Source organism: Geobacter sp. (assembly GCF_030834625.1).
In the GTDB taxonomy this organism is placed as follows: Bacteria; Desulfobacterota; Desulfuromonadia; order Geobacterales; family Geobacteraceae; genus Geobacter.
This window is the reverse complement of sequence record NZ_JAUQXO010000032.1, coordinates 55,964-112,888: the sequence shown is the minus strand read 5'-3', so window position 1 is coordinate 112,888 and position 56,925 is coordinate 55,964. Positions and strand designations below refer to the sequence as shown.

Sequence of the window (56,925 nt, the reverse complement as noted above, 5' to 3'; positions counted from 1 at the left end):
GGGAGCAGCAGCCGCCCCCGTCCAGTCCCCCTTCGAGGGGGGCAAGATCTCCGTCACCCCCGACAAGGCCACCAACTCCCTGGTCATCATGGCCTCGCCGGCGGACTACCAGAACCTCCTCCAGGTGATCCAGAAGCTGGACAAGCGGCGCCGCCAGGTCTTCGTCCAGGCGGTCATCGCCGAGGTCGCCATCGACCGGCTCTCGCAGCTCGGCCTCGAAGCGACTCTCTCCGGCGGCGGCATTACCGGCAACACCGGTGCCGCCGGCATCTTCGACCCCTTCAGCATCGCCGCCGGCAGCACCCCCCAGTCCCAGCTCCTCTTCACCGTCTTGAAGGGTTTCGCCACCGGCACAAACGTCCAGGTCGGCGGAGTACTCAAGGCGATGTTCGACGACGGCTCCATCAACGTCCTCTCCACCCCCACCATCCTGACCTCCGACAACAAGGAGGCGGAGATCTTCGTCGGTGAGAACGTCCCGTTCCTGACCCAGACGAACCTCACCACCGGCGGCGTCTCCCAGCAGTCTGTGGAACGGAAAGACACCGGCATAACCCTCCGGATCACTCCCCAGATCAGCGAAGGAGAGTTCGTGAAGCTCGACATCTACCAGGAAATCTCCGATGTCAAGCAGGACAAGGGGCAAGCGACGGACCTGGTCACCAGAAAACGCTCGGCCAAGACCGCGGTGGTGGTTAAGGATATGGAGACGGTGGTGATCGGCGGCCTGATCCAGGACCGGGACCTAGACAACATCAGAAAGGTGCCGCTCCTGGGGGACATCCCGCTCCTGGGGTGGCTCTTCAAGTCCAAGACGACCCAGCGACAGAAGATCAACCTGATGATCGTCCTGACACCGCGAATCATCCGCGGTGCCCAGGAAATGACCGAGGTGTACGAGGATCAGAAAGGGAAGTTCGTGGAGAACCTGGAGCGGGATGAACCCTTCAGCCTCCAGCAAGAGCTGAAACTGGCACCATGACCGATACCCATGGCGTGGAATCCATAGCCGCTCGACTCGGCATTCCCTACATGGCCGAGATCGAGGACGGCGAGGCGGACCTGGCGCTCCTGGCCCGGCTTCCCCTCGCCTTCGCCCGGGGGCGTCTCGTGCTCCCCCTGCGGGAAAGGGACGGCAGGCTCGTGGTGGTCGCCGGCAATCCGGCCGACCTGGCCACCATTGACGAGGTGCGCGGGGTTTACGGCATGGCGGTGGAGACCCTTGCCGCGCCCCCCAAGGCGGTCCTCGACGCGGTGAACCGCCTCTACGGAAAGCTTGGGAGCACCGCCCAGGACGTGGTGGAGGAGCTGGTGGGGGAGGACCTCTCCGTCATCGCCACCGAGCTCTCAGAGCCCAAGGACCTCTTGGACCTGACCGACGAGGCCCCGGTCATCCGGCTCCTCAACTCCATCCTCTCCGAGGCGGTGAAGGAGCGCGCCAGCGACATCCACATCGAACCCTACGAGCGGGACCTGGAGGTCCGCTTCCGGATTGACGGCATCCTCTACAAGAAGCTGGCCCCCCCCAAGGTGGTGCAGGAGGCCCTGGTCTCCCGCGTGAAGATCATGGCCGGCCTCAACATCGCCGAGAAGCGTCTCCCCCAGGACGGCCGCATCCGGGTCATCGTGGCGGGGCGAGACGTGGACATCCGGGTCTCCATCATCCCCACCTTCTTCGGCGAGCGGACCGTGCTCCGGCTCCTGGACAAGCAGAAGGGGATCATCTCCCTGGCAGCCATCGGCATGGAAGAGCGGGGGGTCGCGGCCATGGAGCGGCTCCTGGAGCGCACCAGCGGCATCATCCTCGTCACCGGCCCCACGGGGAGCGGCAAGTCCACCACCCTCTACGCGTCCCTCAACCGGCTCAACTCACCCGAGAAGAACATCATCACCATCGAGGACCCCATCGAGTACCAGATCAAGGGAATCGGCCAGATCCAGGTGAACCCCAAGATCGACCTCACCTTCGCTCAGGGGCTCCGCGCCATCCTGCGCCAGGACCCTGACATCGTCATGGTGGGGGAGATCCGCGACGCGGAGACGGCGGAGATCGCCATGCAGGCCTCCCTCACCGGCCACCTGGTGCTCTCCACCCTCCATACAAACGACTCGGCCACGGCAATCGCCCGGCTTGTAGACATGGGGATCGAGCCGTTCATGGTTGCGTCGTCCCTGTCGGCGATCCTGGCCCAGCGCCTCGTGCGCCGCATCTGCCCCCACTGCCGGGAGCCCTACACCCCCGAGCGGGAGTACGCCGGCATGACCCTCCCCCCCACCCTCTTTCGGGGACGGGGGTGCGAAAAATGCTTCGGCCTCGGCTCCTGGGGACGGGTCGGCATCTACGAACTCCTCCCCGTGGACGGGGAGATCTGCTCCATGATCATCCGACGGGAACCAGCGGGGACCATGAAGGAATACGCCGTCTCCCGGGGGATGCGGACCCTGCGGGAGGACGGCCTCGCCAAGGCGGCGGCGGGCATAACCACCATCGAGGAGGTCCTGCGGGTGACCCAGGAGGAGTATGCCGACCTTTCGGTATAGCGCCTATACGGCCGAAGGCCGCGACACCGCCGGCACCCTGGAAGCGGAAAGCCTCAAGGAGGCCCGCCAGCGGCTCAAGCGGGACGGGCTTTTCCCCCGGGAACTCTCCCCGGCCGACGAGGGGGAAACGGCATCGGGACGCCGCCTCTTCGGGGGACGCACCGGACTTGCGGAGATCGCCCTCATGACGCGGCGGCTGGCAACCCTTGTGGGCTCCCATGTGCCGATTTTCGAGGCGGTCACCACCCTCGGGGAGCAGGAAGGGGCGGGTGAGTTGAAAAAAGCCCTCGACCGCATCCGGGAGCGGCTGGCCGAGGGGGCAAGTCTGGCCCGGGCCCTCTCCCTGGAGCCGCGGCTCTTCAGCGAGAGCTACGTGGCCATGGTGGCGGCCGGCGAGGCGAGCGGCTCCCTCGAAACGGTGCTGGAAAAGCTCGCCCTCTTCCTGGAGGAGCAGCGGGCCATCCGGAGCAAGGTGACGGCGTCCCTGGCCTACCCGCTCCTCATGGTAGTCGTCGGGGGAGGGGTTATGCTCTTTCTTCTCACCTTCGTCATCCCCAAGATCGTCACCATCTTCGAGGACAACAAGGCGGTCCTCCCCTTCATCACCATCGCCCTCATCAAGACAAGCGCCTTTCTGCGCCACTTCTGGTGGGCGCTCCTGGGGCTCGCCGCCGGGGCAGCATTCCTCTACCGCCGCCTCATGACGACGGAAGGTTTCCGACTCCGGCGCGACCGGTGGCTCCTGCGGCTTCCCGTCGTGGGAGGGCTTATCCGGCACCTGATCCTCTCCCGCTTCGCCAAGGTCCTGGGGCTTCTGTTGGCCAGCGGCGTACCGGTCATCAAGGCCCTGGAGATCACCGCCCAGGTCCTCGTGAACCGGGTCTACCGGGGAGCCCTCCACGGCATCGCGACGGAGCTTGCCGAGGGGGGAAACCTGTCGGGGGCGCTGCGCAAGGGTTCGCTCTTTCCGCCGCTCCTGGTCCACATGGTGGCGGTGGGGGAAAAGGGGGGAGAGCTGGAAGAGATGCTGGCTAAGGTGGGGAATGCCTTCGAGCGGGAGTTCGACACCTCCGTCTCGGGGCTCATGGCGCTTCTGGAGCCCCTCCTCGTCCTCGCCATGGGGCTTGCCGTGGGGCTCGTGGTCCTGGCGGTGCTGCTCCCCATCTTCGAACTGAATCAGTTGGTCAGATAATGCAGACAGGAGGTTTTCCCGATATGAAACGCATCAACAACCGCGGCTTCACCCTCATCGAGATCATGGTGGTCATCGCCATCCTGGCGCTCCTGGCAGCCCTCGTGGCGCCGAAGATCATCGGCCGCTCCGACGACGCCAAGGTCACCGACACCAAGGTGCAGATCAAGAACCTGGAGACGGCCCTCAAACTCTACAAGCTGGATAACGGCGTCTTCCCCTCCACCGAGCAGGGACTGGCAGCCCTCGTGGAAAAGCCCACGGTGGGGCAGATTCCCAAGAACTATAAGGCCGAGGGGTACCTGGAGAGCAAGAAGGCCCCCAAGGACCCCTGGGGGAACGACTTCGCCTACCTCTCGCCAGGCGAACACGGCGACTACGACCTCTACTCCCTCGGCGCCGATGGCGTGAAGGGAGGAGAAGGGAAGAATGCCGACATCGAGAGCTGGAACCTCCAGTAGCAGGCGACCTTCGCCCCGGGGCTTCACCCTCATGGAGCTCCTGGTGGTTATCGCCCTCCTATCGCTGGTGGCAGTTATGGTGCTGCCGAAGCTCACCGTGAGCCAGACCATGGAGTTGAACCGGTCGGCCCGGCAGCTGGCGGCCACGATCCGCTACGTGCAGGACCGCTCCATCACGAGCAAGACCCCCCACCGGATGAGGCTTGAGCCCGGCACCGGCACGGTCCGGGTCACCCGGGTTCTCTCCGACGGCTCGGAGGGGTCGCCGGGGGAGAGCTTTCTGGAAAGGCCACTCCTGGCCGAAGGAGTCACCGTGGCCGACGTGAGCACCCCCCGGGGCGGAAAGGTGGTGTCCGGCGAGGCGGTGCTCCGGTCCGACATGGCCGGCCTCGGCGACTTCACCGTGATCCACCTGAAGGGGGAGAGGGATGCCGCCATGACCGTCATGGCCTACCCCTCCGGCAAGGTGACGGTTGCCGAGGGATACGTGGAGGAGCCCCAGTGAAGCCGCGGCCCCCATCACCGTGCAGCCGCGAAGGGGGGTTCACCCTCCTGGAGGTGATGATCGCCCTCGCCATCATGGCCGGCGTGGTCTTCACCGTCATCGGCGCGGTGAACTACCACCTGGCCATCGTGGAGCGGGACCGGCAGGAGACCGTGGCCGTCCTCCTGGCGCGGCAGAAGCTGGCGGAACTGGAGGAGGAAAAGGAGATTCCGGAGAAAAAGGAAGGAACCTTCGCCCCGGCCCGTCCCGAGTTCACCTGGGAGATGACCGCCGCGCCCACGGAACTGGCGAACCTGCGCCGGATGACCCTCTCCGTGTCGTGGGACAACAAGAAGCGGAGCGTTGCCCTTGTCCGGTACCTGGCCCCCTAGGATGATTCCACCCGTGCGCGGAAACAGCGGCTTCACCCTCCTGGAAGTCCTGGTGGCGATGTTGCTGCTCGTCATCGTGGCCGGCGCCCTCTACTCCAGCTACTTCACCGTGCTGCGGGCCCGGGAACGAAGTGCCGAGGGGAGCGAGCAGCGGCGTGAACTGCGGGGCACCCTCGACCTCCTGCGGCGTGAGATCGACGGTGCCTTCTACCGGACCGACGACAAGCGGCTCCGCTTCGTGGTGGAGGACCGGGACGTCTTCGGCAAGCCCGCCTCCACCCTGGAACTGGTGACCGTGGCCCCGCCATCGACGGAGGAGCGCCCCACCTCGGACCTGGTCCTGGTGAAATACGGGTTGAAGGAGAAGGAGCGGCGCCTCAGCCTCAGCCGGGAGGCCACGGATCTCTTCGGGAACATGAAGCCGATCCCCTATCCCCAGATGGAAGAGATCGAGGGGTTCCTCGTGGAGTGCTACGACAGCGGCAAGTGGGTCCGGAGCTGGAACACGGAGCTGGCGCCGAAGCTCCCGGAGCGGGTACGGATCACCCTCACCGTCAGGGACGGGGAGGAGAGCGCCGACTTCTCCGTCACAACCAGGCCGAGGCTGCGATGAAGAATCTCCGGGAAGAGCAGGGGTTCGCCCTCGTTCTGACGCTGGTGGTGACCGCCCTCCTGGTGGCGGTGGCAGTCGAGTTCATCCACGGGGTCTACGTGGATACGTCCCTGCAGCGCAACTTCGTGAACCTCCAGCAGGCAAGCCTCATGGCCGAGAGCGGCGCCAAGGGGGGGATCGCGCTCCTCCGAAGCCTGAGGCAGGGCGGTAACGCGACGGCCCTTCTCCAGTCCCTGGAGCGCCCCCTGGAACTGGAAGACGAAAAGGGGAAGGTCTCCGTCACCATCGAGGAGGAGAACGGCAAGCTCAACCTGAACGCCGTCTCTGAATTCCACGACCAAGCAAGGCGGCGGTTGCTGCGGCTCCAGGGGCTCCCCGAAGGGATAAGCGATGCCGTGGCCGACTGGACCGATGCTGATCAGGAGCCACGCCCTGACGGCGCCGAGGCCCCCTATTACCAAGCGCTCTCCGCCCCATACCTTCCCCGGGACGGGCGTATCGAGACCTTCGGGGAGCTGGGGCTCGTCTGGGGGCTCTCCCCGGCCCTCGTCCAGGGATTGAGCCCCTATGCCACCGTCTACGGCACCGACTGGTCCATCGACATCAACGCCGCACCGCTCCAGGTCCTCATGACGCTCCACGACGACATGACCGAAGAACTGGCCCGGGCCGTCGTGGAGCGGCGCCGCCAGAAACCCTTCGCAAGTATCGGAGAGCTCACCACAGTGCCAGGGATGGACCGGATCGCCAACTCACCCGGCATGCAGCTGGGGGTTAAAGGCTCCACCTACCGGCTCGTCTCCCGTGCCACGGTGGGCGAAGCGGTCCGGATCATCGAGGCAGTGGTGGGCCTCGACGGAATGCAGCCCACATACCTCTACTGGAGAGAGTATTGATGATCTACCAGATTCTCGAATGGACCGGCTCCGAGCTGGTTGCAAGCCGGTTCCTGCAACGCCGCAGCGAACTCATCTTCCAGGGGGCCGACAGCCGTCCCGCGGCAACCGAAAGCGAATTGGCCGAGGCCCTGCGGGATCTGGCCCCCGCCGGCAATGACTGCCGGGTTGCCCTTTCCCTCTCCCTGGCTCGCCTCTTCATGCGGGAGATGGTGCTTCCCATCCGGGACCGACGGAAACTGCGGGAGGTGCTCCCCCTGGAGCTCAGGGGGGAAACGGCCCTGGAAACCGACGAGCTGGCCTTTGCCGGCCTCCCCCTGGCCGGGGGAGAGGTCCTCGCCCTCTGGGTGAGGAAGCGGGAGCTGGCCGCCCACCTTGCGGCCGCCGCCTCGGCCGGCGCGGACCCGGAGGTCGTCTCCGCGGCCCCCCTCCACTGGGGCGAACTTCTTCCGACGGGAACCCGAGGGACCGTGGCCCTCACCGACGGCTCTGCCCTGGCCCTCTTCCGGGATGGGGAACCCCTCTTCTTCCGGGCCTTGATGGCGGGGGAGGATTGCGCACGAACCCTGGCACTGCTGGAAATGAGCAAGGGAATCTCCGTGGACCAGACGTACCACCTCGGTGCTTCAGAAGGTGAAAACGGCTCACCCCTCCCGGTGGAGGGAAGTCTTGCCACAGCCTTCGGCGGCGATGGGGGGGCAGCCCGCCGCCATGGCAGCGCCTGGGGCCTGGCCATGGCCATGCTCCGGGGAGAGGCGGTCGATTTCCGCGCCGGAGACCTGGCCTGGACAAAGGGGAAGGAAAAGGCGCGGCGCCAGCTCCGCCTCCCCTTGGCCCTTGCGGCACTCCTCCTTCTGCTCCTGGCCGCCGACGCTGGCATCCGCTACACCCTCGTGAAGCGCGACCTGGTCTCCCTCGACACCTCCATCGGCGCCATCTATCGCGAGGTATTTCCCGGACGGAAGAAGGGGGTTGACGAGGCGGCCGAGATGCGGGCCGAGCTCCGCAAGCTTGGCGCCGGTGGGGGGAAAAGCCAGGTGCTGGAGACCCTGAACCGGCTCGCCGCTGCCAAGGGGGACGACATCATCGGCCTCTACGAGGTGGAGATCGACGGGGGTCAGGTGCGGCTCAAGGGGGACGCCCGCTCGACCCAGGCCGTGACCGACTTCAAAAACCGCCTGGCAGCCATGCTCGCTCCCGCCGAGGTGGGCCAGATCACATCGAGACCCGACGGCACCGTCACGTTCGCCCTCCGGGGAACCATGAAGGAGGGGGGCCAATGACCGCATTCGACCGCATCCGCGACGCCTACGGGGCCATGGACAGCCGGACCCGGCTCCGCTGGGGGTACGCCCTCATGGCCATCCTGGCCCTGGCCGTGGCCTTTTCAGCCTTCCACGACCGGATCGCCCTCCTGGAAAAGAAACGGATCCGCCGCGAGGCCGACCTGGTGGAGATGATGGGGCTCAAGAACAGCGTTCGCGAGGCCCGGTCGGTCTCCCAACGGCTCACCAACCGCCTGGCGGCCACCCGTGGAGATGAAACCCCCGCCAGGATCGTTGAGGAGACCGGGATCAGGGGGAAATCGACCCGGATCACCCCCATGAAGGGGGAGGAACGGGGAGGCTTTGTGGAGGACGCCGCCGAGGTGAAGATCGAGGGGCTCACGGCCAACGAGGCGGTGAACCTCCTCCATCGGCTCGAAAAGGGACCCAGGCCGGTGGTCGTGAAAAAGGCCCTCCTCCGGACCCGCTTCGATGACCCCGCCCGCCTCGACCTGACCCTCACCGTAGCGCTCCTGCGGCAGGCCCCGGGGGCCCGATGACCCTTAACCGCCTCCTCCGCTGGGGTGCCGCCATCGTCGCCGGCATCCTCATGACCGTCACCTTTACGGTCATCCTCGTCCCCTCCCGGGAGGTGGAAGGGATCGTGGAGCGGCTCCTGGCGCGAGAGGGATACACCTTCCACGCGGCCCGCTTCGGCAAGGCCTTCCCCCTGGGGATTGCGGCACGGGGTGTCACCATCGCCACCGACCAGGGACCGGTTCTGCAATTTGACCGGATCACGGCGCGGCTGGCCCTTCTCCCCCTCCTGGCGGGCAAGGTGGTTCTCACCGGGAACGCCGCCGTGGGCCCCGGCCGGATCAGCTGCTCCTACCTCCCCCGCCATGACGGCAAGGGGTCCGTCGAAGCCCGGGGGATTCGGCTGGAGGATATCCCCTTTTTCAAGACCGTTGCCGGCGCCGACATGAAGGGGCTCCTGACAGTGGACGCCTCCTTCGCGGGGACGGGGCCCCGGACATCCGGCCAACTCCGCCTGGAGGTCAAGGGGGCCGACGTGCGTGGCGTGGTAATCGGAGGGACCCCCCTCCCCGACGCCACCTACGACACGGTCCGGGGCATGGTCCGCATGGGCTCCGGCCGGGCCACCCTCGACAGCTTCACCCTCCAGGGCGCGGACCTCTACATCCGCCTCAAGGGGAATTTCCCCCTCGTCACACCTCCCGGCGCCTCCCCCCTCAACCTGACCCTGGAGCTGATGCCGCAGCCCCCGTTCCTGGACCGGCAAAAGCTTGTCTTCGCCCTCCTCGCCAAGTACCTTGCCACCCCCGGCCACTACCAGCTGCCGATCCGCGGTACCCTGGCAAAACCGCTCCTGCAGTAGGCCACACCGCCATGACGTATCCCGTTGAAAAATAATGATTAAACATGGCAAAAGGTGAATCCGATGGTACCATTACAACACTAGCAGAGGCGAATCGCCCGGGACACGGATCATGAAAAAACTCTCCGATTATATTGTACTCTGTACCTGCGGACTGACGCTGTTCATGGTCCTGTTCATCTACCTCCTTGTTTCGCTGGGGTATGAGCAGATCGTGGAACACCGGGCGGAAAAAAATGCCAAAACCATCTCGGACATGACCTTCAACTCCCTGTATCAGGTCATGAGGAAGGGATGGTCACAAAAGGACGTCGCGGAATTCCTCGACAGCAACCGGCGACTCTTCAGCAGCACCAACACCAACGTCGTCATCTACCAGAGCGAGGCGCTCGCCGCCCACTATGGCCGCACCTATGACGCAAAGCCGGACCAGCGTGTCCGCGACGTCTTCGCCACGGGAACGACGGGAAGCTTCCGTACGGACTCAATCATCAGGCATGTGTACCCCCTCACCGCATCGGCTGAATGCCTCGGCTGCCATTCCACTTCCCGCAGCGGCGAGGTGCTGGGGGTCATCGACTCCCGCATCGACATCGCCCAGGAACTGCAGGAGACCCGCCGCAAGATCATTCTGTTTCTTGCCCTGATCGCCCTGCTTCCCCTTTCTGCCTCCTTTTTCCTGGCGCGGGCTTTCAGCAACCGCGTGAACCGGTCAGTGACCGACCTGCAGAACCGCATCGAGGGGGTAAACAGGGTCAGCGACCTGAAGGTACTGGAGCTTCAGGACATGCAGTTCGGCTTTGCCGAATTCTCCGACATGTTCGCCGAGACGAAGAAGATCATCGGCAAGCTCCGGGACGTGGCCATCGACAAGGACGTTCTTGAGTTCGAGGTAAAGCTCCTGGAGCGGTTCATCATCACCTCCGAGGTGGTCAAGGACTGGAAGGCCCATGTCAACCATATCCTCATCGAAATCAACGCCATCATGGACACCTATTTCTTTTTCTCACTTTTCATGGTGAACGATGAGTCTTACGATATCGAGGTATTCTGGCGCAATACCCCCAGCGATCAGCTGAAGGAGGTTTTCGAGACGATCGTGCGGAGCCAGCTCGCCAAGAATCCCCGCTTCCAGCACGTCGAAAATCTGCACATTATCCATAACATCGCACTCCCCCTGTCATCCCTCCCGCTGCTCAAGGAGGAGGATATCGAGCTGCAGACCAAGTCGCTCTTCCTGGAGGCTCCGCAGATCGGCGGCATCGTGGGGATCGGCGTCATCTCCGAGCTCGGCAAGCATCCCGCGCGCGCACTGGTGATCGAGAGCATCCTTGCAACGCTCCTCAACGTGGTCGGTTCGGTAAAGGCCATCTACAAGTACACCAAGGATCTCGAATTCTACTCGACCCGCGACCCCCTCACCAACCTCTGCAACCAGCGGGTCTTCTGGGAACTGCTCAACAACGAGATCGACCGGGCATCCCGGCACGACTACAACTTCGCCCTGCTTCACATCGACATCGACAACCTCAAGATCGTCAATGACTCATTCGGGCACGCGTTCGGCGACCGCATCCTGCAGGGAATCAGCGAGGTAGTGACAACAGGGATCCGGAGAGGAGATATTCCCGCCCGCTATGGGGGAGACGAATTTACGGTGATACTTCCCGAAGCGGACGGTCAGCAGGCATATCTGGTGGCGCAGCGGATCATGGACGACCTCAGGGGAATATCCTTCGAACTTCCCGATGGCGGCACGCTGAAAGCCAGCGTCTCCATCGGCGTTTCCCTGTTCCCCACCCATGCAAAAACCGCCAAGGAACTCTTCATGATGGCCGACAATATGCGATACAAGGCCAAGTCGTCGGGGAAAAACCAGATCGCCATTCCGACGGACGATGACCTTGCCGAAGTGTACCGGATGATCGGCGAGAAAAATGTCATGATAATGAAAGCCATCGAGGAGCGGCGGATCGTTCCCTACTTCCAGCCCATCGTCAACGTCGCCACCGGAGTGGTGGAGGCCCACGAGGTCTTGATGCGGATAACCCAGCCGGGCAAGGTGACCTGCGCGGAAGAGTTCGTCGGCATTGCCGAGGCCATGGGGGTCATCACCAAGATGGATTATCTCCTGATGGAAAAGGTCTTCGAACAGGTCAGCCACACCGCTTACCGGGGCCATCTCTTCATAAACATTTCACCCAAGGCCCTTATCCTGAATGAATTCATCCCGACCGTACGCAGGCTGACCAAGGAGTATCGCATCGACCCCTCACGGATCGTCTTCGAAATAACCGAGCGGGAAACCGTCAAGAATGTCACCCTGCTGGAGCGCTTTGTCCTTGACCTCAAGTTCGAGAACTACAAGTTCGCCATCGACGACTTCGGCTCGGGCTTTTCGTCGTACCAGTACCTGAAGCGCTTCCCGGTGGATTTCATCAAGGTCGAGGGGGATTTCGTCAGGGGGATGACCGGAGCAAGCGGCGTGGACGTATCCATAGTGAAGAGCATTGCCACCCTTGCCAAAGGGCTCGGCATAAAGACGGTGGGAGAATACGTGGAGAGCGAGGATGTTCTCAAGGCCGTCGAAGAGGTTGGCCTTACCTATGCCCAGGGGTTCCATGTAGGGGTGCCGTCCCCTGAGCTGGTCATCGATGCACGCCTGGGCATAGGTGATAGCTGATCAGGGCGCCTTAAGGGACACGCGCCTCCCCCCTCAATGGGGCCTCGTCCGAATGGCTTAGACCCCATCAATTGTGATCCCTCTATGCCGACGTGAGCTGAATCCTTCCCGCCACATCCCGAAAGAAGTCATGGGACCAGATGGCGAGCATCTGCGGGTCTTTGACGAAGGGTACAACATCCCGGCGCGCCTGGTCCACATCGAGCCAGTCGATCGCATCGCAACTGCCCCACACGCTCCACGACGGGGGGATGGGAGTAGTAGAAGGCCGCGTAGAGGGGGTGGGGATGGAGGTTGGAGAGGTTCTCAGTGGAGAGCTTCACCAGGGCCGAGGCCAGGGCCTCCGGGTCGCCCGTGATGTCGGTGGCGAACCGGTCCGCCTCCCGCTCGTGGCGGCGGGAGAGCCAGCTGGAGAGGGGAGTGAAGGGGAAGGAGACGATGGAGCCGAGGAAACCGAGAATGACGAGCCGGGCCGCGAAGGAGGCGTCATCCAGGCCGAGAAGGCCGGGAAGCCCATCCCATCCCGTGAGTTTCCAGGCGAGCCACGCGGCGGCAAGGGCGCCCGCTTCGGTGAGGATCAGGCGCTGCCGGATATGCCCCTTCTTCCAGTGGCCGATCTCGTGGGCAAGGACCGCCAGGATCTCCCGGTGGCTCATCTGGCGGATGAGGGTGTCGTAGAGGACGATCCGCTTCACCCGGCCAATGCCGGTGAAGTAGGCGTTGGAGTGGCGGCTGCGCCGGGAGGCGTCCACCTTCATGACCCGGCTGACCGTGAGCCCGGCCCGCTCGGCCATGGCGCGGATCTCATCCTCCAGCCCCTCCTCGGTGACCGGCTCGAACCGGTTGAAGAGGGGTTCAATGACGTAGGGGGAGAGGTACATGAAGGTGAGGGAGACCAGGGCGAAAAACCCCCAGACCCAGAGCCACCAGAAATGGGTGCTCCACTGCACGAGGGCAAAGGACCCGGCCACCAGAAGCCCGGACAGCACCACCGCGATGAGGGTCGACTTTGCCAGGTCCGAAAGCCAGAGGCCCGGGGTCGTGGCGTTGAAGCCGTAGCGGACTTCGAGGCGGAAGGTGCCGTAGAGGTCGAAGGGGATGCCGAGTATGGTCTGGATCAGGGTGAGGCCCAGGAAGAAGAGGACCCCGGAGAGGACGAAAGAATCGGCCAGGGTTGCGACCCACCGGTCATAGGCCGGCAGGAGCCCGCCGAAGAGGAAAACGAGGAGAAGGCCAGCGTCGAAGAGGGACTCCGCCAATCCCAGGCGGCTCTGGTCCAGAGTGTAGGAGACGGTCCTTCGGAGGGTTTCCGGCTCCACCGCCCCCTCGAAGCCGGGAGGAACGGTGGAGCCGTGCTGTTTCAGATGGCGGAGATTCAGCGCCCGCAGGAACAAGCCGGCGCCGAGGGTAACGAGATAGGCCAGGATGACGATGGCGGTCATGGAGAGAAAGAGGCCGTCAGCGCTTCACGGCCCCTTCTTCGATGATGACCTGGTACCGATAGCCGCCGCCGAAATCCTTGTCCTTGCGGAGGGTGCCGGTGACGGTCACCACATCCCCCACGGCCGGGAGGTCCTGGCTTGTGGCGGTCAGGTCGTGGGTCCCCTTCGTGGCGTCACCGCTTCCGTCCTGGAGATGGATCCAGTTCTTCCCCATGATGCCGGCTGACACCTTGGTGACCTTCCCCCGCACGGCCACGGGCTTCCCGTCGAGGGCTCCCTTCTGCCCGTAGACCTCGGCGATGGTGCGGGCGTCGGGGCCGGCGGCCTTCTCCACCGTCACCTTCTCGGTCGGCGCGACCACGGCCCCCGTGCTTCCCGGAGAGCTCTTCCCCGCCGTGCTCTCCGCCGCCACGGCCAACCCCTCGGAGAAATAAATGCTCTCGAAGGTGCGCTTCAGGGCCTTGCTGGTGAAGTTCCTCATCTCCATTCCCGGCTTGAGGGAAATCTCGCGCCCCGCCTCGACGGGGGTTTCCGGAATGGCCGCCCAGGTCTTCTTTCCGTCCCGTTCGAGCAACAGGTAGGTGTAACCGCCGCTCGGAAAGGTCTCCACCACCTTTCCCGCCAGAGGTGCGGGGGCGGGCGCTACGGCCCCCCCCATGGCCTCGCCGGGGCCGAAGGCATGGGCACCAAGCGGTAACGAGAGGGCAAGGGCAAGGGCTGAGAGGCTAAGGGTTCGTTTCATTCGATGGACTCCTCGTGAAATTGTTGGCCGGTCGCTGGTGGACACGTTGAACTGTTTAAGACTACCCGGTTCCTGGGTAAGTGACAACCCCCTTCTTCCGGGGGCCTCCCTTCCCGGCAGGGGTGTGGGCCACGGCGACAGGGCGAACCCCCGTCACGTCATCAGGATCTTGCTTTTCAGGATGAGAACCTCGAAGGCCAGTACCCCCTTGCGGGCAATACCCTGGAGGGCTTCAAGCCGAGCGCCCAGGAGGTCCAGCTTTCCCGCGGCGCAGAGTATCGTCACCACCCGGTTGTTCATGGCCATGGGGACGAGGAGCACCCCCTCGGGCTCGCCACCCCCCAGGGCAGCCAGCAGTCTCATGTTTGCCGGCGTAGGGACCACGGCTCCCCGGTAGACCGTCTTCCCCCGGACCACCGCCTGCACGGCCGACGGTTCGTCGAAGCGAATCCGCAGCTCGTCGAACCGCGGAACCGGCTCGCCCCCCCCAACGGCCATCCACCCCGCCACGGTATCCCTGGCGACGAGGAGCAGCGCAACGCGGTCGAACTCCTGCCCCACGTAACCCACCAGGGCCCTCGCCACCGCCTCCCGGTCGGGGGCATCGGCCAGGGCGCGGGACAGCGAGTCGATGGTGTACTGCTGGGCAGCCTCGACCCGGACGTCAACCCCGGCCGCATCCTCCCACGGGAAATGTTCCTCCCCCTCGACGGAAAGCGTCGAAAAGTCGACCACCTCCCGCGAGGCAGCTCGCGCCACGTCGACGGGGTTGGGCCGGTAGCCACAGGCCTTCCTTCCCCCCAGCTCCTTCGACACCGGCAGATACCGAAGCTCCCGCCTGATGTCGTAGTACTTTTCCAGGGCCATCTGGAGCCTGATCTCCGGGGCGACCAGCGGCACGATGACAAACCCGGTCCGGAAGGCGATCTGATCGATGGCCGGAAGGTCGGACGGATCGGCCATGACGAGAAAGAGCCGCCGGTTCTCCAGCCTGAGGGGGATAATCCGGAACTGCTCCACCATCTCAAGCGGCACGAGCTCCACGACGGAGGGGGGGATATTCATCAGTTCTTCGGGGTCGACGCGGGGCACCCGCAGCTTCTCGCTCAGGACCCTGGCCAACTCCTCCTCTTCGATACATCCCATCTCGATGAGGTTGGTCCCGAGCCGGCCCCCAAAGATGACCTGGCTCTTGAGGGCCTCATCGAGCTGGGCCGACGTGATCCGGCCGGCCTTGACCAGCATTTCTCCAAGTCTGAGCGCCATGATGTGAGTTCATCCTCCTGATTATGCGCCGCTGTGGCGCATCATTGCGATGGCGACAGGTCCTTCCGCCGCCAGAACCCTAGCGTGCCGGCGACACCACTGGAGCAGCGGGCGCCTGCGGAGCTGCCGGCGCCACCGGTGCAAGGGGGACCGCCGGTACCCGCGGTGCCGGTTGCTCACGCAGCACCGATGGCAGACCGTCGCTGACCCGGTCCACCCCGTCGGCCTGGGTGAGAGACCAGACGCCCCCCACGGCGCCCCCGTCGTAACCGCCCGGAGGAAAAGCCCCCTGCACCCCGACCGGAGCCGTCCGCTGCACCCCGGTCATGGCGCCATCAACCACGACGACGGCCAGGGCACAGAGAGAAAAGCCCAGATAGAGATTTCTCACCGCCGGACTTCTGCAGGCCGTCAGGTTGTAGGCCAGGGAAAAGAGGGCCGGGACAAGGGCCATCTCCGCCCCGTAGGTCCACGCGCGGATCGTCACCCCAAACCGGGCCGAGGCCAGCAGGGCACAGACGAGCACCACGGCGCAGAAAACGAGATTCGGGACCGACCGGAAAAAGCTGACGGCTGTTCGCGGCAAACCGCACCGGTCGCCGCCCTGCACGGATGGCTGCCCCGTTAGGTCTCCTGACGCGAGGGAGGCATGGTATGCCACAATTGACCGATGGGCCTCGATGACAAGACGCAACCGCTCCTCGGCCCGCCGTTGCATTGCAGGGTCAGCGGAAAACCGGTCGGGATGCCACGCGGAAACCTGATCCCGGAAGGCGCGTTTCACCTCCGCGGGAGTCGCGTCGGGTTTCAGCTGTAACAGGTCAAAATAATGGTGCATATCACTCATGAAACATAAACCGGCTCATCCCCATCGGCCGAAAACAGATTGCCCGCAACTGATTCTGCAAAACAAGGGCCAATACAGCCCGACATTTCACGTCCGGCATCTTTTGCACTGACCAAAAAGTGCTATACTCATCACCATACTACACACCTGCCGCAGCCATGGAAGGTACGGGAGAACCATCACTGATCCCGGCAGATTGTGGCAACCATGGTCAGGCAGCGAAAGGGAGGCGACATGACAGGACGTGAGATTGAAAAGGAGATCCGTGACGGGAAAACGAGTGACCAGCTGTTCATCAAGTGGTGGCGGAAGGAGAACGACTTCATCGACTGCGAACTGGTTGACACGTTTCTTGCCAGCGTGGGGAGCGGTGACGAGTTCGAAGGATATGAGCTCCTGACCATGGACCAGATGTGGGAGGCGCTCAAGGGATTCGATCCCACAGGGGTGTCGCGGGGAGAGAAAGAGGGCCAGGAGGTGATTTTCTGGGAGCAGACACTGGCCGACGGCACCACGAAGAACCGGATTTGCCCCTACACCCCCGACTCGCTCATCTCGATCTATGATGCAGTCACCAAGGGGAACCCGGTGGACTGACCGAGCTGCTGCTACGGCGCGGCAGTGGGAATTTTCGGTTTTTCTTCCTCGGCCGCGTCGTCTTCCTCGACGAAACCGTAGAACTCCTCGATCACCCTCTGACGCTCGACGCCGCTTGCGGTGGCCGGCAGCTCGGCGCGGACCAGGGAATCGATGTCGATCTTGCGGAAATTGAGCCCGATCCCCTCGTCGGTGGCCCTCACCACGCTGGCCTCAAGGCTGAAAGAAAGTTCCGACGACGACCCGTGGAAGAACATGGCCACATCTACCCTCTCGTGGAGGGGGACCTTCTGATCGGTCCTGACAAAGAGCCCTTTAAGGCTCAGATTCTCCACCTCGCCCCGAAACGTCACGTCCCGGTGACGGACAAGCGCCTCGGTCCGCAGGTCAACCCGCTCGAACTTTCTCTTTTCCACCCGATGTCCTCCCTTGGTCACTCAATGCATTACACTTCGTATCGACGGGCACGGCGCAATCTTTAGCAGAAAAAGGAAAAAGTCCGCCGGCAGAGGTGGTTTTTGTTGCCGTTAATCCATCCTAACAGAAAAGCCCCGGCCGAGACAACGCAAATCCCCAAAAAAAGCCGTCAAAATCCTCCTTTATAGCGGAGGTACTTGGCCACCTGGTTGTATCCCTGCTCGAAGAGAAATTCCTTTTCCGTGGAACTGAGGGAGAACGAGAGGGGGGAGACCGTGCCACAGTGGATGGTGATGGTATCCTTCCACCTCCCCCCCTTGAGGAACTCCCGGTCCATGGCGCCATAAAAGATGGAGAGGAGGTCGGCGCCGTAACGCCGCAGGCTCAGGACCGACGAGGTTGGCCGGCTCAGGCTCCGCTTGGCAAAGGTCTTGATGGTGAGGGTTCGGCCCGCGTCGGAGCACTGGGTTTCGATGACGCCCGCCATGAGGGACCCGTCGATGAAGACATGGTCCCGCCCCCGGTGGAAGTACCTCTTCCAGGCGAAAACGAGAGGGATCCCCATGGAGAAGCGGACGGCGGCGGACGCCTTCAAGTCGGGGTGATTGTCGCCGCAGAGGAGATGGGGGGCATGGTTGAGAATGTCCGTGGCGATGATACCGAGGGGAATGCGGAACCCGTCGCCAAGGCGCTTCCCCTCCAGCTTCTCATCCAGCCACCGCTCCAGGGCGTCCCCCCGGCAGACCCCCATGCCGGCCAGGGCGCCCCGGGCCGAAAAGTCCCGAAACGCCCCGATGTCGGTATCGAGGGAAAGGCGGTGGATCTCCTCGGGAGAGAGCCCCGCAGCGTAGAGGGCGGCAACGACGCTCCCGGACGAGGCGCCGATAATCCTCCCCACGGGAATACCCAGCTCCTCCACGGCCTTGAGGGCGCCGATGAAGGCGGGGTAGCGGCTTCCGCCGCCAAGGAACATGAGGGTCACCGGACCGGTATCCGAAACGGAGTTTGTTGCGTGCTGGTTGTTCATGGCGCTCCCAATAGAAACAGGGTTGAAGTGGCTGCGTTCCCGGCGGCGACAGGTTCAGCAGATGCGGGGGAGCTGCTCGCCGGCAAGCATCTCCACGGCCCGCATGCCGCCAACGGAGGTTTCCATCTGCACCCGGCCACCGCCGTCGGCCACGGAGCCGATGATGGCGGCATCCTTTCCGAGGGGATGCCCCTTGATGCAGGCCAGGACCCGCTCGGCGGCCTCGGGGGCCACCACGGCCAGGAGCTTCCCCTCGTTGGCCACGTAAAGGGGATCGAGCCCGAGGATCGAGCAGACCCCCTTCACCCCACCGTTGAGGGGGAGGGCCGCCTCCCGCAGCGTTATGGTCTTATCGGACTGGAGGGCGATTTCCTTGAGGGTCGTGGCAACGCCCCCCCGGGTCGGGTCCCGCAGGACGTGGACCGCGTCGCCCCCGGCGGCGATAATCTCGGCCACGAGACCGTTCAGGGCCGCGCAGTCGCTCCGGATATCGGTCTGGAGGTCGAGCCCTTCCCGCTTCGCCATGACGGCGATACCGTGGTCGCCGATGGTGCCGTTGATGATGACCGCGTCGCCGGCCCGGGCGTTGGCGCCGGAGATGGCGAGATCGTGCTCCACGGCCCCGATGCCGGAGGTGTTGATGAATATCCGGTCGGCCTTGCCCCGGGGGACCACCTTGGTGTCGCCGGTGACGATCCGCACGCCGGCGGCATCGGCCGCCTCCCGCATGGAGGCGAGGATCTCGGCCAGCTCGGTCCGGCTGAACCCCTCTTCGATGATGAGGCCGGCACTGATGAAGAGGGGGCGGGCCCCCATCATGGCCAGGTCGTTCACGGTGCCGTTCACCGCCAGGCACCCGATGTCGCCGCCGGGAAAGAAGATCGGATCAACCACGTAGGAATCGGTGGTGAAAGCAAGCCGCTGGCCCCCATGCTCCACCACCGCCGCGTCGTTCTGCCCGGCGAGGGAAATGCCCGAAAGGGCTGGGATAATGAGGTCGTCCAGGAGCTGGTGGGAGAGCTTCCCGCCGCTGCCGTGGCCCAGAAGGATCAGGTCTTTGTTCACAGGATTCTCCGGCTTGTGTATTTCTTGGTTCTAAACACCACTGCGCATCACCGCCCGTACTTGTAGGCCGCCGCGCAGGTCCCCTCGGAAGAAACCATGCAGGCCCCCACGGGGGACTCGGGGGTGCAGGCCTTCGCAAAGAGGGGACAGTCGAAGGGGTTCACCTTTCCCTTGAGGATCTCGCCGCAGAGGCACCCCGCGTGCTCCTTCGTCTCCTCAACCTCGACGGGAATCGCCTTTTCGGCGTCGAACGACCCGTAGGCGTCGGCGATCCGCAGACCGCTCCCGGGAATGACCCCGATGCCGCGCCACGGGGCGTCGAAAGGGGTGAGGACCTCGGCGATGACCTCCTGGGCCTTCCGGTTCCCCTCCCACTTCACCACGCGGCTGTACTGGATCTCCACCCGGGACGCGCCTTCCACCACCTGGCGGGCCAGCATCTCCACCCCCTGCATGACGTCCACCGGCTCGAAGCCGGTCACCACGCAGGGGACCCCGCACTCTTCCGCCAGGAACCGGTAGGCGTCGGCACCGATGACGACGCTCACGTGGGCCGGGCAGAGGTAGCCGTCGATCTTCAGTTCCGGGTCGCTGGAGAGGACCTCCATGGGAATCGGGATCGTCTTGTGGGCGGCCAGCACATAGTAGTTGCCGAGCCCCTGCTTCTTCGCGGCCAGGATGCTCCCGCCGATGGCCGGGGCCGTGGTCTCGAAACCGACCCCCAGGAAGACGACTTTCCTGTCCGGATTCCTGGCCGCCAGGGCCACGGCGTCCAGGGGGGAGTAGACGATCCGGATGTCGGCCCCCTTGGCCCGCTCCTCAATGAGGGAGGAGGACGAGCCGGGAACCCGGACCATGTCACCGAAGGTGGCGACGATGACGCCGGGGAGCCGGCAGAGGGCCACGGCCCGGTCCACGTAGTCGTTGGGGGTGACGCAGACGGGACACCCCGGCCCGGAGATGAGCCGCACCTGGGGGGGGAGGAGGCTGCGGAGCCCGTACTGGTAGATGGCCATGGTGTGGGTGCCGCAGACCTCCATGAAGGTCATGGGCTCGGTGCGGCCCGCCACGAGCTCTCGTATCCGGGCGGCAAGGCCGAGCACGATAGCCTTGTCGCGGAATTCGTCCTGGTAGTTCACGCCATGTCCTCCAGCTTGAAAACCTCTCTCATAAGACGCAGCGTCTCCTGCGCATCCTCCTCATCCAGCCGGGAGATGGCAAAGCCCGCATGGACGATGACAAAATCCCCCACCGTCACATCCTCGTCGAGGAGCATGAGGCTCGCCTCTTTCCTCACTCCGTCGATCTCGGCAACGATGTCGCCGTCGCCGACGCTGACCACCTGCATGGGTACTCCGAGACACATGGTTCTATTCTCCTTTTCGTGCTGCGTAGCCTGCGACAACCGCCTGCCCCAGGGCCAGCCCCCCGTCGTTGGGGGGAACGAGCCGATGGGTGTAGACGTGGAAACCCCCATCCGACAGGGCCTGGACGACCCCTTCGGTCAGGAGTTTGTTCTGGAAAACGCCCCCCGAGAGGACCACCCGGTCCAGTCCGTCAAGGGCGCGGATTTCACTGCACAGATCCGCCGCCGCCAGGGCAATGGTATTGTGGAAACCACGGGCCATCTCCGCCCCCGGTCGACCTGCCACCAGATCCTCCACCAGTGCCCGGACCATCAGCCGGAAATCGATCTCGGCAACACCGGTGCGGCGGACAATGGCAAAGGGATAGGCAAACATCGTGCCGCTCCCCTCGGCCAGGGCCTCCAGCTCCATGGCCGCCTGCCCCTCGTAGGAGACCCGACCCCGCAGCCCCATGAGGGCCGCCACAGCATCGAAGAGCCGGCCGCAGCTGGAGGTAAGGGGAGAGTTGATCCGCCGTTCCAGCATCTGGAGATAGAGTTTGCGCTCGCCCCCGTCGATCTCACCGAGCCACGGAAGGGGAAGGTCGAAGAGTCCGGCGCCGAAGGCATCGTGGAGATGGGCCAGTGCCATCCGGAACGGTTCCTTCACCGCCGCGTCGCCGCCGGGAAGGGGCACCTGCCGGAAGTGGCCGGCCCGCCGGCAACCGTCGTACCCCCCCACCAGGAATTCTCCCCCCCAGACGGTGCCGTCCGTGCCGTAGCCGGTGCCGTCGAAAATGACGCCGATGACCTGGCCATCGAGGCCGTTCTCGGCCATGCAGGAGGCCAGGTGGGCGTGGTGGTGCTGCACCGCCACCCGGCGGAGCTCCCCGAACCCCTCGGCAAAGGCCGTGGAAAGGTAGTCGGGGTGGAGGTCGTGGGCCACGACGGCGGGAGTTATCTCCAGGAGACCCTGGAGATGTGCGGTCGTCTCCGCCAGGGAGGCGAAGGTGGCGGCGTTTTTCAGGTCACCGATGTGCTGGCTCATGACGGCCCGGTCCCCCCGGGCGAGGCAGACGGTCCCCTTCAGCTCGGCCCCCACGGCGAGGACGCCGGGAACCTCCACGGGGAGCCTGACCTCCCGCGGCACGTACCCCCGGGAGCGGCGCAGGAAAAGGGGATTCCCCCGGAAGACCCGGATCACCGAGTCATCGGCGCGGGTATGGATCTCCCGGTCGTGGACCAGGAAGAAATCGGCGATTGCCGCGAGCCGCTCCCGGGCCTCGGCGTCCCGGTAGGCGATGGGCTCGTCGGAGAGGTTGCCGCTCGTCATGACCAGGCCCGTGAACCGGTCCCGCAGGAGCAAGTGATGGAGCGGCGCGTAGGGGAGCATGGTCCCGAAGTAGCCGTTGGACGGGGCCACCAGGGGAGAGACAGGGTTGTCGGGCCGCTTGCGCAGGAGCACGATGGGGTGCTCGGGGCCAGCCAGGAGCCGTTCCTCCACGGCATCGGAGAGGGCGAAGATCCGCACCGCCGCTAGGTCGGGGGCCATGAGGGCGAAGGGCTTCTCGTCCCGGGCCTTACGGCGGCGCAGTTCCCGCACCGCGGCATCGTTCAGGGCGTCCGCAGCCAGGTGGTAGCCGCCGACCCCCTTCACGGCAAGGATCTTCCCTTCGGACAGGAGCGCCCTGGCCGTTTCCACCGGGTCCCCTGGGAGTTCCCGATCGTCGGCGTCCACGAGCCTGAGCCGGGGCCCGCAGGCGGGGCAGGCAAGCGGCTGGGCGTGGAAGCGGCGGTCCCGGGGGTCCTCGTACTCGGCCCGGCAGGCTGCGCAGAGGGGGAAAGGGGCCATGGTGGTGTTGGGGCGGTCGTAGGGGATGGCGGTGATGAGGGAGTAGCGGGGGCCGCAGTTGGTGCAGGTGATGAAGGGGTAACGGTAGCGGCGGTCGGCCGGGTCGAAGAGTTCCCGGAGACAGTCGGGGCAGACGTCGCCGTCGGGGGCCACCCGCACCGGGCCGGTGCTCCCCTCGCTGTCGAGGATGGTGAAGGCGGTGTCCCCCTTCGGCGAAATCTCCCCGGTGACGACCGAGGCGATGACGGCCAGGGGTGGAGCCTCTCCCTCAAGGTCGGCAACGAAGGAGTCGAGGCGCGGGGCATCCCCCTCAGCCTCCATGACCACGCCGGCGGTGGTGTTCTTCACCCATCCGGTGATGCCGTGGCGCTCCGCAAGGCGAAAGACGAAGGGGCGGAAGCCGACCCCCTGGACGATCCCCTCGATGGTTATCCTGATTCGCCTGACGTCAGTCATGCAATGATACGCGGGATTACCCCTTCACCGCGGCGATCCGCCCGGCGAGCCAGCCATACCAGGCGTCCATCCCCTGGCCGGTGCGGCTCGAGATCTCGAAAATGGTGATATTCGGGCTCACCCGGCGGGCCATCTCCTTACACTTCTCCACGTCGAAGTCCACGTAGGGTAGGAGATCCACCTTGTTGAGGAGCATCACGTCGGCGACGTGGAACATGTTCGGGTACTTGAGGGGCTTGTCCTCCCCTTCGGTGGTCGAGAGAACAACCACCTTGTGGTGCTCCCCCAGGTCGAAGGAGGCGGGGCAGACCAGGTTACCCACGTTCTCCACCAGGAGGAGATCCAGGTGGTCCAGAGCGAATTCTTCCGCCGCGTGGGCCACCATGTGGGCGTCCAGGTGGCAGCCGGCACCGGTGTTGATCTGCTTCACCGGCACGCCGGTGGCGGCGATGCGGATGGCATCGTTGTCGGTCTGCTGGTCCCCCTCGATGACGGCGCAGCGATACCGGCCGCCCAGGTCCTTCAGGGTCCGCTCCAGGGTCGTGGTCTTTCCCGAACCGGGGGAGCTCACGAGATTGAGGACAAAGATCCCCTTGGCGGCGAAGAGCGCCCGGTTTCCAGCGGCATAGCGGTTGTTCCGGGCGAGGATGTCGATTTCGACGGCGATTTTCCGTGCCTCTTTCCCCTCGCCCTGGTGATGATGATGGTGACGGCCGTGGCCGTGGTGATGGTGATCATGGGTGTCGGTTTCGCAACCGCAGGTGGTACACATGGTTCGGGGTCGCCTCCTGTCCTTGATGGCGTGAATGGAACGTGACGAGAGAAAATAGCTATACCTCACCACAACTTACGGTCGAGCCTATAGTATTGGATGAAAAAGGTCAAGCCTCCTGCCACACCCCGTTGTGCCGTACCGCCAAACCTCCCTTCGGGTTTGTTTTGCCCGCTCTTTGTGCTATGCTTGTCTCTATTCTTTTATGGTTCCCCATCTCGCCACGGAGTTCGACCCCATGCGTACAGCACCCCTTCTCCTCGTTGCCCTGTCAGCCTTCATGATCACCGGATGCGCCATGTTCATGTCCTGGAAGAGCATTCCCCCCCCGGGAGGCTGCGACCAGTGCCACTCGATCCCCATCAGTACCAACTGGCAGGTGACCTACCAGGCGGCGATCCTCTCCGACGAGCGCGACCGCCCCTACTTCCAGACCGAGGGGTACACCATGCCCCAGCCCGCCAAGCCGACATCTTCCCTGGACATCCGGAAGGTGGACGAGCTCCCCTGTTTCGAGTGCCACAAATCCCCCACGCCGGCCCACAAGGGACGAATGGGCACATTCCACCACCGATGAAAGAAATGAGTTCATGGACAAATTGTCGCGTAAAACAAAGATCGTAGCCACCCTCGGACCGGTCAGCTCCTCGCCGGAGATGATCGGAAAGCTCATGGAGGCGGGAGTCGATCTCTTCCGCCTCAACTTCTCCCACGGCATCAACGACCAGCGCCGGGAGGTGATTGCCACCATCCGGCGCCTCTCCGCCGCCCGGGGTAAAGAGATCGGCATCCTGGGGGACCTCCAGGGGCCCAAGATCCGGACCGGCCGCATGGAAAACGGCGCCATCCCCCTCGTGAAGGGGGAGATTCTCGACATCATCACCGACGAGGTTCTGGGCACTCCCTCCCTCATCTCCACTATCTACAAGGCCCTTCCCCAGGACGTAAAGCCCGGCTCCCGGATCCTCATGGACGACGGCCTCATCGAACTGCGGGTACAGTCGGTGGAGGGGAACCGGGTCCGCTGCACCGTGGTGGGGGGAGGAACCCTCAAGGACCTGAAGGGGATCAACCTCCCCGGGGTCCACGTCTCGGCCCCCTCCCTCTCGGAGAAGGACCTGCGGGACCTGGAGTTCTGCATCGCCGAGGGGGTGGACTACATCGCCCTCTCCTTCGTCCGGACCGCCGAGGACGTGGAGGATCTCAAGCGGATCCTCTTCGAGCGGGACGTGCACATCCCGGTGGTGGCCAAGATCGAGAAGCCCGAGGCCCTGCGCAATTTCAAGAGCATCCTCCGGGTGGCCGACGCGGTCATGGTGGCCCGGGGGGACCTGGGGGTGGAGATCAGCGCGGAAAAGGTGCCCCTCTTCCAGAAAAAAATCATCCGGGCCTGCAACGAGGCAGGGAAGCCGGTCATCACCGCCACCCAGATGCTGGAATCGATGATCGACCATCCCCGACCGACCCGGGCCGAAACCTCCGACGTGGCCAACGCCATCCTGGACGGCACCGACGCGGTCATGCTCTCGGGGGAGACCGCCTCGGGGCAATTCCCCCTGGAGGCGGTGCGGACCATGGACAAGGTGGCCCTGGACGTGGAGCGCTACGCCCAGATGGAGGACGGCCCCCGCCAGCGGCGCCACAACCCGAGCATCGCCGAGGCGGTGGCCGAGGCCGCGTGCCGGGCCGCAGTCACCGTGGATGCCCGGGCCATCTCGGTCATGACCCAGTCGGGGAGCACCGCAGCACTCATATCCAAGTTCCGGCCACCGCTCCCCATCATCGCCTTCACCCAGTCCCTGGAAACCCGGCGGCGCCTCTCCCTCTACTGGGGGGTCAAGCCGTTCCCCATCGGCACCATGACCGGCACCGACGAGCAGATCGGGGCCGTAGAGTCGACGCTCCTCTCCACCGGCTATCGCAAGGGGGACGTCATCGTCATCACCATGGGGGTGCCGGTGGAGGCCCGGGGTTCCACAAACCTCATGAAGGTCCACAAGCTGGGGACCGGGAAATTTTTCGAGATTTTCTGACGGAGGAAGGGTCCATGCGCAAGGTGTTCGACGAGACAAAGATCAACCACTTGGTACTCCGCAACCGCCTGGTCCGCTCCGCCACCTGGGAGGGGATGTGCCGGGACGGCGGGCACCCGACGGAAAAGCTGGCCTCCTACTACGGTACCCTGGCCCGGGGGGGGGTGGGGCTCCTCATCACCGGCTACGCCTTCGTCCGCCCCGACGGGAGGCAGCTGCCGGGGCAGTTGGGCGCCCATGAAGACACCTTTGCACCCGAGGCACGACTCGTGGCCGATGCGGTCCACCGGGAGGGGGGAAAGATCTGCCTCCAGCTGGTCCACTGCGGCGGCCAGACCACGGCCAGGGCGGCCGGCTGCCAGCCCGTGGCCCCCTCTGCGATCAAGGCGGAGCAGTACCCGGAACTCCCCCGAGAACTCCCCGAAGAGGAGATTGCGGAGCTGGTCGCCGCCTTCGCCGCGGCGGCCCTCCGTGCCCGGGAGTGGGGCTTCGACGCGGTCCAGTTCCACGCGGCCCACGGCTACCTCATCAACCAGTTCCTCTCCCCCCTCACCAACCGCCGCACCGACCGCTACGGCGGCTCCCTGGAGAACCGGAGCCGCTTCCTCCTGGAGGTCTGCCGGACCGTGCGGGCGGCCGTGGGCAAGGATTACCCGGTCATGGTAAAACTCAACGGCTCCGACAACCTGAACGGGGGACTCGACCTGGAGGAGGCGGTCCTGGTGGCCCGAATGCTGGACGAAGAAGGGATCGACGCCATCGAGGTCACCGGCGGCACCCCTGCCTCCGGCGGCCAGACCCCGGTCCGCCAGGGGATCGAGACCCGGGAGCAGGAGGCCTACAACCTCCCCCTCGCCTACCGGATCAAGCAGGTGGTGACCTGCCCCGTGATGGTGGTGGGCGGGCTCCGCACCTTCGAGCTGGTGGAAGGGGTAATTCGCCGGGAAGAGGCCGACTACGTCTCCCTGGCCCGCCCCCTCATCCGCGAGCCAAACCTGCCCCGCCGCTGGGAGGAGGGGGACGAAAGCCGGGCCCGCTGCATCTCCTGCAACGGCTGCTTCAAGCCGGGGATGAAAGAGGGGGGGATCTACTGCGTGGTGGACAAGATGGAACGGGAAAGCCGGGAGTTCTCCCTCTGACCCATGGCCAACATCGTCCTTCTCGTGGTCTGCTTTCTGGCGGGGATGATCCTTCGCCGCACCGGGCGCTTCCCCGACAATACCCCCGCGGCCCTCAACGGCTTCATCATCCATGTCTCCCTGCCCGCGGTGGCACTCCTCCACATCCATAACCTCCGTCTCGACCTCTCCCTCCTCTACACGGTCTCCATGGCCTGGCTCCTCTTCGGCGCGGGATTTCTCCTCTTCCGCACCCTGGGGCGCCTGGCCTCGCTTCCCCGGGAAACGGTGGGTGCCCTCATGCTCGTGGGTGGGCTCGGCAACACATCCTTCGTGGGACTCCCCATGATTGAGGCCTACTACGGCAAGGAATTCCTCGGCATCGGGCTCATCGCCGACCAGCTCGGCTCATTCCTGGTCCTCTCCACCCTCGGCATCCTGACCGCCACGGTGTACTCGTCGGGGGACGTCTCCCTCCGCCAGATCGTGCGGAAGATCCTTTACTTCCCGCCATTCCAGGCCCTTATCCTGGCGCTGCTCCTGAGGCCGGTCCCCTTCCACCCCTGGGCCGTGACCGTGCTCCAGAAGGTGGGTGATACCCTGACGCCCCTGGCCCTGGCATCCGTTGGGTTCCAGCTGCAACTCTCCCAGATGCGGGGGGAGCTGAAACCCCTCTCACTGGGGCTCCTCTACAAACTGGCCATCGGCCCGGCCCTTATCGCCCTCCTCTTCGTTGGGGTACTCGGAGGGAAGGGTCCCGTCATGCAGGTGACCCTCTTCGAGGCGGCCATGGCCCCCATGATCTCCGCCGGGATCATCGCCGTGGACCACCGGCTGAACCCACCGCTGGTGGCCCTCCTGGTGGGGATCGGCATCCCCCTCTCCTTCATCACGCTGCCGGTCTGGTGGTGGCTGCTGCGGGGAGTATAGAAACGCGACATATTCCGTCACACCCGTTCGGTACCGTGTAACCATGCCGGAACTCACCCTTGCGGAAAAACTCGAAATCCTCGCCGACGGCGCCAAGTACGACGTCTCCTGCGCCTCCAGCGGCAGCTCGCGCCGCAACAAAGGCGGCATCGGCAACGGGGCCCAGTGCGGCATCTGCCACTCCTGGACCGCCGACGGCCGCTGCGTGTCGCTCCTGAAGATCCTCCTGACCAACGCCTGCATCTACGACTGTGCCTACTGCGTGAACCGCCGCTCCAACGACACCCGCCGGGTGATGCTCACCCCCGCCGAGGTGGCGGAGCTCACCATCGGCTTTTATCGCCGCAACGCCATCGAGGGGCTCTTCCTCTCCACCGGCGTGGTGAAGGACCCGGACCACACCATGGAGCTCCTCATCGAGGCGACCCGCATCCTGCGGGAGGAGCACCGCTTCAACGGCTACATCCACGTGAAGGTGGTTCCCGGCGCCGATCTCCTGCTGGTTGAACGACTGGGGCGTCTGGCGGACCGGGTGAGCGTCAACATGGAACTGCCGAGCAGGGAAAGCCTCAAGCTCCTGGCCCCGGACAAGTCGCGGGAGGCCATCGTCGCGCCGATGAAACGGGTGGGGGAACTCATCGTCCAGACAAAGGAAGAGCGAAAGGTCTCCCGGAAAATTCCCCCCTTCGCCCCGGCGGGGCAGAGCACCCAGCTCATCATCGGCGCCAGCGGTGAGAGCGACCTCCAGATCGTCTCCCTGGCGGCCGGGCTCTACGGGCAGCTCGCCATGAAGCGGGTCTACTACTCGGCCTTCATCCCCGTGAACCGGGACGAGCGGCTCCCTGCCGTGATCGGCACCCCGCCCCTGGTGCGGGAGCACCGCCTCTACCAGGCGGACTGGCTCATGCGCTACTACGGCTTCGCCGCCGGCGAGCTCCTGGACGAGGAGCGCCCAAACCTGGACCTTGCCCTGGACCCCAAGGCGGGGTGGGCCCTGCGAAACCTCCACCTCTTCCCCGTGGAGGTGAACCGGGCCCCCCTCGAACTCCTCCTGCGGGTGCCGGGAATCGGGGTTCGATCGGCCCAGCGGATCGTCGGGGCCCGGCGGGGGGGGCACCTCTCCCTGGAGGATCTCGCACGGCTCGGGGTGGTCATGAAGCGGGCCAGGTACTTCATCACCGCCCGGGGACGGTTCGCCGCCGATCTGGCGCCGGACGCGGCGGGGCTCCGGGCTCGGCTCACGGAGCGGACTCTCCCCCGGCCCCGCTGGAGCCAGCCCTCCCTTTTCGACGGCGCCGGCACCATGGACCTCCAGTCCACCATCACGGGGGAGCTGTGATCCTGCGCTACGACGGCACCTTTGCCGGCTTTCTCTCCGCCGTGGCCCTGGCCCGGGACCGAAGCGTACAGCCCGAGGCGATCACCGACCGGGAGCCGGACCAGCAGGGGCTCTTCGCCGAAGTCGAGGAGGTGGCGACGGACCGGGAACGAGCCGCTGACCTGTACCGCCTCATCCGCAGCACCCTCCCCCCCGGAGCACTCCAGACCCTCCGCTATGCCTTCCACGCCAGTGATCCCGACCGGGGAACCCTTCTCTTCCGCTACCTGATGCTGGGATTGACGACGGAGCCACAGTTCGGTGCCATGCTGGCCCACGAAGCGGTCATGCCGGTCTGGAAGCTGGCCCGGGCCGTGGGGCGCGAGACCCACCGCTACAAGGGGCTCGTCCGCTTCCAGCAGCTGGAGGGGGATGTCTGGTACGCCGCCATGGAACCCGACCACCGGATCCTCCCCCTCATTGCACCCCACTTCGCGGCACGCTTCGCCGACCAGCGCTGGATCATCCACGACCCGCGGCGGGGGGAGGCGGTGGTCTTCGACCCGGCCCGCCGGAAGTGGGCCGAGACCTTCCTGGAGGTGACCGCCCCCCTCCCCCTCACCGCCGGCGAAGAGCTCTTCCGGGACCTCTGGCAGCGCTACTTCGACCGCCTTGCCATCGAAGAGCGCCGCAATCCGAAGCTCCAGCGCCAGAACCTCCCCCTCAAACACCGGCGACACCTGCCGGAGTTCGACGGGAAGTGAGTTACGCACTCCCGTCTGGATTTTTCCCGCAATGCTGGTATTCTGTCGGGGTCGCAAACAAGCACAGAAGGAGACACGCTGTGAAACCAACGAAGGAAGAACTGGCGCTTCAGGTGGACGTGGCGGAGTGGAGCTGGCTCCGGGCCCATCTGGAGCGTGGGGGAGTGATCGTCGTTGACCGGGACCTGGACATAACAGAGGTGGCCGAGCGGATTGCCCGGGACGACACCGCCACCGTGGGTACCTGGATTGAAGCCGGGAAGCTGTCCAAACCGAGCGACGGGCAGATCGCCAGTTGGGACACCGACTCCGCAGCCCGCTTTGCCACCCTCATCATCAGTCCCTATATCCTCATGAAGGAGCAGTGACCATGGCCGACACCAATACGACCCCTTCCTGCGCCAACTGCAGCGGAGTCTGGCAGAAGAGCGGCACCACCAACTGCTGGAGCAGCCCGGAGAACCGCCCCGGCCAGCCGGCCAACTGCCCGTCGAAGACGTCACCTGACATTATCGACGAGAGCTTCACCGAGTACCGGGGCGACGGCGACGATGCGCGCCTCGCCCGCATGGCGGCCCGGGTGGAGGGGCTCTGCTACCAGAAGATGCCCGGCAGCGACGCCGTGGTGGCCCGCTGGACCCGGGTGGAGGACACCGTTGCCCTGGCGAAGCTCATGGGGTGGACAAAGGTGGGGATCGCCACCTGCATCGGACTCCTGGAGGAGACCCGGCAGCTGGTGACGATTCTGGAGGCCCAGGGGCTGGAGCCGGCCAGTGTCTGCTGCAAGTCGGGAAGCATCGACAAGATGGAACTGGGGCTGGAGGAGAGCGACAAGGTCCGCCCCGGCACCTTCGAGCCGGCCTGCAACCCCATCGCCCAGGCGGAGATACTGAACCGCTGCGGCACCCAGATGAACATCATCGTCGGCCTCTGCGTGGGACACGACATGCTCTTCGCCAAGCACTCCCAGGCACCGGTCACGACCCTCGTCTGCAAGGACCGAGTCACGGGCCACAACCCCGCTGCGGTCCTCTACGGGCAGAATTTCTACTACAAACGGCTAAAGACTATCCCTTTGAAAGTAGAGGAATGATAAACGAGGAGACCTCTCCATGCGTAATTTCGATGACACCGACCGCAAGAAGAAGAGCGGCAGAATTTCGTTGCCGGATAATCCCGGCAACCTGTCCGAGGAAGCCCAGACTCAACTGGAGAGCGCCGTGAAAGCGGCGGTGAAGGACGGCTACGTGACATGCCCCTCCGGCTGGAAGGTGGCCAAGGACCTGGGCGTTTCGCGTCTTGATGTCGGGGTTATGATTGATAAGCTCCGAATCCGCGTCACAGCCTGCCAACTCGGCTGTTTCTCGGTGAGCAAGACCTCCCGCCTCGGCTCGGCCACCGAGCCGTTCAGCGAAGAGATCGCCCGTCGCGTAGAGACCCTCCGGGAAAAGGACGAGCTCACCTGTGCCGGCGTCTTTGAACTCGCCCGTGAACTGAAGGTCAAGCCCATGTCCGTCATGAACGCGGCAAATGCCCGGGGTTACAAGCTGCGGCAATGCCAGCTCGGCTGCTTTTAGGAGTCTTTTGAGAGACGTCTAGCCGAGCCCCCCATCCCTCCAGCGTACCAGCAGCTCGTCCGGCGGCAGGGCGCGGCAGAAGAGATACCCCTGCCCCTGGTGGCACCCCTCGTCCCGCAGAAACCGGGCTTCGGCATCGGTTTCGATCCCCTCGGCGATGGCGCGCAGCCCCAGGGCGCCGGCCAGGGCAATCACCGCGCGGACGATGGCCTCCCGGCTCGGCTCGCCGGAGACGTCGGTGATGAAGGAGCGGTCGATCTTGAGCTTCTGAACCGGCAGGCGGCGCAGATAACTCAGGGACGAATAGCCGGTGCCGAAATCATCCACCGACAGCTCTATACCGAGGGCCCGGAGACTGTCGAGACACTCCAGGGTTCGCTCGCGACCCATGAGGGCCGATTCGGTTACCTCCATCTCCAGACGGGCGGAGGAAAGCCCCGTCTCCGCCAGGACCCGGGAGACCACCTCCACGATATCCCCCCGCTCCAGCTGCTTGACCGAGAGGTTCACCGCCACGCTCGGCAGGTGGAACCCCTGGGCTTCCCACTCCACCACCTGGCGGCAGGCGGTGCGCAGCACCCACTCGCCCAAGGCGGCAATAAAGCCGATGTCCTCGGCGATGGGGATGAAGCGCACCGGCGATACCATCCCCAACTCCGGGCTGTTCCACCGCGCCAGGGCTTCCACCCCCACCAGTTTCCCCGTGGCCAGGTCAACCTTCGGCTGGTAATGCACTGCCAGTTCGCCCCGCTCGATGGAGCGACGCAGCAGCGCCTCCAGATGAACCCGCTCGCGGGCATACTCGCTCATCTCCGGCGCGTAGAAGTGATAGGAGTTGCGGCCGTGGGTCTTGGCATAGTACATGGCCGTATCGGCGTTCTTTACCAGGGTGGTCACGTCCTCGCCGTCGGCGGGGAAGAAGCTCACCCCGATGCTGGCGGAAACGTAGATTTCGTAGCCTGAGACGGTCATGGTCTGGCTCAGGAGGCCGAGGATCTTTTCCGCCACGGCCCCCGCGTAGCGGGGCACCTCCACGTCGTCCAGGAGAAGAATGAACTCGTCGCCGCCGATCCGCGCCAGGGTGTCGGACTTTCGCACATGGGCGCCGAGGTAGCCGGCGACCTTTTTCAGCAGCTCGTCCCCAAGGTCGTGGCCCAGGGTGTCATTCACGTTCTTGAAGTGGTCCAGATCCACGAAGAGGACCGCCAGCTGGCGCCCATTGCGACGCGCCCGCGCGATGCCCTGATTCAGTCGGTCGTTGAACAGCAGCCGGTTCGGGAGGCTCGTGAGGAGATCGTGGTGGGCGAGGAAGTCCAGCCGCTCCTGGGACCGCTTGATGTCGCTGATGTCGCTGAAGACCCCCACGTAATGCCTGACATCGCCGGCCGGGTCCCTCACGACACCGATGGTCAGCCGCTCCGGATAGATCTCGCCGCTCTTGCGCTTGTTCCAGATTTCTCCGATCCATTTGCCGCTCTGCTTCAGCGACTGCCACATCTCGGCATAAAAGGTAGCATCGTGCCGCCCCGACTTGAGTATCTGGGGGGTAAGACCCAGAATCTCCTCCTCCCGGTAGCCGGTAACCTGGGTGAAAGCCCGGTTGACCGCCAGGATAGTGGTCTCGGCGTCGGTTATGATGACCCCCTCCACCGTGTTGTCGAACACCTTGGCCGACAGGCGCAGCTTCTCCTCGGCCCCCTCGCGTTCGGCGATCTCCCCCTCCAGCGCCCGGTTCACCTCCTGTAGCTCCCGGGTCCGCTCGCTGACCCGCTGATCCAGGAGCTGGTTATCCTCCTCGATGCGGGCGAGGGAGCGCTTCAACTCCGCCCCCTGGTCCCTGATGATGCGGTCGGCCCGCCGCACGATGCCGAAAAGCAAGCCGTAGAGGATGCTCAGGACCCCTGCCACCGTGGCGACAATCCGCCACTGGGTCTGCTTCACCTCGGCCAGGAAGGGGGTGATGTCCGAGTAGACCTCCACGACCCCCTCGATGCGGGTGCCTCCCGGCGGAACAAAGGGGACATAGCTGGAGATCACGTCCCGGGACTCGATCACGCCATCGAAGGCGCTGAACTGGTTGCGGTGGGTGAGCTCGCTGGCAAGCTCTCCCTGGGCGGCGGCATGTATGCCGGGGTTGGTGCGCTTGTCCTCGCCGATCTGTCTTTCCTCGGTGGAAAAGACGGTGAGACCTTGCAGGGTATAGATCTTCACCTTGACGGCGGAGGTATCCCTCATGAGGCTCACCACCTCCCGGCGAAGGGCAGCGACCTCGGCACCCGCGGGATCGGGAGCGCGCCCGCCGGCTCCCATTTTCAGCAGCGGCGTCAAACGGTGGCCGAGGGCATTGCCGAACACGTGGGTGAGGGCGGCATTGCGGTCCTCGGCTATCCTCGTGAGTGATTCGACGGACAGCTTCCGGTAGACCATGCCGAGAATGGCTGCCGCGATGATGATGCAGACAAGGCTGGCGATGGAGTAGTGGCGCGTGAGGTTGAACATGCAGGGGCATCCCGACAAGATGAGAATGGCGTAACCATTCAGGGTTACTGAAGGTCCGCTTCTATCTTATCGGCATGGCGGGGGGGAACTTGAGGGGGGTAATTCAACTGCGTAATGCCGACGCCAACTACGTAATGACTGGCCAGTTATTACCTAGTTAAAGATGGCATTACGCAGTTAACTTTCGCCACTTGGCAAACCGCCCCATGCTGACGGGCTCCACTTTCCCTTCCTTTCGCAGCTTGGCCAGAAGGTGCCGGATCATATCCTGACTGACCATCGGACAGGCCCGCGCCAGGTCGGCAACACTGAAATCAGCGACCATCCCCTCGATGGCATTCAGCACCATGTCAGTCTTGCTCCCGGCGCCGGAGGATATCCGGCCGAAACGCCCCTCGAACTCCCGGTAGGCGGCCAGGATCGTGCCGAGCAGATATTCCGTCCAGGGGAGGATGTCGTGTTTGCCCTGATGCCACCCCTGTGACGAGACGTAGAGGGTGTCGTAATATGATTCCTTCGTCTGCTCGACGATCCGCTCCAGGCTTATGTAACGTCCCACCTCGTAGCCGTTGTGGTAGAGGAGCAGAACCGTCAGCAACCGGGCCATGCGGCCGTTGCCGTCGAGAAAGGGATGGATGCAGAGAAAATCGAGCACATAGAAGGGGATGAGGAGCAGCGGGTCCCACTCCTGCTGGCGGATCAGCTCACTGTAACGATCATGCAGCATCCGCATGGCTTCCGGCGTCTGGTGCGGCGCTACCGGCACGAAGCGGATATTCTTGCTGCCGTCGGGGAGGGTTTCGGTGATCTCGTTGGCAGAGGATTTCCACCGTCCCCCTTCCTTGCCCGAATACTTCATCAGATCGCGGTGCAGCTGCAACACGACACCGTCGGTAAAGGGAATATGGTCGTAACTGGCGTGGATGGTGTTCAGCACATCGCGGTAACCGGCGATCTCGGCCTCCGAGCGGTTGGCCGGAGCGGTCTTCTCAGCCACCAGCGCCCAGATGCGTTTTTCGTCGGCAACAATCCCCTCCAGCCGGTTGGACGATTCGGTACTCTGGATCATCGCCACCTGCCGGAGGTTCTCCAGCATCTCCGGAGCCTGCTGCTGGTAGAGCTCCTGTTTCCCCTTGTGTTCGCCGATCTGGCGGATACTGGTGACGAGGCGCTGGGGGAGGACGATTTTTTCGAGATAGGTCGGGGCGAAGGATTTCATAGTCGGTGCACTCGGTGCCTGTTGATCAGATCAATAGTAAGCCTCGTTGTGATCTCTAATCCATCAATTCGAACGCCTGAGTCGCCTTATTGAGCTGGATGTTCATTTCCAAACTTTTTGACCGGCGTGAGGTAAAAGTTGCTTTGAAACTGATTTCTTACAGTGTCTCCAATAAGTAAATTGCTGCCTTATTAAATTTCGGAGTCCATTTATAATATAGAATATACGTAAATATGTAGTTCAACAGTAAAATAACCGATATAGCATAAAATGTTATTTTTAGGCATTTACAGCGCTTGTTTATAGCCTCGAATGCGCTAGATATCTTACTGTGCAGTGATGCATATTCTTTTTCAAGAATTTCTTTTTGGTAATCATATTCCTCTTTTATGACTTCGAGATTGTGTATTTGATTTTTTGTCAATATACCCATAAGCAATGTAAATATAGATATCCCAAATAGCACAGCTGTATTTTTAATATAACCGTTTTTGATATCAATTTGAGCTGATGCGATAATTACCGCAATAGGAATTCCAAGAAGCTTGTCCTGAATATCCGCAAACGTTTTATTGATTCTCATAATAAATTCAGATTTTCGTCTCTCTATTTCATCTCTGATTTTATCGAATGAAAATTCGCTAACAAATACAGCATAATTATCGATAGCTCTTCGAGAAATCAAGTCTACTGATCTGATTAGCGCTGTAAACTTGCAGTCGTTATTTTTGACTATGTCTATTACTACCCCCCTGAGAATGTCCCGTTTATTATCTTCATGAGGAGCTGTCTGCGTAAAGTCAATTAAGCCATCAGATGTGGACGACATCTCAATGTCTGCTGCATTGTAATCAACTTTAATTTCGTATTTTTCTTTGAGCAGGTATATTAGTCGCAAGAAGCGTGGGTCTGATTAGTCAATGAAGTCAGCAATACTTTTCAAGACCTTGACAAAAGAAAGCACTGAAAAATACTTTTTTAAAGTATCCGGTGGTTCAGCACTGTCTTCAGAATAATACTGAGGCTCGTCAATAAAAAATACATTCGGTTTTTTGTGTAGAGCACCATGAATATTAAGAAGATCAGATAAAGTTTTAACGAAAGGGGCATTCGGTCCCTGATCGATATTTAGCTCAATCTCAAAAACTGCCCCAGGATAAGTGGCGTAATTAATATCAGACACTAAAATACTTGAACCATCCAAATTTGCGGTGATTTCAATGAGTCCTGCAGCATCCAGTTCTGACACTAGAGAAGAAACAGTTGTGTCTATTGGCGGTAGACGCCCTTTGACGGTTCTAACCTTCCACTGAACGTCAGAGAGTGACCTATATGTTCTTACAAGAAGATCAAGTTTCTGTTGGGGGGTCGCCATACTTTTCGTCCAAATCTGCTTTTAAATCTTTTGGTAATCCCTGAATAGTAAGAATTTCTGTATCTTTCTTATAATGAATCCTGCTGCCAAGCAGTTCTGAGTCAAAGCTAATAGCTAAGCCCTTGTCTTTACCAGAAAAACGGTATAGCCTTCTCAGGACATCCCGATGTGGCTCGAAAGTGCTAGCAAGTTGATACTTTTCTGAGTTTGCAAAGGACAAGAAGTCCTCAGGTTGCCTTTCCCATACCCGATTGGACAGATCCTCTAGAGAAACACTTTCCTTTTTTTTTCTCTTGTCCTCGCAATAATCGAACGCGAGCCTACGTAATTGCTGCAGTTCTTGATCATTAAGATTTTTCGACCCCCCGAAATCTTTTATCGCTAGGATCAGCATTTCAGTAAGTCTCTTTGAATCTGTAAATTCATCACATCCGACAAATTCTCTAAAATATTGGGATATGCCGTCAGTACCTCTTCCTTTGATAAAAGACAAGTACTTACTAGTAGAGCCGGATTTCCAATCTGTAACATTTAATCTTGCTGCAAAATGGAGCTTATTTAGATCAAGATGAATGGTTTTATTTATCTCTAAAGTAGATTCATCAATAGCAGTACCATATTTATCATTTAGCATAACTACCATAATATAATTTTTTGTTTCTGTTTTATAATGTATAAAAGCTATATAACCTCCAGTTGCAAGTGTTACATCTTTTATTTTGTTGCTTAATCTCTTCAATGATTTGATTGTATAATCTACAAAATTTGAATTTGACAATAAATATTCTTCAGTATAACTAGCGAATGGATAATTGTCTAAATCTGGATTAAATACACCGTAAGCTCTAGCACTTTTATTATTGTATATTGTCAATATTTCATCCACCAAAGTTATTACTGCTTCTGACATAGCAAGCACATCCGGTCTGGTTTGTATTTTAGTTTCGCCTGCCCCCACTGCTTTTACAACTCGGTGCACAATAAAGTTCTCAATCACAAAAAATCTCCTTCAATTTAGATTAAACAGAAGATGATTGTAGAGCCCTGTTCATATGGAGATTCAAGACATCCTTGCACTTAATCTCAGCTTGAAACTCTGACGACTCTAGCCCAACCGAGGCGCAACATAAAGATTTAGGGGCAAATACTAATTTATTTCTAATCATATGGCAACGGGAAAGACTGTCCGCGTGAGGCGCAATTCTAGTCGGACGGAATATCTTTCATGCGGAACCGTTTGTAAATCACTATCTCAAAATCCAATGACATAAAACGTCACAATTGGTACGCCAAGCATGCAAGTTAACGGTACCGCGCTGTACCTTTTTTGAGGAATCTAGGCAATCCCCACTTCATTCTTGCGCTGAGCGCTCCAGAATCCCTCCGATTTTCTCTTGCTTCTCCTCATCGAGCCCCGTCAGTTATTCATGCGGAAAGCCATCAGGCGGGCAAACACCAAAACAAGCACCGAGTACCTCGTACTTGTGGTCGGCCACGGTCCCCTGCTCGTCCAGAAAATCATAAATACGCCAGCGGTTCAGCCGGCCCTCTGGCCATCCTCCCGCCGGTATGCCCCGTCGAAGACCCGCCGGCAATTTCCTTCTCTCCTTAGCCACATGAAATCGCTAATGGTGGTTTTCCTCAGAATACACGCTCGCTCTCCGAACACAACTCCTTGAAAGGCACCACCTCCACCCCCTCCGCCAGAGGATAGCGCCGGTCCCCTGGATAGACCACCACCAATCGATCGAGCCGCAGATCTTCCAGCGCCGTCCGCATGGATGGGGTAAGCTGGGGAGCGTCTGCCCGCTTGATCTCGATGCCGATGCGGCGTCCGTCCTTGAACAGCAGCAAGTCAAGCTCCGCGCCGGCGTGGGTGGCCCAGAAGTAGGCTTCATCGGGCTGAACCAACGTGATGACCTCTTCGATGACATACCCTTCCCACGAGGCACCGCATTTCGGATGGGACAGAAGCTCGGGCAGGGTTCGGATGCCCAGCAACTGGTGCAGGAGGCCGCTGTCGCGGATATAAACCTTGGGTGATTTTACCTGGCGTTTCTTCAAATTCTCATGCCACGGCTGAAGCTGCCGGATCATGAAAACCCCTCCGAGAAGGTCCAGATAGCGGCGTATCGATGTTTCGCCAATGCCGAGAGAACGTGCCGGCTCAGCGGCATTCCAGACCTGTCCGTGGTAATGGGCGAGCATGGTCCAGAACCGGAGGAGCGTTGCGGCGGGCGTGCGGATGCCAAAGGAGGGAATGTCCCGCTCCAGAAACGTCTGGATAAAATTCTTCCGCCAGACAACACTGTCGGCATCGCTGTCGGCGAGGAAGGCGAGGGGAAAGCCTCCTCGCAACCAGTGGGTGTTATGGGCTGCTATCCCCACGTCACGAATGGTGAAACCGCCGATGGTGTGTATTTCAATCCGCCCTGCCAGGGATTCCGATGACTGGCGGAGCAGGTCGGGCGAGGCGCTCCCCAGGATGAGGAAACGGGCCGGCAGCGGAGTCCTGTCCGCAAGCACCCGCAGCACCGGAAACAGTTCGGGGCGACGCTGCACTTCATCAATGACGACGAAGCCCTGCAGATCGCGCAAAGTGGTCATCGGCTCGTCGAGACGGGCAAGGCTCAGGGGATCTTCCAGATCAACGTAGTTGAGCGAGTCGGGCGGAACAAAGGTACAGGCAAGGGTGGTCTTGCCGCACTGACGGGGACCGAGAAGGGCCACGACGCGGCTTCTGTCAAGGGCAGCGGCAAGAGCATTCTTGGTAGCATGGCGGAGAATCATGGGATGATATTACTTTGATAATCCACCACGTCAAGGCGGATTTTCAAGGTAACTCAACATCTTCCGCAGATACTGCCCCGTGTATGACCGCGTCACCCTGGCCACCTCCTCCGGGGTGCCCGTGGCGATCACCTCGCCCCCTCTGTCCCCCCCTTCGGGGCCCAGGTCGATGATGTGGTCGGCGGTCTTGATGACGTCGAGATTGTGCTCGATGATGACGATGGTGTTCCCCCCCTCCACGAGTTTTCTGAGCACCTCCAGGAGCTTGGCGATATCATGGAAGTGGAGGCCGGTGGTGGGCTCGTCGAGGATGTAGATGGTGCGGCCAGTGGCGCGGCGGGCAAGCTCCTTGGCGAGCTTCACCCGCTGGGCCTCGCCGCCGGAGAGGGTCGTGGCCGACTGGCCGAGGCGGATGTAGCCGAGCCCCACCTCCTCCAGGGTCTGGAGTTTCGTCTTGATCTTCGGGATGTTCTCCAGGAAGCGGAGCCCCTCGGAGACGGTCATGTCCAGGACCTGGGCGATGGATTTCCCCTTGTAGGCCACCTCCAGGGTCTCGCGGTTGTAGCGGGCCCCCTTGCAGACCTCGCACTGGACGTAGACGTCAGGGAGAAAGTGCATCTCGATCTTGATGATCCCGTCGCCGGAGCACGCCTCGCACCGCCCCCCCTTCACGTTGAAGGAGTAGCGCCCCGGCTTGTAGCCCCGCACCTTGGATTCGGGGAGCTGGGCGAAGAGGTCCCGGATGTCGGCGAAGACCCCGGTGTAGGTGGCGGGGTTGGAGCGGGGGGTGCGGCCGATGGGGGACTGGTCGATGTTGATGACCTTGTCGAGCTGCTCCAGCCCCCTGATCGCCCTGACCGCACCGGCCCGCTCGCGGCTCCGGTAGAGGCGCTGGCCCAGGACCTTGTACAGGGTGTCGATGACCAGGGTCGACTTCCCCGACCCCGAGACACCGGTGACGCAGGTCATGACCCCCAGGGGGATGTTGACGGTGACCGCCTTCAGGTTGTTCTCCGCGGCCCCTTCCATGGTGATGAAGCCCTTGGGCTTTCTCCGCTTCTTCGGCACGGCGATGGCCAGCTCCCCCGAGAGGTAGCGGCCCGTAAGGGAATCGGGGTTCGCCATGATCTCCGCCGGGGTACCCTGGGCCACCACACGGCCGCCGTGCTCGCCGGCACCGGGCCCCATGTCGATGACGTGGTCCGCCTCCAGGATCGTTTCCTCATCGTGCTCCACCACGAGGACCGTGTTGCCGATGTCCCGCATGTGCTTGAGGGTCTGGAGGAGCCGCCCGTTGTCCCGCTGGTGGAGGCCGATGGAGGGCTCGTCCAGGATGTAGAGGACCCCCACGAGGCTGGAGCCGATCTGGGTGGCGAGCCGGATCCGCTGCCCTTCTCCGCCGGAGAGGGTGCCGGAGGCGCGGTCCAGGGAGAGGTAGTCGAGCCCCACGTTCACGAGAAAATTGAGCCGCTCCCGGATCTCCTTGAGAATGCGGCGGGCGATCTCCTCCTCCTTGGGGGTCAGGGCCAGGGAGGCGAAGAATTCCAGGGCGTCCTTGATGGAGAGGGCGGTCACCTGCCGGATGTCGCGCCCCGCCACCTTCACGTGGAGCGCCTCGCGCTTCAGGCGCGCCCCTTCGCAGGTGGGGCACGGCATCACGTTCATGTACCGCTCCATCTCCTCGTGGACCTGCTCTGAGTCACTCTCCCGGTAGCGCCGCTCCAGGTTCGGGATCACCCCCTCGAACTCCTTGGTGTAGGTGTGGCGGCGGCCGCCGTCCTCCTCCCACCAGAACTCGATCTTCTCCCCTCCGGAGCCCCGGAGGATCACGTCCTGAACCCGCTGCGGCAGCTTCTTGAAGGGGGTCAGGATATCGAAACTGTAGGCCTTGGCCAGGGCATCGAGGGTCAGGTGATACCATCCCGAAAGGCGCTTCTCCCACGGCACGATGGCCCCGTCGCGGATGGAGAGGTCGGGGTTCGGCACCACCAGTTCCGGGTCGAAGTACATGCGGGTCCCGAGGCCGGTGCAGTCGGGGCAGGCGCCATAGGGGTTGTTGAAGGAGAACATGCGGGGGGTCATCTCGGGATAGGAGATGCCGCAGTCGATGCAGGCCAGGGCCTCGGAAAAGAGCGTGGTGTCGCCGTCCACCACCTGCACCTTCACCACCCCTTCCGCATGGTTCAGGGCCGTCGCCAGGGAGTCGGCCAGACGCCGCTCGATCCCCGGCTTGACGATGAGCCGGTCCACCACGATGTCGATGTCGTGCTTCCTGTTCTTGTCGAGGGGGATCTCCTCGGCCAGGTCGTACTGGACCCCGTCCACGACCACCCGGACGAAGCCGTCCTTCCGGAGTTGGGCCAGCTCCTTCCGGTACTCCCCCTTGCGGCCGCGCACCATGGGGGAAAGGAGCTGGAGCTTCGTCCCCTCGGCCATGGCCATGATCTGGTCCACCATCTGGGAAACGGTCTGGGAGGTGATCTCTTTGCCGCACTGGTAGCAGTGGGGGCGCCCGACACGGGCGAAGAGGAGGCGCAGGTAGTCGTAGATCTCGGTGACGGTGCCGACGGTGGAGCGGGGATTGCGGCTCGTGGTCTTCTGCTCGATGGAGATGGCGGGGGAGAGCCCTTCGATGGACTCCACGTCGGGCTTTTCCATCTGCTCAAGGAACTGGCGGGCGTAGGCCGAAAGGGATTCCACGTAGCGGCGCTGCCCCTCGGCATAAATGGTGTCGAAGGCCAGGGTCGACTTGCCTGACCCGGAGATGCCGGTGATGACCACGAGCCGGTCCCGGGGGATCTCCACGTCGATGCATTTGAGGTTATGTTCGCAAGCGCCTTTGACGATGATGGTGTCGTGTGCCATGGGATTGCGGTTCCTTCGGTATATGGTGATTGTTCCCGGGAACGTCCGGGCAACAAAATACTATAGCACGGAACAGGACAAAAAAAGGGCCGGCCCTTCGGCCGGCCCCATTGCATGACATGAAAACCCTTGCTTTTCTCGCAGCTCCCGGCAACCAGAGGTGCGCCGGTCAGTTGGGCCGGTTCTCCCAGATCTGCCGGGTGAGGTCCTCGGCCCAGGCGGCAACCTCTTCCGGCGTTCCGACGAAGAGCCCCTCGGCAGGTCCCTTCCCGCCCCTCCGCACGTAGGCATTGAAGCGGTCGAGGGCCGTCATGAGGTGGGCGAGGGTCTTCATGCTCCCCTCACCGCCGTCCTCCGGCAGCACATGATCAAAACAGGCATTCAGCAGATCATCGGCAAGCTGTCCTCCCCGGGCATCCCCCGCAAGAAGCTGTGAAACTTCGCAAAACTGTCCGTGAGCCCCTTTCATGGCGTCCTCCTCGCCCGCCTTCCGCGGGCCTTTCCTTCTCCCCTCCCTCCTCGACGGGGGAGGAACTATCTCTCAGCAATTTAACCTTGCTCCGCCCGGCATACCGTGCTAGGCTTATTTCAAGCGCAATTTCTTCCCAAACACCTCCTTGGAAAACCCAGAGGAGGATGGGTTACTTATCTACCTGGTGATTTTAATATTATCCCAAAGAAATATATTGTCAATGGATTTTTTTGATTCAGTGATATTTTTTTGCCATGGAGATATTTTATGACCACTCCCCCCATCGCCCCAACCTCCTCCCTCGGCCGCCGGATCAAGGAGATCCGGCTCAACAAAGGGTTGACCCAGAAGGAGTTTGCCGACTCCATAGGAATCGTGCAGGGTTTTCTCAGCGGCATCGAACGGGAAAAGAAAACCCCGTCGGACACCCTGCTGATTGCCCTTTGCAATCTCTATGAGATAAACGAAACCTGGCTCGCCTCGGGCCAGGGAGAGATGTACCGGACATCGCGCCGCGCCGGGCAGGCCCCCTCTTCCCCGGGCGGCTCAGGGATTCCGGTCCTGGAGCGGATTGGGGAAGAATTCCCCCGCCAGATCGGGGAAGACGACATCCGCGACCGGATTGCTCTGCCGGGGGTCGACGAGGGATGCTACGCCATCGTTGCCTACGGCGATTTCATGGCTCCCACCATCCGGGACGGCGATCTGGTGATCTTCAAGCCGGGAGAGGAGACCGAAAACGGGGCCATCGTTCTGGTCACCAACCGGTGGGGAGAGGCGATCCTGCGCCGGTATCGGGTCAGGAACGGCGACGTCGTCTACTCACCCGACAACGCCACCTATTCCCCCTTCACCCCCGCCCCGGAGACCCGGATCATCGGCACCGTGGCGGAGGTGTGGCGCAAGGTAAAGCTCTAGCTCGTCCTTACCTCAAATGGGGCAGTCGCACCCAGATTTAAGGTGGAAACAGGACTCCTCGTCAGCCCTGATATCCTGACATTACGGCAGGTTACCTCCCATGGCCGCCTTGGCACGCTCCCTGCTCTCCTTGAAAGCAAGACCGACAACCACATAGTCACCGATACACGATAATACTAAACCACCCGCGAGGGTGGGACGGAAAGCCTACAGGGTCTCCCCGAGACAGCCGGGTCGCCGAAATATCTTACGGAAGATATCTGGCCCCGGCTTTTTTGTGCCGAATCAGGGCCTTTCCATGAAAGGAGGAAGTACCATGACCAGAAAAATTGCCGCATCGCTCGCTTGCCTCGCCCTCCTGGCGGGGACCGCTCACGCCGGAAACGTGGACTTCAGCATCGGAATCAACCTGGGGAACCGGCCGGTGGCGGTGAGCTACGAGCCGGTCTACGCCCCTGCCCCCCCGCCGGTCCGCTACGAACCGGTCTACGTGCCGGCCCCGCCACCGGTGGTCATCGTCGAGCCCCCCCAATTCGTCCTCTCCCCCTCCCTCGGCTTCTACGTCGCCATGGACATCCCCTATGACCTCTTCTACGTGGGGAACCGCTACTATCTCAGCCGCAACGGCGACTGGTACGGTGGCGCATCGTACCGCGGACCGTGGGCCACGGTGAAGTACCGCTCCCTTCCCCGGGAACTCAGGCGCTACCCGGTAGCGACGATCAGACAGCATCGGGATCAGGACTACCGCCACTGGTGCAATGACAACGACCACAGGCGGTGGCAGAGCTTCCGCCCCGAGCGGGACCGGCGCGAAGTCCGCCGAGAGGAGAAGGCACGGTGGAAGGAAGCGAAGTGGCGGGAGAAGGAGTGGCGCAAGCACGGCCGTGACCGGTGGGATGATTGACAGGAAGAAGGACTGAGGCGAGAAAAACAGAGGCCCGAGAGACTTACCGGACAGTGCGCCGGACGAGTCCCCGGGCCTTTTTCTTTTTGAGGCGCGCACCTGCCTTCTGGCGCTTTTCGGCCAGGGCGATGAGGATCTCGTGGGTTCCCCGGGGGTCGTCCCCCTCCACCGGCGTCCGCTGCACGGAGGTGCCGTCGGGCTGCATCTCCCAGGCGCTCCGCTGGTCGTAGAGGTGGACGCCGAGGAGCGTCCGGATCTCCCGGCGCAACTCCGGCGTCTCCACCGGCGCCAGCACCTCCACCCGGTACTCCAGGTTCCGCTTCATGGCGTCGGCGGAGCCGATGAAGTACTCCTCGTCGCCGCCGTTGCGGAAGTAGTAGATCCGGGCATGCTCCAGGAACCGCCCCACCACGCTCACCACCCGCACCGTCTCCGAGAGCCCCGGCACCCCCGGCCGCAGGCGGCAGCTGTCACGCACGATGAGGTCGATCCGCACCCCCGCCCGGGCCGCCCGGTAGAGGGCCGCCACGATGTCGGCATCCTCCAGGGCGTTCATCTGGAACTGGATGAGCCCCGGATTCTTATCCGAATGAAGTTTTGCCTCCCGTTCGATCTTGGCCAGGAGGGCCTTCTTCAGGTGCTTCGGCGCCGGCAAGAGCTTGCGGTAGTTGCGCCGCGGGGTATAGCCGGTGGTGAGGTAATTGAAGAGCTCGGTGGCGTCCTGGCCGATGATTTCGTCGCTGGTCAGGAGCCCCAGGTCCGAGTAGATCCGGGCGGTCCCCGGGTGGTAGTTGCCGGTGCCGATATGGACGTAGCGCCGGAGGCCGTCGTAGTCCTGCCGCACCACGAGGATCACCTTGCAGTGGGTCTTGAGCCCCACGACACCGTAGGTGACGTGGATCCCCGCCTCCTCCATCCGTTCGGCGAGCCGGATGTTGGCAGCCTCGTCGAAGCGGGCCTTCAGCTCCACCGCCACCGCCACCTGCTTACCGTTGCCGGCGGCGTTCACCAGGCAGTCGATGATCCGGCTGTCGAGGGCGGTCCGGTAGAGGGTCATCTTGATGGCCCGGACCTTGGGGTCTTCGCTCGCCTCGAAGAGGAAGCGCTCCACCGAGGTGGCGAAGGACTCGTAGGGGTGCTGCAGCAGGATGGCGCCGGCGTCGCGGATCACATGAAAGATGTTCCGGTCGGTCATGAGCCGGGGGTGGTCGGTGGGGTGATGGGGGGGGTCGCGAAGCTCCGGGTAGCCGAGGCCGGCGATCTCGAAGAGATCCCGCAGGGCCAGCATCCCCTCCACCTCGAAGACGTCGGCAGCTTCGTTCAGGTCCAACTCCGCGGCGAGCATCCCCCGGTGGACCGGCCCCATGCCGACGGCCACCTCCAGCCGTACGATGGGAGCGAACCGCCGGTCCTGGAGCTCCGACTCGATCATGGAGAGGAGGTCGTCGGCCTGCTCCTCGTTCCGCTCGGTGTTGGCGTTGCGGGTGACCCGGAAGAATTCGCAGGCCGCCACCTCCATCTCCGGGAAGAGAAGGTCCAGGTTGTGCTGCATCACCTCCTCCAGGGGGACGAACCGGTCCTTGGCCCCCACCCGGAGAAAACGGGGAATCCCGGCCCCCACCGGCACCTTGACCCGGGCCAGGGAGGTCTCACGCTCCCGGGGGTAGCGGAGCGTCACGAGCAGGTTCAGGGAGAGGTTGGAGATAAAGGGGAAGGGGTGTGCAGGGTCGATGGACTGGGGAGTGACCAGGGGAAAGATGTTGCGGATGTAGTGGTCGCGGAGCTCTTTCCGCTCCCGGGCCGAGATCTCGCTGTAGCCGAGAATCTGGATGCCGGCCGGGCGCAGGAGCGTCAGGAGCTCCCCGAAGAGCCGCCGCTTGCGCTCCCCCACCTCCCGCACCACGGCGTAGCACTCCTCGATCTGCTGCCGGGGGGTGCGGCCGTCCACGGTCAGGTCCTGGATGCCGGCCCCCACCTGCTGCTTGAGGCCGCCGATCCGCTTCATGAAAAACTCGTCCAGGTTGCTGCTGACGATGGCGGCGAACTTGACCCGCTCCAGAAGCGGCGTCCGTTCATCCTCGGCCTCGTGGAGGACCCGGCGGTTGAACTCGAGCCAGGTGAGCTCCCGGTTCAGGTAGAGGCCGGGGGCGGTCAGGTCGCCGGCCGCATCCAACACGCCGGCCGCCGGTGCGGGGGCGGTTTTCTTCGGGGGCTGGACCTTGCGTGCCATGCTACAACCACCCCTTCTTCTTGAAGACGTAGAGGGGGAGGACCGCCGAGAGGACTATCAGAGTGAGGGCGAAGGGGTAGCCGAAGACCCAATCCAGCTCGGGCATGTGCTTGTAATTCATGCCGTAGATGCTGGCGATCATGGTGGGGGGGAGAAAGATCACCGACATGACGGTAAAGATCTTGATCACCTTGTTCTGCTCCACGCTCATGTGGTTGAGAAAGAGGTTCTGGAGGTAGTCGAGGCGCTCGAAGTTGAAGTTGGCGGAGATAATGAGGGAGTTCACGTCCTTCATCATCATGCTGAACTCCTTCTTCAGGGGCTCCGAGATCATGGTGCTCTTCAGGAGTGACGACAGGACCCGGTGCTTGTCGGTCAGGTTCTCCCGGATGGTGATGTTGATATCCTCGTAGTCGGTGATGTATTCGAGGAACGTGGTCGGACTGTCGAAGGACTGGGGTTCTTTCCGGCCGATGCTGGCGATGGACTTGGAAAGGGCCTCCAGGATGTCGGCGTCCATGTCGACCCGCATGGCGAGGATGCCGTTGAGAATGTCGGCCCCATCCTTGAAGGCGCGCGGGTTGAGGCGAAGCCGGCGGGAGAACTCGGTGATGATCCGGTGGTCGCTGAAGCGGATAGTCACGACGAAATGCCGCTTGAGAATGAACGATACCGTCTCGTTGTGGTACTTGTCGTCCAGCTTCACCAGGAAGTAGGTGTTAATGTCGATGCCGGTCTCGTCCTCCCAATAGCGGGAGCTGAACTCGATTTCCTCCGACTCCTGGCGGGTCGGCAGCTCCAGTTTCAGGCTCCGCTCGACAGTGGCCAGCTCATCTGTCGAAGGCGAGAGGAGATCGAGCCAGATGAGGGAGCTGATGTCGAGGTCGACGAGTTCGTCGGGCTCGACGGACACCGGCCTGAATGTATCTTCCGAGCGGAGGTACGCCTTGATCATGGGACACCGTTTCCTGGTTCACTATCGCGTAGTTACGCGCTTTAGCGATTGTAGATGCAAGGGGAGTCGGGGTCAAGGGGTCATTTCCCCCGCGTCAGACCCCGGCGATCTCCCGGGCGGCGGCCAGGAGCTCCTCCACCGTTTGCGCATCTCCCGCCTCGCTGTAGAGCCGGAGCACCGGCTCGGTCCCCGAGGGGCGGATCAGGAGCCAGGAGCCGTCGCCGAAGATGAATTTGAAGCCGTCGCGGAAGTTCTCTCTCGCCACACTCCGCCCCGCGATGGTGGCGATTCCCCCCTTCTTCAGCCGGGCGATGAGGGACTCCTTGGGGCCGTCGGCGATGGGGAGGTCGATGCGGCGGTAGAAGAAGCGGCCGATCTCGTCCATGGTCTCGTCCAGAAGCTGCCGCACCCCCTTGCCGCTCATGGCCATGGCCTCCAGCAGCAGAAGCCCCATGAGGATGCCGTCCCGTTCCGGGATGTGCCCCTTCACGCCAAGCCCCCCCGACTCCTCACCCCCCATAAGGATGTCGTGGTCGAGCATCAGCTCGCAGATGTGCTTGAAGCCGATGGGGGTCTCGAAGAGTGGAAGACCGAACTTCTCGGCCAGGAGATCCACCATGCGGGTGGTGGAAACGGTCTTCACCACTCCTCCCGTGAGCCCCTTGCGCTCCACCAGGTGGCGGAGGATCACCGTGAAGATCCGGTGGGAGGAGAAGAACTCCCCTGTCTCGTCCACGGCGCCGATCCGGTCGGCGTCGCCGTCCAGGGCGAGCCCGATGCGGTACTGGCCGCTCGCCACCAGAGAGGCAAGCTCCGCCAGGTGCTCCTCGATGGGCTCCGGGGGCTGCCCCCCAAAGGAGGGGTTTTCGTCGCTGTGGATCTCCCGGACTCCGGGAAGGAGCTCCGGGATGAAGCCGGCGCCGGCGCCGTACATGGGGTCCACGACCACCGGGAGGTTTGCCTTGCGGATCGCCTCCAGGTCCACGTAGCGGGCCAGCTGCCGGAAGTACCCTTCCCTGGGATCTATGGGGGTGACGCTCCCGTCGGCCAGGGCCTCGGCCAGAGGACGGGACTGGATCTCCCGGCCGGCGGTGTCGTTGGCCGCCACCATCTCCTCCAGGATCTTCGTGGTGGAGGGGCGGGCCGAGCCGCCGAAGGACTCCTTCACCTTGAAACCGTTGTAGGCGGGGGGGTTGTGGCTGGCGGTGATCATGACGCCGCCGCCGGCCCCCAGCTCGTGGACCGCCCAGGAAACCGCCGGGGTCGGGGCGTAGCCGTCGGTGAGCCAGACCCGGATGCCGTTGCCGGCGGCGATATCCGCCACACGCTCGGCGAACTCCCGGGAGAGGAAACGGCGGTCGTAGCCGATCACGACCCCCCGGGCCGAGAGCCCTTCACGGATAAGGTAATCCATGGTGGCCTGGGCCACCCGGGAGAGGTTGTCAAAGGTGAAATCCCGGGCAATGATGCCACGCCAGCCATCGGTTCCGAAGTGTATCTGCACAGTCGTATCCTCCTGAATCTTCATCAATGTCGATTTTCTGTGGTAATCGTACCTGAAACGGATCAATTTTCCGTACTATCATCCCCCAAGTCAACCTTTTGTTTATTCCTTTCGCCGGTGATTTGGGGTATGGTTTCGCTTTCACCACGCCACCGGGGAGGTCCATTTCCATGTACGGACGCATCTTCACCCCCTTCGCCATCGGAGGGTTCACCATCGTGCCGGAGGACCATCCCGTGGCCCCGGAAACGGGCCTTCCCCTCATCATGGGGAAGAAGGGGGCCTTCGGCTCCGGGGAACACGAGACCACCGCCTCCTGCCTGGAGGAGATGGAGCGGATCCCCGGCATCGCCGGCATGCGCTGCCTCGATCTCGGAAGCGGCACCGGCATCCTGGCCGTGGCCGCGGTGCGCCTCGGCGCCGCCACCGTGGTGGCGGTGGACATCGATCCCCATGCTGCCGAATCCTGCGCCGCCAACGTACGCCTGAACGGCATGGAGGGGCAGATCTTCACCGTCTGCGGCGAGCTCTCCTCCGTGGGGCGGGAACCCTACGATCTGCTCCTGGCAAACATCTACGCCGACATCCACCTGGCCCTGGCCCACGAGATGGTGGCCCTCGTCCGCCCCGGCGGGTGGCTCATCCTTTCCGGAATCCCCCTCCAGGACAAGTTCGACATCCAGCGTCGCTTCCGCAACCTCGGCTGCGTTGAGCACGACTGGCGGATCATGGAGGAGTACGTGACCCTGGTCCTGCACAAGCCCTGACACAGGAGGTGACGAAATGATTGACGAGCAGGCCCCTTTCTCATTATAATTTGCCGGTTGTATTATTTACTCGGAGGACAGAAACCATGTTCAAACGGATTATCCTGGCCCTGATGCTCTGCGGTCTCTTCAGCGTGCTTCTCATCGCCGGCAATGCCGATGCCGCCGCAAAGGGCGAGACGGCCAAGAACCCCGTGGTTCTCATGGAGACGAGCCTTGGCGCCGTAAAGATCGAGCTCTACCCTGACAAGGCACCGGCTTCGGTGAAGAACTTTCTGGAGTACGCGAACAGCGGCTTCTACAACGGCACCATCTTCCACCGGGTCATCCCCGGCTTCATGATCCAGGCTGGGGGCTTCACCACCGACCGAAAGCAGAAGGAAACCCGGGCACCCATCAGGAACGAGGCCGCCAACGGCCTCAGGAACGACCGGGGGACCATCGCCATGGCCCGCACCGCCAACCCCGACAGCGCCACGGCCCAGTTCTTCATCAACGTGGTGAACAACGACGGCCTCAACCGCCCGAATCCCGACGGCCACGGCTACGCCGTCTTCGGCAGGGTGGTCGAGGGGATGGACGTGGTGGACAAGATCGCCGCAACCCCCACCCAGCGCCTCAACATGCTCTTCGCCAATCTCCCGGTGACGCCGGTGGTCATTACGTCGGTGAAGTCCGTCAAGTAGCACTAAAAATATAACCTGTTCCACAAAGGGCGTCCTGACGGGCGCCCTTTTTTGTGGTATACCGACAGAAGCGGCCAAGCCGCCACACTACCCCCATGAGGTATGCCATGAAACGTCGCCTCCTCCTTCTCGCCCTCCTCTCCTTTGCCCTCCCTCTCCCCGCTGCCGCCGCCCCTACCGTTTCCACCGTTGCGGACCAGACGGGAATCGCCCTCACCATCTACAACCAGAACCTGGGTCTGGTGAAGGATCGCCGGGAGATCCGCTTCGGCACGGGGAGCGGGGAACTCCGCTTCATGGACGTGGCGGCCCAGATCATCCCCACCAGCGTCTCCATCGCGTCCCTCTCCGGCGGAGAGTTCCTGGTCCTGGAGCAGAACTACGAGTACGACCTCCTCTCCCCCCAGAAGCTCATGGACAAGTACGTGGGGAAAGAGGTGAAGCTCCACCAGAAGAACCCCCACACCGAGCGGGAAGAGGTGGTCACCGCCACGCTCCTCTCCAACAACGGCGGGCCGGTCTACCGCATCGGCGACGAAATCACCTTCGGCCATCCGGGGCGGCTCATTTTCCCCGGCGTCCCCGAGGATCTCATCGCCCGTCCGACCCTGGTATGGCTCCTGGAGAGCGCCGCGGTCGAGAAACGGACCATCGAGGCCTCCTACCTCACCGGCGGCATCTCCTGGCGGGCCGACTACGTGGTGACCCTCAGCGAGAAGGACGACCGGGCCAGCCTCGCCGGCTGGGTCACCATCGACAACCGTAGCGGCGCCACCTACCGCAACGCCTCCCTCAAGCTGGTTGCCGGCGACGTGAACCGGGTGCAGGACCGCCCCCCCCGGATGGCAAAGGCGATGCGGGAGGAGGTCATGGCTGCGCCCGCCCCCCAGTTTCAGGAGGAGGCCTTCTTCGAGTACCACCTCTACACCCTCCAGCGCCCCTCCACCATCAAGGAGAACCAGACCAAGCAGATCAGCCTCGTGACCGCCGACGCCGTGCCGGTGAAGAAGGAGTTCCTCCTGAAAGGGGAGAGTTTCTACTATTACAGCACGGCCGGCGACGCCATGGGGAAGCAGAAGGTGGGAGTCTTCGTGGAGGTGGAGAACCGGAAGGAGCACAACCTGGGAATGCCGCTCCCCAAGGGGATCGTGCGGGTCTACAAGCGGGATGCGGGGGGAAGCCTCCAGTTCGTGGGAGAGGACACCATCGACCACACCCCGGAAAAGGAGACGGTGCGGGTGAAGCTGGGGGACGCCTTCGACGTGGTGGCCGAGCGGAAGCAGACCGAATGGAAGAAGATTGCCGCCGACACCTACGAGGCGGCCTTCGAGATAAAGCTCCGCAACCACAAGAAGGAAGATATCACCGTGAAGGTGGTGGAGCCGGTCCCCGGCGACTGGCAGATGCTCTCGTCATCCCACCCCCATACGAAGGGTGACGCCTTCAGCGCCGTGTTCAACGTTCCGGTGCCCAGGGACGGGGAGGCGACGCTCGCCTATCGGGTGCGGATGCGGTACTGAGGATATCACGAACCAGAAATGAGGAAGGCGGTGGGAATACCACCGCCTTTTTTCGTGAGTGCTGAAAAGGTGCAGGCTAGGTCCGTGACTGTACGCTGACGATGACCTGCTCCGGCTCGTCTGGCCGCACCATGTGGACGGCGCAGGAGAGGCACGGATCGAAGGAGTGGATGACCCGCATCACCTCCACCGGCTCCTTGAGGTTCTTCACCGGCGTGCCGACCAGAGCCTGTTCGATGGGGCCAAGGATACCCCGGGCGTCCCGGGGCGAGGCGTTCCAGCAGGTGGGGGTGATCACCTGGTAGCGGCCGATCTTGCTGCCGGCGATGGAGAGCCAGTGGCCAAGGGCACCGCGCGGTGCCTCGGTAAGGCCGAACCCCTCCCCTGCCGTGGTGGCGGTCGCCTTCAGGTAAGCCGGCTGCCCCTCGCGGATCTCCCCAAGCCAGCCATCGAGGGCCCGGGCGATCTTCCGTGCCTCCTGAGCCCGGGCAAGGTTGCGGTCCATGGCCGAGATGCCGCGCCGGTAGTCGCCGTTCACCCACATCCGGGCCAGGGGGCCGGTCTCGCACGCCTCGCCGGCGTAGCGGGGCGCCTTGATCCACGAATAGGCGTTCGTCTTCGGATGGGCCGGAACGGTCTCTCCCTTGGCCGGATTGAGCCCCGACGGGCTCGAGTACCAGGCCTTCGTCACATCCTCGGTGATGGCCCCCGTGTTGACCGGCATGACCGAGGTGGAGCCGTCGGTCACCATCCCCCTTCCCAGGAGCTTCGTATTCCCCCAGGCGTCAAGGTCGAAGACCCCGAAGGCGAGGAGGTTCCGGCATCCGGCGCCGATGGTGTAGTAGTCGCTGTACTTGGTGGCCAGGAACTGGGCGTCGGGTATGTAGACGTTCTCCACGAAGGAGACAATCTCGGCCAGGTAGCCCCGGGCCTTGGTCACATCGGCGGCCGTCGGCACCTTGGTGAAGCCGCCGGGGATGTAGGCGGGGGAGTGGGGGGTCTTGCCGCCGAAGACAGCCCCCATTTCCTGGATCTTCCGGTTGATGTCGAGGGCCTTCAGGTAGTTGTTCACCAAGGCCGTGCTTTTGGTGGCGTCCACCCGCATGTCCCCCTTCCAGGCCGGCTGCCACGGGAGCATGTTCGGGCAGGTGGCATAGTCGGGAAGGCTCAGGTGGTAGAAGCTCAGGATGTGGGACTGGACGAAGTTGGCCGCCAGCACCAAGTTCCGCATCACCCGGGCGTTGTCGGGAACCGTCACGTTGTAGGCGTCCTCCAGGGTGTTGACCGCCGCGAGCCCGTGGGGGATGGGACAGACGCCGCAGATCCGCTGGGTGATGAGCTGGGCGTCCCGGGGGTCGCGCCCCGCAAGGAGCTTCTCGAAGCCCCGGAAGAGGGTGCCGGTGGCCCAGGCGTTGGTGACCTGCTGGGCGCCATTTACTACGTCGATCTCTATCTTTACTGAAAGGTGACCCTCGATTCGGGTGACCGGGTCGATCGTCATGACTGTTGCCATTGTTTCCTCCTGATGGTTACGTGAAGATCATCCCGTTCTACACGTTCTTGTAGAAGGGGGTTGCGATGGGGAAGGTGGGCTCGGTGCAGCCGATGCACGGCGCTCCTGCCCCCACACACCAGTTGACGCCGTTGTGCCACTTGAGGGTCGAGCAGTTGGACTTCGTCTCCGGCCCCTTGCAGCCGAGGGGCTTGAGGCACCCCGAGCTGAGGCCGAATCTGTTCACCTCGTCCTGCTCCTTGCGGGGGCAGTTTTCGTGGAGCTTCAGGCCAAAGAGCGACGTGGGCCGTCCGACCGAATCGAGGGCGACCGGCTTGTTGAGGAGAATCTGCGCCACGGCCCAGACGATCCAGTCGGGGTGGGGGGGGCAGCCGGGGATGTTGATGGTGGCCTTGCCGGTAGCAGCCTTCACGCTCAGCACCTGGGTCGGGTTTCCCCCGGAGGCAGGGATGCCGCCGAAGGCGGCACAGCTTCCGACGCTCACGATCTTGGCCGCCTTGGAGGCGAGCATGGTCACCGCGTCCTTGAAGGTTTTGTCGACACCCTTGTACGACCAGGCGAAGCAGGCGGCGCCGTTGAAGGCGGTCGGCACGGCTCCCTCGACGATGAGAACGTAGTTCCCCTTGGTATAGGCCTGGTTGATGACGTCCACAACTGCGTCGCCGGCCAGAGACGAGAGGTTGGGGTGGTAGGCCAGGTTGACGGAGTTGACGAGCAGATCGCCTGCCGTCTTGGGGGCGACGGTTGATATCCGGTTCAGGAACGAGATGGAGCAGCCGGTGCATCCCGCCCCCTGGAGCCAGAGGACCGTTGGGCCATTGGGGTTGGCCAGGGCGTCTTTCAGCCCCAGCAGGTCGTTGGCGCTCAGCCCCAGGACCGTTGCCGTCATGCCGCAGTACTTGAGAAAATCGCGTCTTGATACCTTCATGGTTGCACTCCTTTTCGCATGGTGCCTTTGACAGGGCCAGGAGCCCGAGAACAAAAAAAAGCCGGGTCGCCTCAATGCTCGTAAGCACTATTTCGGCGACCCGGCTGTCTCGGTGAGACCCTGTGGGCTTTCCGTCCCACCCTCGCGGATGGTTTAGTATTTTCGTGTAGTTATGCTGTTTTTCCTGCGTCTTGGACGCTCTGTAACAAAAGGTGGTTAGCTTTATACCGTAAGCTGAGCGGTGAAATCAACCATAAAATTTCTCATTCATGACAACTGGCTGGCAATCTGGTAAGGATTTGGTAACAGCCCTGATATTATCGGCACGGGATCGGCTCGTAGTTTGCGTCGTAGACCCCCACGCATTTCATGATGCCGTTGGCCGCCGGCCGCCCCCCCGTGAGGCGGGAGTTGGCCACAAGCGTCGTGACGCCGGTGTCGGTGAAGAGAGTGGTGAGGGAAGTGGCCACCGAGCTCCCCTCCACAGTCACCGTGCCGGAGTAGTAGCTGTAGATGCCGTTGCCCGCCGTGATGGCCGAGTTTTTGACGACCGGCGAGGAGTGGAGATTGAAGACGCCAAAGGCAGTGTCGTTCCCCCCGACCGTAATAGTGACGTCCGAGAGGACCGGCGCTGCCATGAGGTTGTAGATGCCGTAGGCCCCCTTCCCCCCCTCGGCGCTGACGGTCACGTGGGCGATCCGCGGCGCGGCGCTGCCGTTGAAGATACCTACGATGGTTCCCTCAGTGCCGGTGGCTTCGACGGTCAGATGCCGCAGCTCGGCCTGGGAGGCGCCGGCCACCACCCCGGCATCGGCGGCACTTCCCCGCAGCCGGGTGGTCAGCTCGCCGGAGCCCTCGATGTCCACGTGGGGCTTCATGACGAGGGTGCTGATCCCCAGATCGTAGGTGCCGGGCATGATCTTCACCAGGTAGGGTTTGTCGGCGGAGGCGTCGGTGATAGCGTTGAGGGCGTCGATGGGGTTCGTGAAGTCGCCGCCACTGGGGGCAACGACCATGAGGTTGGCGGGCTTTTTCGGCAAGAAATCGTGGGTGTGGTCGCCGGCGGCAACGGTGCCGAGGCCGGTCCCCACGGGAAGGCGGGCCGCGTCGATGGTCCCCTGGACGATGTCGGCGCCGTCGTGGCCGTGGCGTCCCACCTTGTGGCCGGCGATGGGGCCGGCGATCTTGGCGTCGGTGACGGCGCCGTCGGCGATCTTCGGCGTCGTCACCGCCCCGAAGCCGAGCTTCTCGTCGGTGACGGCGCCTGCGGAAATCTTGCTGTACGTGATGGCGCCGGGGGCGATGGCCCGGTAGGTCACAGCTCCGTCGGCGATTTTCGGTGCGGTTACCGCGCCGTCATCGATTCCGGCGGCAAAGGCCCCGCTTCCCGCACCCCATGCCGTGAGTGCCGCCACCGTCACAACTGCCGCCCTGATTCCCTGTGCCATCATTCCCTCCCGACGTTACTGAAAAACGCCATCCACACCCGGAAGACCCGGCTGCTGACGCGCGAAGTGCCAATCTTACCACTAAAATCTTTCGCCGCAACTGGTATTTACGTCGCCCGGCGTTCCCGCCGCACCGCCAGGAGCATGCCGTTGCCCACGGTAAAGAGAAGCCCGCCGGCCAGGGCCCACCCGGCCCCCGGCTCCCGGTGGATCTCCACAAAGGCAGTCGGGACCGGGAACGGCTCCGCGTGCTTCAGGTAGATGCCGAGGCCGCCGTGGAAAAGGGGCTCGTTGGGCCGCACCGTCACCGGCGTTGTCCCCCCGTTCTCCACGACCCGCAGCCGGGCACGGTAATCGACCGGCATTCCCCGGGGGCCGGTCTGCACCTCAATGGCCTCCACCACCACGGAGCTGCCGCCGGGGAAGCGGAGGTCGGACCCCTCGAAGAGCTGCATGGCCTGCTTCGCTCCCCCCTTGGCGCTCAGAAGGTGGGCCAGGACGATCAGGAGAAACCCCACGTGCATGAACTGGGGCGCCAGGAGAGCGAGGAGTCCCCCCTTGCCGTAGCGCGTGCGCACCGCTTCAACACTGCAGAGAAGCGTGTTCACCACCATGAGGGACAGGAGGACGAGGGTCCCCCAGAGCCACCAGGAGGCGGCAAGGGGCGCCGCGCCGAGCCAGGCGAAGAGGGGCATCTCGTTCAGGGACGCGGCATCCTCACCCCCGAAGGAACCCACTGCCATAAGAACCATGACCCCCCCCATGAGCCAGAGGGCCAGGGAGAGGGAGGCGAGGGATTCGTAGATTCTCTTGATCATCGTAAAAAACCTGTTGA

At 63.0% G+C, this 56,925-nt stretch carries 53 protein-coding genes and 2 riboswitches (1 of these 55 running past the window's edge); of the genes, 27 read left to right on the top strand and 26 right to left on the bottom strand.

Annotated elements, in window-relative coordinates; translation table 11 throughout:
* The 12 genes from gspD to RCH91_RS09145 form a co-directional block, all read left to right on the top strand.
* Positions 1–982 carry the 3' portion of a type II secretion system secretin GspD gene (gene gspD / locus RCH91_RS09200; RefSeq protein ID WP_306534374.1) on the top strand. The gene continues 923 nt to the left of window position 1, outside the view, so 982 of the gene's 1,905 nt are visible here — the last part of the coding sequence; its start codon lies off the left edge, out of view; its stop codon occupies positions 980–982.
* Positions 979–2,541, top strand: a complete 1,563-nt coding sequence (gene gspE / locus RCH91_RS09195) for a type II secretion system ATPase GspE (protein WP_306534372.1) — start codon at positions 979–981, stop codon at positions 2,539–2,541. The genes gspD and gspE overlap by 4 nt, the downstream gene beginning before the upstream one ends.
* On the top strand, positions 2,522–3,733 hold the full coding sequence (gspF, locus tag RCH91_RS09190) for a type II secretion system inner membrane protein GspF (protein ID WP_306534370.1): 1,212 nt from the start codon (positions 2,522–2,524) through the stop codon (positions 3,731–3,733). Before gspE ends, gspF begins: the two co-directional genes overlap by 20 nt.
* 23 nt (positions 3,734–3,756) lie before the next feature.
* The gene (gspG, locus tag RCH91_RS09185) at positions 3,757–4,194 is read left to right on the top strand and encodes a type II secretion system major pseudopilin GspG (RefSeq protein ID WP_306534368.1); all 438 of its coding nucleotides are present in this window, start codon (positions 3,757–3,759) and stop codon (positions 4,192–4,194) included.
* On the top strand, positions 4,163–4,699 hold the full coding sequence (locus RCH91_RS09180; protein ID WP_306534366.1) for a Tfp pilus assembly protein FimT/FimU: 537 nt from the start codon (positions 4,163–4,165) through the stop codon (positions 4,697–4,699). Before gspG ends, RCH91_RS09180 begins: the two co-directional genes overlap by 32 nt.
* Positions 4,696–5,070: a type II secretion system minor pseudopilin GspI gene (gene gspI / locus RCH91_RS09175; RefSeq protein WP_306534364.1), complete on the top strand. Its 375-nt coding sequence runs from the start codon at positions 4,696–4,698 to the stop codon at positions 5,068–5,070. The genes RCH91_RS09180 and gspI overlap by 4 nt, the downstream gene beginning before the upstream one ends.
* 1 nt (position 5,071) lies before the next feature.
* The gene (locus RCH91_RS09170; protein ID WP_306534478.1) at positions 5,072–5,683 is read left to right on the top strand and encodes a type II secretion system protein GspJ; all 612 of its coding nucleotides are present in this window, start codon (positions 5,072–5,074) and stop codon (positions 5,681–5,683) included.
* Positions 5,680–6,579: a type II secretion system minor pseudopilin GspK gene (gene gspK, locus RCH91_RS09165; protein ID WP_306534362.1), complete on the top strand. Its 900-nt coding sequence runs from the start codon at positions 5,680–5,682 to the stop codon at positions 6,577–6,579. Before RCH91_RS09170 ends, gspK begins: the two co-directional genes overlap by 4 nt.
* Entirely contained in the window at positions 6,579–7,862 is a 1,284-nt protein-coding gene (gene gspL, locus RCH91_RS09160; protein ID WP_306534360.1) for a type II secretion system protein GspL, read from the top strand. The genes gspK and gspL overlap by 1 nt, the downstream gene beginning before the upstream one ends.
* Entirely contained in the window at positions 7,859–8,404 is a 546-nt protein-coding gene (locus tag RCH91_RS09155; RefSeq protein ID WP_306534358.1) for a hypothetical protein, read from the top strand. The genes gspL and RCH91_RS09155 overlap by 4 nt, the downstream gene beginning before the upstream one ends.
* Positions 8,401–9,243: a type II secretion system protein GspN gene (gene gspN / locus RCH91_RS09150; protein WP_306534356.1), complete on the top strand. Its 843-nt coding sequence runs from the start codon at positions 8,401–8,403 to the stop codon at positions 9,241–9,243. The genes RCH91_RS09155 and gspN overlap by 4 nt, the downstream gene beginning before the upstream one ends.
* A gap of 112 nt (positions 9,244–9,355) precedes the next feature.
* Entirely contained in the window at positions 9,356–11,926 is a 2,571-nt protein-coding gene (locus RCH91_RS09145; RefSeq protein WP_306534354.1) for a bifunctional diguanylate cyclase/phosphodiesterase, read from the top strand.
* Between the two features lie 128 nt (positions 11,927–12,054).
* Here the strand turns inward: RCH91_RS09145 and RCH91_RS09140 are convergent, their stop codons facing one another.
* The 4 genes from RCH91_RS09140 to RCH91_RS09125 form a co-directional block, all read right to left on the bottom strand.
* Positions 12,055–13,368 carry a M48 family metallopeptidase gene (locus tag RCH91_RS09140; protein ID WP_306534352.1) on the bottom strand — a complete coding sequence of 438 codons (1,314 nt, stop codon included), beginning with the start codon at positions 13,366–13,368 and terminating at the stop codon, positions 12,055–12,057.
* 16 nt (positions 13,369–13,384) lie between these two features.
* Positions 13,385–14,110, bottom strand: coding sequence for a DNA-binding protein (locus RCH91_RS09135; RefSeq protein WP_306534350.1), 726 nt, complete (start codon positions 14,108–14,110; stop codon positions 13,385–13,387).
* A 153-nt stretch (positions 14,111–14,263) separates the two neighbouring features.
* Positions 14,264–15,376 (bottom strand): hypothetical protein, encoded by a 1,113-nt coding sequence (locus RCH91_RS09130; protein ID WP_306534348.1) that lies wholly within the window; start codon positions 15,374–15,376, stop codon positions 14,264–14,266.
* A 79-nt stretch (positions 15,377–15,455) separates the two neighbouring features.
* The gene (locus tag RCH91_RS09125) at positions 15,456–16,223 is read right to left on the bottom strand and encodes a DnaJ family molecular chaperone (protein WP_306534346.1); all 768 of its coding nucleotides are present in this window, start codon (positions 16,221–16,223) and stop codon (positions 15,456–15,458) included.
* A 234-nt stretch (positions 16,224–16,457) separates the two neighbouring features.
* Here RCH91_RS09125 and RCH91_RS09120 point away from each other — a divergent pair, with 234 nt between their 5' ends.
* Positions 16,458–16,820, top strand: coding sequence for a hypothetical protein (locus RCH91_RS09120; RefSeq protein ID WP_306534344.1), 363 nt, complete (start codon positions 16,458–16,460; stop codon positions 16,818–16,820).
* A gap of 11 nt (positions 16,821–16,831) precedes the next feature.
* Here RCH91_RS09120 and RCH91_RS09115 read toward each other — a convergent pair whose 3' ends face one another.
* The 7 genes from RCH91_RS09115 to hypB form a co-directional block, all read right to left on the bottom strand.
* Positions 16,832–17,236, bottom strand: coding sequence for a PilZ domain-containing protein (locus RCH91_RS09115; protein WP_306534342.1), 405 nt, complete (start codon positions 17,234–17,236; stop codon positions 16,832–16,834).
* Between the two features lie 170 nt (positions 17,237–17,406).
* The gene (locus tag RCH91_RS09110; protein ID WP_306534340.1) at positions 17,407–18,264 is read right to left on the bottom strand and encodes a patatin-like phospholipase family protein; all 858 of its coding nucleotides are present in this window, start codon (positions 18,262–18,264) and stop codon (positions 17,407–17,409) included.
* A gap of 54 nt (positions 18,265–18,318) precedes the next feature.
* Positions 18,319–19,329: a hydrogenase expression/formation protein HypE gene (gene hypE, locus RCH91_RS09105; RefSeq protein ID WP_306534338.1), complete on the bottom strand. Its 1,011-nt coding sequence runs from the start codon at positions 19,327–19,329 to the stop codon at positions 18,319–18,321.
* Between the two features lie 47 nt (positions 19,330–19,376).
* Complete coding sequence (gene hypD, locus RCH91_RS09100; protein ID WP_306534336.1) at positions 19,377–20,468, bottom strand: hydrogenase formation protein HypD; 1,092 nt, start codon at positions 20,466–20,468, stop codon at positions 19,377–19,379.
* Positions 20,465–20,695, bottom strand: a complete 231-nt coding sequence (locus tag RCH91_RS09095; protein ID WP_306534334.1) for a HypC/HybG/HupF family hydrogenase formation chaperone — start codon at positions 20,693–20,695, stop codon at positions 20,465–20,467. Before RCH91_RS09095 ends, hypD begins: the two co-directional genes overlap by 4 nt.
* Before the next feature lie 4 nt (positions 20,696–20,699).
* A complete protein-coding gene (hypF, locus tag RCH91_RS09090) occupies positions 20,700–22,982 on the bottom strand; it encodes a carbamoyltransferase HypF (protein WP_306534332.1) in 2,283 nt (760 codons plus the stop codon).
* A 16-nt stretch (positions 22,983–22,998) separates the two neighbouring features.
* Positions 22,999–23,754: a hydrogenase nickel incorporation protein HypB gene (hypB, locus tag RCH91_RS09085; protein WP_306534330.1), complete on the bottom strand. Its 756-nt coding sequence runs from the start codon at positions 23,752–23,754 to the stop codon at positions 22,999–23,001.
* Between the two features lie 238 nt (positions 23,755–23,992).
* On the opposite strand from hypB, the gene RCH91_RS09080 reads away from it, so the two are divergent.
* From RCH91_RS09080 to RCH91_RS09040, 9 genes are all read left to right on the top strand, one after another.
* The gene (locus RCH91_RS09080; RefSeq protein ID WP_306534328.1) at positions 23,993–24,331 is read left to right on the top strand and encodes a cytochrome C; all 339 of its coding nucleotides are present in this window, start codon (positions 23,993–23,995) and stop codon (positions 24,329–24,331) included.
* A gap of 13 nt (positions 24,332–24,344) precedes the next feature.
* Positions 24,345–25,787 carry a pyruvate kinase gene (gene pyk, locus RCH91_RS09075; RefSeq protein ID WP_306534326.1) on the top strand — a complete coding sequence of 481 codons (1,443 nt, stop codon included), beginning with the start codon at positions 24,345–24,347 and terminating at the stop codon, positions 25,785–25,787.
* A gap of 14 nt (positions 25,788–25,801) precedes the next feature.
* Positions 25,802–26,926 (top strand): NADH:flavin oxidoreductase, encoded by a 1,125-nt coding sequence (locus tag RCH91_RS09070; RefSeq protein ID WP_306534324.1) that lies wholly within the window; start codon positions 25,802–25,804, stop codon positions 26,924–26,926.
* Positions 26,927–26,929: 3 nt separating this feature from the next.
* Positions 26,930–27,835 (top strand): AEC family transporter, encoded by a 906-nt coding sequence (locus tag RCH91_RS09065; protein ID WP_306534322.1) that lies wholly within the window; start codon positions 26,930–26,932, stop codon positions 27,833–27,835.
* 43 nt (positions 27,836–27,878) lie between these two features.
* Positions 27,879–29,174, top strand: a complete 1,296-nt coding sequence (locus tag RCH91_RS09060; RefSeq protein ID WP_306534320.1) for a putative DNA modification/repair radical SAM protein — start codon at positions 27,879–27,881, stop codon at positions 29,172–29,174.
* Positions 29,171–29,917 (top strand): TIGR03915 family putative DNA repair protein, encoded by a 747-nt coding sequence (locus RCH91_RS09055; protein WP_306534318.1) that lies wholly within the window; start codon positions 29,171–29,173, stop codon positions 29,915–29,917. The genes RCH91_RS09060 and RCH91_RS09055 overlap by 4 nt, the downstream gene beginning before the upstream one ends.
* 80 nt (positions 29,918–29,997) lie before the next feature.
* The gene (locus RCH91_RS09050; protein ID WP_306534316.1) at positions 29,998–30,285 is read left to right on the top strand and encodes a DUF2288 domain-containing protein; all 288 of its coding nucleotides are present in this window, start codon (positions 29,998–30,000) and stop codon (positions 30,283–30,285) included.
* A gap of 2 nt (positions 30,286–30,287) precedes the next feature.
* The gene (locus tag RCH91_RS09045) at positions 30,288–31,010 is read left to right on the top strand and encodes a DUF1847 domain-containing protein (protein ID WP_306534314.1); all 723 of its coding nucleotides are present in this window, start codon (positions 30,288–30,290) and stop codon (positions 31,008–31,010) included.
* A 19-nt stretch (positions 31,011–31,029) separates the two neighbouring features.
* Positions 31,030–31,494, top strand: a complete 465-nt coding sequence (locus RCH91_RS09040) for a hypothetical protein (RefSeq protein ID WP_306534312.1) — start codon at positions 31,030–31,032, stop codon at positions 31,492–31,494.
* A gap of 18 nt (positions 31,495–31,512) precedes the next feature.
* Here RCH91_RS09040 and RCH91_RS09035 read toward each other — a convergent pair whose 3' ends face one another.
* The 8 genes from RCH91_RS09035 to RCH91_RS09000 form a co-directional block, all read right to left on the bottom strand.
* Positions 31,513–33,993 carry a bifunctional diguanylate cyclase/phosphodiesterase gene (locus tag RCH91_RS09035; protein ID WP_306534310.1) on the bottom strand — a complete coding sequence of 827 codons (2,481 nt, stop codon included), beginning with the start codon at positions 33,991–33,993 and terminating at the stop codon, positions 31,513–31,515.
* A gap of 169 nt (positions 33,994–34,162) precedes the next feature.
* A complete protein-coding gene (locus RCH91_RS09030) occupies positions 34,163–35,212 on the bottom strand; it encodes a Fic family protein (protein WP_306534308.1) in 1,050 nt (349 codons plus the stop codon).
* A gap of 157 nt (positions 35,213–35,369) precedes the next feature.
* Complete coding sequence (locus RCH91_RS09025) at positions 35,370–36,041, bottom strand: hypothetical protein (protein ID WP_306534306.1); 672 nt, start codon at positions 36,039–36,041, stop codon at positions 35,370–35,372.
* An 84-nt stretch (positions 36,042–36,125) separates the two neighbouring features.
* Positions 36,126–36,587, bottom strand: a complete 462-nt coding sequence (locus tag RCH91_RS09020; RefSeq protein WP_306534304.1) for a hypothetical protein — start codon at positions 36,585–36,587, stop codon at positions 36,126–36,128.
* The gene (locus RCH91_RS09015; RefSeq protein ID WP_306534303.1) at positions 36,562–37,584 is read right to left on the bottom strand and encodes a nucleoid-associated protein; all 1,023 of its coding nucleotides are present in this window, start codon (positions 37,582–37,584) and stop codon (positions 36,562–36,564) included. The genes RCH91_RS09020 and RCH91_RS09015 overlap by 26 nt, the downstream gene beginning before the upstream one ends.
* Before the next feature lie 644 nt (positions 37,585–38,228).
* A complete protein-coding gene (locus RCH91_RS09010; RefSeq protein ID WP_306534302.1) occupies positions 38,229–39,377 on the bottom strand; it encodes an ATP-binding protein in 1,149 nt (382 codons plus the stop codon).
* Positions 39,378–39,407: 30 nt separating this feature from the next.
* A complete protein-coding gene (gene uvrA, locus RCH91_RS09005) occupies positions 39,408–42,242 on the bottom strand; it encodes an excinuclease ABC subunit UvrA (RefSeq protein ID WP_306534301.1) in 2,835 nt (944 codons plus the stop codon).
* 169 nt (positions 42,243–42,411) lie between these two features.
* Positions 42,412–42,711: a hypothetical protein gene (locus RCH91_RS09000; RefSeq protein WP_306534300.1), complete on the bottom strand. Its 300-nt coding sequence runs from the start codon at positions 42,709–42,711 to the stop codon at positions 42,412–42,414.
* Positions 42,712–42,981: 270 nt separating this feature from the next.
* Here RCH91_RS09000 and RCH91_RS08995 point away from each other — a divergent pair, with 270 nt between their 5' ends.
* On the top strand, positions 42,982–43,632 hold the full coding sequence (locus RCH91_RS08995) for a LexA family transcriptional regulator (RefSeq protein WP_306534299.1): 651 nt from the start codon (positions 42,982–42,984) through the stop codon (positions 43,630–43,632).
* 165 nt (positions 43,633–43,797) lie between these two features.
* A riboswitch (cyclic di-GMP riboswitch) is annotated at positions 43,798–43,874 on the top strand.
* A 74-nt stretch (positions 43,875–43,948) separates the two neighbouring features.
* A complete protein-coding gene (locus tag RCH91_RS08990) occupies positions 43,949–44,539 on the top strand; it encodes a hypothetical protein (RefSeq protein WP_306534298.1) in 591 nt (196 codons plus the stop codon).
* Positions 44,540–44,582: 43 nt separating this feature from the next.
* On the opposite strand, the gene ppk1 is transcribed toward RCH91_RS08990, so the two are convergent.
* The 3 genes from ppk1 to RCH91_RS08975 form a co-directional block, all read right to left on the bottom strand.
* Positions 44,583–46,769, bottom strand: coding sequence for a polyphosphate kinase 1 (gene ppk1 / locus RCH91_RS08985; protein ID WP_306534297.1), 2,187 nt, complete (start codon positions 46,767–46,769; stop codon positions 44,583–44,585).
* 1 nt (position 46,770) lies between these two features.
* On the bottom strand, positions 46,771–47,724 hold the full coding sequence (corA, locus tag RCH91_RS08980) for a magnesium/cobalt transporter CorA (protein ID WP_306534296.1): 954 nt from the start codon (positions 47,722–47,724) through the stop codon (positions 46,771–46,773).
* 94 nt (positions 47,725–47,818) lie between these two features.
* Positions 47,819–49,228 (bottom strand): phosphoglucomutase/phosphomannomutase family protein, encoded by a 1,410-nt coding sequence (locus RCH91_RS08975; protein WP_306534295.1) that lies wholly within the window; start codon positions 49,226–49,228, stop codon positions 47,819–47,821.
* Between the two features lie 170 nt (positions 49,229–49,398).
* On the opposite strand from RCH91_RS08975, the gene RCH91_RS08970 reads away from it, so the two are divergent.
* The 3 genes from RCH91_RS08970 (at position 49,399) to RCH91_RS08960 (ending at position 52,201) form a co-directional block, all read left to right on the top strand.
* The gene (locus RCH91_RS08970) at positions 49,399–49,995 is read left to right on the top strand and encodes a 50S ribosomal protein L11 methyltransferase (RefSeq protein ID WP_306534294.1); all 597 of its coding nucleotides are present in this window, start codon (positions 49,399–49,401) and stop codon (positions 49,993–49,995) included.
* A gap of 86 nt (positions 49,996–50,081) precedes the next feature.
* On the top strand, positions 50,082–50,681 hold the full coding sequence (locus RCH91_RS08965) for a peptidylprolyl isomerase (protein ID WP_306534293.1): 600 nt from the start codon (positions 50,082–50,084) through the stop codon (positions 50,679–50,681).
* Between the two features lie 107 nt (positions 50,682–50,788).
* Positions 50,789–52,201 carry a DUF4139 domain-containing protein gene (locus tag RCH91_RS08960; RefSeq protein WP_306534292.1) on the top strand — a complete coding sequence of 471 codons (1,413 nt, stop codon included), beginning with the start codon at positions 50,789–50,791 and terminating at the stop codon, positions 52,199–52,201.
* 76 nt (positions 52,202–52,277) lie between these two features.
* On the opposite strand, the gene RCH91_RS08955 is transcribed toward RCH91_RS08960, so the two are convergent.
* The 4 genes from RCH91_RS08955 to RCH91_RS08940 all read right to left on the bottom strand — a co-directional run bounded on the left by RCH91_RS08955 (position 52,278) and on the right by RCH91_RS08940 (position 56,908).
* Positions 52,278–53,714, bottom strand: a complete 1,437-nt coding sequence (locus RCH91_RS08955) for a nickel-dependent hydrogenase large subunit (RefSeq protein ID WP_306534291.1) — start codon at positions 53,712–53,714, stop codon at positions 52,278–52,280.
* Positions 53,715–53,751: 37 nt separating this feature from the next.
* Entirely contained in the window at positions 53,752–54,642 is an 891-nt protein-coding gene (locus RCH91_RS08950; RefSeq protein WP_306534290.1) for a hydrogenase small subunit, read from the bottom strand.
* A gap of 91 nt (positions 54,643–54,733) precedes the next feature.
* A riboswitch (cyclic di-GMP riboswitch) is annotated at positions 54,734–54,810 on the bottom strand.
* A 149-nt stretch (positions 54,811–54,959) separates the two neighbouring features.
* Positions 54,960–56,090 (bottom strand): hypothetical protein, encoded by a 1,131-nt coding sequence (locus tag RCH91_RS08945; RefSeq protein WP_306534289.1) that lies wholly within the window; start codon positions 56,088–56,090, stop codon positions 54,960–54,962.
* A 107-nt stretch (positions 56,091–56,197) separates the two neighbouring features.
* Complete coding sequence (locus RCH91_RS08940) at positions 56,198–56,908, bottom strand: cytochrome c biogenesis protein ResB (protein ID WP_306534288.1); 711 nt, start codon at positions 56,906–56,908, stop codon at positions 56,198–56,200.
* Positions 56,909–56,925: the final 17 nt, after the last annotated feature.

Bases quoted from the DNA above. Each gene is read 5' to 3' on its own strand.
- gspE (WP_306534372.1), top strand. From the start codon at position 979: ATGACCGATACCCATGGCGTGGAATCCATAGCCGCTCGACTCGGCATT.
- gspF (WP_306534370.1), top strand. From the start codon at position 2,522: ATGCCGACCTTTCGGTATAGCGCCTATACGGCCGAAGGCCGCGACACC.
- gspG (WP_306534368.1), top strand. From the start codon at position 3,757: ATGAAACGCATCAACAACCGCGGCTTCACCCTCATCGAGATCATGGTG.
- RCH91_RS09180 (WP_306534366.1), top strand. From the start codon at position 4,163: ATGCCGACATCGAGAGCTGGAACCTCCAGTAGCAGGCGACCTTCGCCC.
- RCH91_RS09170 (WP_306534478.1), top strand. From the start codon at position 5,072: ATGATTCCACCCGTGCGCGGAAACAGCGGCTTCACCCTCCTGGAAGTC.
- gspK (WP_306534362.1), top strand. From the start codon at position 5,680: ATGAAGAATCTCCGGGAAGAGCAGGGGTTCGCCCTCGTTCTGACGCTG.
- gspL (WP_306534360.1), top strand. From the start codon at position 6,579: ATGATCTACCAGATTCTCGAATGGACCGGCTCCGAGCTGGTTGCAAGC.
- RCH91_RS09155 (WP_306534358.1), top strand. From the start codon at position 7,859: ATGACCGCATTCGACCGCATCCGCGACGCCTACGGGGCCATGGACAGC.
- gspN (WP_306534356.1), top strand. From the start codon at position 8,401: ATGACCCTTAACCGCCTCCTCCGCTGGGGTGCCGCCATCGTCGCCGGC.
- RCH91_RS09145 (WP_306534354.1), top strand. From the start codon at position 9,356: ATGAAAAAACTCTCCGATTATATTGTACTCTGTACCTGCGGACTGACG.
- RCH91_RS09140 (WP_306534352.1), bottom strand. From the start codon at position 13,368: ATGACCGCCATCGTCATCCTGGCCTATCTCGTTACCCTCGGCGCCGGC.
- RCH91_RS09135 (WP_306534350.1), bottom strand. From the start codon at position 14,110: ATGAAACGAACCCTTAGCCTCTCAGCCCTTGCCCTTGCCCTCTCGTTA.
- RCH91_RS09130 (WP_306534348.1), bottom strand. From the start codon at position 15,376: ATGGCGCTCAGACTTGGAGAAATGCTGGTCAAGGCCGGCCGGATCACG.
- RCH91_RS09125 (WP_306534346.1), bottom strand. From the start codon at position 16,223: ATGAGTGATATGCACCATTATTTTGACCTGTTACAGCTGAAACCCGAC.
- RCH91_RS09120 (WP_306534344.1), top strand. From the start codon at position 16,458: ATGACAGGACGTGAGATTGAAAAGGAGATCCGTGACGGGAAAACGAGT.
- RCH91_RS09110 (WP_306534340.1), bottom strand. From the start codon at position 18,264: ATGAACAACCAGCACGCAACAAACTCCGTTTCGGATACCGGTCCGGTG.
- RCH91_RS09095 (WP_306534334.1), bottom strand. From the start codon at position 20,695: ATGTGTCTCGGAGTACCCATGCAGGTGGTCAGCGTCGGCGACGGCGAC.
- hypF (WP_306534332.1), bottom strand. From the start codon at position 22,982: ATGACTGACGTCAGGCGAATCAGGATAACCATCGAGGGGATCGTCCAG.
- hypB (WP_306534330.1), bottom strand. From the start codon at position 23,754: ATGTGTACCACCTGCGGTTGCGAAACCGACACCCATGATCACCATCAC.
- RCH91_RS09080 (WP_306534328.1), top strand. From the start codon at position 23,993: ATGCGTACAGCACCCCTTCTCCTCGTTGCCCTGTCAGCCTTCATGATC.
- pyk (WP_306534326.1), top strand. From the start codon at position 24,345: ATGGACAAATTGTCGCGTAAAACAAAGATCGTAGCCACCCTCGGACCG.
- RCH91_RS09070 (WP_306534324.1), top strand. From the start codon at position 25,802: ATGCGCAAGGTGTTCGACGAGACAAAGATCAACCACTTGGTACTCCGC.
- RCH91_RS09065 (WP_306534322.1), top strand. From the start codon at position 26,930: ATGGCCAACATCGTCCTTCTCGTGGTCTGCTTTCTGGCGGGGATGATC.
- RCH91_RS09060 (WP_306534320.1), top strand. From the start codon at position 27,879: ATGCCGGAACTCACCCTTGCGGAAAAACTCGAAATCCTCGCCGACGGC.
- RCH91_RS09045 (WP_306534314.1), top strand. From the start codon at position 30,288: ATGGCCGACACCAATACGACCCCTTCCTGCGCCAACTGCAGCGGAGTC.
- RCH91_RS09040 (WP_306534312.1), top strand. From the start codon at position 31,030: ATGCGTAATTTCGATGACACCGACCGCAAGAAGAAGAGCGGCAGAATT.
- RCH91_RS09035 (WP_306534310.1), bottom strand. From the start codon at position 33,993: ATGTTCAACCTCACGCGCCACTACTCCATCGCCAGCCTTGTCTGCATC.
- RCH91_RS09030 (WP_306534308.1), bottom strand. From the start codon at position 35,212: ATGAAATCCTTCGCCCCGACCTATCTCGAAAAAATCGTCCTCCCCCAG.
- RCH91_RS09025 (WP_306534306.1), bottom strand. From the start codon at position 36,041: ATGTCGTCCACATCTGATGGCTTAATTGACTTTACGCAGACAGCTCCT.
- RCH91_RS09020 (WP_306534304.1), bottom strand. From the start codon at position 36,587: ATGGCGACCCCCCAACAGAAACTTGATCTTCTTGTAAGAACATATAGG.
- RCH91_RS09010 (WP_306534302.1), bottom strand. From the start codon at position 39,377: ATGATTCTCCGCCATGCTACCAAGAATGCTCTTGCCGCTGCCCTTGAC.
- uvrA (WP_306534301.1), bottom strand. From the start codon at position 42,242: ATGGCACACGACACCATCATCGTCAAAGGCGCTTGCGAACATAACCTC.
- RCH91_RS09000 (WP_306534300.1), bottom strand. From the start codon at position 42,711: ATGAAAGGGGCTCACGGACAGTTTTGCGAAGTTTCACAGCTTCTTGCG.
- RCH91_RS08995 (WP_306534299.1), top strand. From the start codon at position 42,982: ATGACCACTCCCCCCATCGCCCCAACCTCCTCCCTCGGCCGCCGGATC.
- RCH91_RS08990 (WP_306534298.1), top strand. From the start codon at position 43,949: ATGACCAGAAAAATTGCCGCATCGCTCGCTTGCCTCGCCCTCCTGGCG.
- ppk1 (WP_306534297.1), bottom strand. From the start codon at position 46,769: ATGGCACGCAAGGTCCAGCCCCCGAAGAAAACCGCCCCCGCACCGGCG.
- corA (WP_306534296.1), bottom strand. From the start codon at position 47,724: ATGATCAAGGCGTACCTCCGCTCGGAAGATACATTCAGGCCGGTGTCC.
- RCH91_RS08970 (WP_306534294.1), top strand. From the start codon at position 49,399: ATGTACGGACGCATCTTCACCCCCTTCGCCATCGGAGGGTTCACCATC.
- RCH91_RS08965 (WP_306534293.1), top strand. From the start codon at position 50,082: ATGTTCAAACGGATTATCCTGGCCCTGATGCTCTGCGGTCTCTTCAGC.
- RCH91_RS08960 (WP_306534292.1), top strand. From the start codon at position 50,789: ATGAAACGTCGCCTCCTCCTTCTCGCCCTCCTCTCCTTTGCCCTCCCT.
- RCH91_RS08955 (WP_306534291.1), bottom strand. From the start codon at position 53,714: ATGGCAACAGTCATGACGATCGACCCGGTCACCCGAATCGAGGGTCAC.
- RCH91_RS08950 (WP_306534290.1), bottom strand. From the start codon at position 54,642: ATGAAGGTATCAAGACGCGATTTTCTCAAGTACTGCGGCATGACGGCA.
- RCH91_RS08945 (WP_306534289.1), bottom strand. From the start codon at position 56,090: ATGGCACAGGGAATCAGGGCGGCAGTTGTGACGGTGGCGGCACTCACG.
- RCH91_RS08940 (WP_306534288.1), bottom strand. From the start codon at position 56,908: ATGATCAAGAGAATCTACGAATCCCTCGCCTCCCTCTCCCTGGCCCTC.